This is a genomic window from Ruegeria sp. BB9 (genome assembly GCF_056539345.1).
Genome location: NZ_JBQFUU010000003.1, coordinates 221332 through 276435, shown reverse-complemented (window position 1 = coordinate 276435; position 55104 = coordinate 221332). Strand labels below are relative to the sequence as shown.

The following is a 55104-nucleotide window of genomic DNA, read 5'->3' as shown; positions in this document are numbered from 1 at the left end:
CTCATGCGGTGGGCTTCGACGTAAGACTGGATCGCGTGGCCAATGTCACCGAAGGTGTTGCCCGGCTTGACCATCTCAATGCCTTTGAACAGGGCGTCGTGGGTCACCTGGATCAGCCGCTCGGCCTTGCGCGGCAGCTTTCCGGCCACGTACATGCGCGACGTGTCGCCGAACCAACCGTCGACGATCACGGTCACGTCGATATTCAGGATGTCGCCATCCTTGAGCTTCTTGTCCCCGGGAATCCCGTGGCAGACCACGTGGTTCACGCTGATGCAGCTGGCGTGCTGATAGCCTTTGTAACCGATAGTGGCCGATTTCGCGCCGGCGTCCTCAACCATCTGGGTGATGATCCGGTCGATCTCGCCCGTGGTCTGGCCGGGAAAGACATGCTCGGCAATGCCATCGAGGATGCGCGCCGCCAGAACCCCTGCCGCGTGCATGCCGGCAAAGTCAGCCTGTTCGTAGATGCGGATACCGTCCTTCGTCAGACGGCCACGATGCTCTTTCATTCGTGCGGGGCTCCAAAAAATTCTGCGCAGCATCCCTTCTACGCTGCTTGTGCAGAAAGTACCAGAGGGCGCAGGGTCGCGGGTGCCTGCCCTGATCTGAATTTGGATGCGGGGGGCGAAACGTCAAGGCACGTTGCCGCGTTTTGCGCGGGTGGTCCGGCCCGGCGTCAAAAGGCCTCGACCGATGCCCGGATTTGGGGCCAAATGAATGTACAGAGACTCATTTGGTCGGGAAGAGAGGAGCCGGATGAATGTCGCAGAAACGGGAACTGATATCGAATGGAAACCCCATGGAGGCGGTCGTCGGCTTCAGCCGCGCCGTCCGGGTGGGGAATTTCATCGCGGTCGGGGGGACTGCCCCGGTCGATGCGCAAGGCAAGACAGTCGGGGTCGGGGACGTCTATTTGCAGACCAAACAATGCTTTGAGATCATCAAGGATGCGCTGGAGCGTGCCGGATCGGGTTTGCAGGACATCGTGCGAACCCGCGTGATCCTGACCGATATCGACAATTGGAAGCAGGCGATCGAGGCCCGCAAGCTGTACTGTCTGGACGCGCGACCCGTGGACACGATCATGGCGATCAGCCGGTTCGTAAATCCCGAATGGCTGGTTGAAATCGAGGTCGACGCCGTCGTCCCCGATTGAATCGCTACGCGGCGGAAATCGACCGGCCTTCAGTCGCTGGAGATCGTCGCCTGCGGCTGAACCCAGACGCCGTCCGGTGAAATGCGCGTACCACAGACCAAGTGTTCAACCCCATTGGCCTGGGCAGTCGCAAACGCTACCGCGTAGGCCGGGTCGATATCCGCGGCCAACGCGAATTTGCGGCAATCCGTGCGCTGAACAAGGTAGAGCAGGATAGCCCGGTGTCCTTGCGCGGCCATTTCGGCCAGTTCCCCCAGATGTTTGGTGCCCCGTGCGGTGACGCTGTCGGGGAATTCGGCCAGCCCCGGTTCGCGCGACAGGGTCACGCTTTTGACCTCGACATAGGCGTCGGGCAGCCCGGGTTGCGTCAGCAAAAAGTCGATGCGACTGTTTTCGCCGTATTTCACCTCGGGCCGGACGGTTTCATAGGCGGCCAATGCAGGGATTTCCCGGGCTTCGAGCACCGCCCGCAGCGCCCGGTTGGGCACCGAGGTATCGACCCCGGTGAAATGGCCGTTTTCATGATCGACCAGCCGCCAGCCGAATTTGAGCTTTTTCTTCGGGTCGTCATTGGGCTCAAGCCAGATCTTTTCGCCCGGTTCGGCCAGACCCATCATCGAACCGGGGTTGGCGCAATGGGCCGTCACCTCGCGCCCGTCCTCAAGCCTGCAATCGGCCAGAAAGCGTTTGTAGCGGCGGATCAGGCGGGCGGGCACAAGAGGGGTTTGAAAGCGCATGGTTCCGGGCCTATACCTGCCGCAAAGGTCGATCAAGAGGAGAGCGTGCCATGCCCAACCCAACCGCTGCAATGCTGGTGATCGGGGATGAAATCCTGTCCGGCCGAACCCGCGACGCCAACATGCATTATCTGGCGCAGGAGCTGACCAAACACGGCATCGATCTGAAAGAGGTCCGCATCGTCAGCGACGAGGCACCGGCGATCGAGGCCGCCGTCACGGCGCTGTCGCAGGGCTATGACCATGTGTTCACCAGCGGGGGCATCGGCCCTACCCATGACGACATCACCGCCGATTGCATCGCCCGCGCGTTCGGGGCGCAAATCGATGTGCGAGACGATGCCCGCGCCCTGCTGCAGGCGCACTACGACCAATCGGGGCTGGAGCTGAACGAAGCGCGCCTGCGCATGGCGCGCATCCCTGACGGGGCAACGCTGATCGACAACCCGGTTTCCACCGCGCCAGGGTTCACACTAGGTAATGTCCATGTGATGGCCGGCGTCCCATTGGTCTTCCAGGCGATGGTGGCCAGTGTGCTGCCCACCCTGACCGGAGGAAAACCGTTGTTGTCTCAGACCTTGCGGGTCAACCGGGGAGAAGGTGACATCGCTGCGATCCTGGCCGCCGTGGCAGAGGAATTTGGCGACGTGTCGATCGGGTGTTACCCGTTCCAGATCAACGGCGTCTTCGGGGCCAACGTGGTTGTTCGGGGCACTGACGGGTCGCGTATCGATGCGGTCACGACGCGACTGGCCAAGGAGCTTGGCCTGTGACGGTAGACTGGGCGGCAGTGGTCGATGGCACCTGGCCCGCCGCACGGTATGAGCAATTGGGTCCGTTTCTGCTGCGCGAAGGGCAGGGGGGCGGCTCGCGCGTGTCGGCGGCCAGCCGTATCGGCCCGGTCACCCCGCCGGATATCGACGCGGCCGAGGCGGCCATGCTTGCGATGGGCCAAAAGCGCATCTTCTGCCTGCGCCCCCACGACGCGGACCTGGACGAAATCCTGGCGCAACGCGGATACGAGGTTCTGGATCCGGTCAACATCTATGCCTGCCCGGTCTCACAGCTGACGGACCAGCCGGTCCCGCCGGTCACGGTGTTCTGCCTGTGGGAGCCGTTGGCGATCATGCGCGAGATCTGGGCCCAAGGTGGCATCGGGCCTGCCCGGCTGGCCGTGATGGAACGGGCAACAGGTCCGAAAACCGGACTGTTGCTGCGTCACCGCGATCAACCGGCCGGCACCGGTTTCGTGGCCATCCACGACGGCATCGCCATGCTGCATGCGCTCGAGATCGTGCCGGCGCACCGCCGACAGGGGCTGGGCCGCTGGGCGATGCGCGCCGCGGCCTTTTGGGCGCTGGACAATGGCGCGCATACCCTTAGCGTGATCTGCACCAAGGCCAATACCGGCGCCAACGCGCTCTACCACTCTCTCGGGATGGAACGCGTCGGAGAGTATCACTATCGCCAGCTGGTCTGAGAGGAGACAGACGTGACCGATCGAGACATGCCCACCGCGCTTGACCTGCCAATGGTGGATCCGCTGCCGCCCGAGACTCAGAAGTACTTCGATATCTGCGTCGAGAAGCTGGGCATGGTCCCCAACGTGCTGAAGGCAAATGCCTTTGACATCGACAAGCTGAACGCGTTCACGGGCATGTATAATGACCTGATGCTGGCGGACAGCGGGCTCAGCAAGCTGGAACGTGAGATGATCGCGGTCGTGGTCTCGTCGATCAACCGGTGCTTCTATTGCCTGGTGGCCCATGGTGCCGCCGTGCGTCAGCTGTCAGGTGATCCCAAGCTGGGTGAAATGCTGGTGATGAACTACCGAGTGGCGCCTCTGGACGACCGCCAGCGCGCGATGCTTGATTTCGCCGCCAAGATGACCACAGCCAGCGCCGAGATCGAGGAACCGGACCGCCAGCGCCTGCGCGATGCGGGGTTCACCGACCGCGACATCTGGGACATCGCAAACGTTGCGGGCTTCTTCAACATGTCCAACCGGGTCGCCAGTGCCACGGCGATGGTGCCCAATGACGAGTATCACGCGCAGTTTCGATGATCCGATTTACTGTCCTTCTTTTCTGTCTGATCGCGGGTCCTGTGGCGGCGCAGGACCTGTCGCTGCCGGCGAGCGCGCGACAAATCAGCCAGCGCGTCAGCCCGTTGGACAGCTACCAATTGCCGACCGGCCCGTTTGCAGACAACGCCGTTCCCGCGCGCACGGTCGAAGGCCGGATCGAGCGCACCACATGGCGGCTGCAGGCCGGTTCCAGTACGACGCTGCAGATCCTCGACCCGCTGCGGGATCAGCTCAAGGCGCAGGGTTTCGAGATCGCTTTTGAATGTGAGGCCCGCACTTGCGGCGGGTTCGACTTCCGCTTTGGAACCGAGGTGGTGCCGACGCCCGACATGTATGTCGCAATCAATGATTATCGATTTCTGTCAGCCACTCGTGGAGCCGAAGCCCTGACCTTGCTGATCAGCCGAAACCAGCCCGACGGGTATGTGCAGATGATCCGCGTCACTCCGAAGGGTCAGACCCCACCGCCGCTGGTGGTCGAGGAAACGGTGATTGGCAGCAACGGGCTGGTTGCCAGCCTGGTGCGGGATGGTCACGTGATACTCGGCGATCTCAGCTTTGAGACGGGCGAGGTTGCCTTGGGGGCCGGGCCGTTCGAGTCGCTGGGCCTGCTGGCCGGCTACCTGGCCGAGACCCCCGGCGCACGGCTGGCGCTGGTTGGGCACACCGACGACACAGGCGACCTGCAGGCCAATATCGAGGTCAGCACACGCCGCGCCCAGGCTGTCCGTGCGCGATTGATTGAGGCACATGGAGTGGCCGAGGACCGCGTGCAGGCGCAGGGTGTCGGCTACCTCGCCCCGATCGTTTCGAACGCCACCCCGGAAGGGCGCGAACAGAACCGCCGGGTCGAGGCTGTTCTGCTGTTGAACTGACTACGAAAAAAAGCCCGCGCAATTTGCGCGGGCCGGTCAGTCTTCACTGGGAGGTCTTACCAATCCATCGGACCTTTTTCGGCAAAGGACTCGACAAGGAAATCAATGAACGCCCGCACCTTGGGCTGGGTGAACCGGCCCGGCGGGTACACCGCATAGACGCCCTGAACCTCGTCCGGCAACGATGGCATCGCGTCGACCACCTGGCCGGATTTCAGCGCGTCCGCGTAAAGATAGCTGGGCAGATAAGCGATTCCGAGGCCCGAGATCGCCGCATTCAACAGGGATTGTCCGTCGTTCACGCTCAGCCAACCGGCCGTGCGCACCTGCCTCTTTTCGCCCGAGGGCGCAGTCAACTTCCAGACGTTGCCCGAGGACTGGCTGGAGTAATGCAGCAGCTTGTGTTCGTTGAGGTCATCGATCTTTGCCGGGCGCCCGAACTTCTCGATATAGCTGGGGGCCGCAACCATGCGTTTGACCGTTTCGGTCAGCTTGCGCGCGCGCAGGGTGCTGTCTTCCAGTTCGCCGATACGCACGGCCACGTCGAACCCTTCGGAAATCAGCTCGACATAGCGATTGTTCAAGACCATGTTCACGGTGATGTCGGGATAGGCCGCCAGGAAACCGGACAGAACGGGCGACAGGTGGTTCACCCCGAAATCAGTAGCCACACTGATGCGCAGCAGACCTGAAGGCGCCGATTGCATCGACGTCACCAGCGCGTCGGCTTCGCCTGCATCATTAAGCACACGGCGTGCGCGGTCGTAATAGGCCAGCCCGATCTCGGTCGGCGACACGCGGCGCGTCGTGCGGTTCAGCAAACGCGCGCCCAAGCGGGCCTCCAAGCTCGACACGTGCTTTGACACGGCTGATTTGGAAATGCCCATCTTTTTGGCCGCGTCGGTGAAACCACCTTGGTCCACCACGTTGGCGAAGGCCTCCATTTCTGTCAGTCGGTCCATTCTCGTTCCCCAGGTCGTCTGTTCGTTGACCGACCATCGCCTCCAATCTGGGCGGAAACTGGGCAGACATGGGATAATATCAGGGTTTTGAATCGGATCGTTTGCGCTTCGGAAACGCGGAAACAGTGGTTTCCCTCCTGCATCCGCCCCCTGTTTGCGTGTTCTTTTCTGGTAATTTCTCCCGACGTGCTAAAGTCAGAATGGCATTTTTGTGACCAGGGAGGAGATCATGAAAGCCATTCTAGCAACTATTTTTTGCCTGTTTGCCCCCTTGGCCTGGGCCGGAGGGGAGACGCCATCGAACCCGGACGCTGAGGTCTATTTCGTCAACCTGTCGGACGGCGACACGGTAACGTCGCCGGTGACGGTGGTCTTTGGCCTCCGCGGTATGGGTGTTGCGCCAGCCGGGACCGAAAAGGAAAACACCGGCCATCACCATTTGCTGATCGACCGTCCCCCATTGGGTCAGGGTGAGGACGGGGCCGACGAACTGGCCTATGGACTGCCGGCTGATGACAACCACCTGCACTTTGGCGGTGGTCAGACCGAAGTCACGTTGGAGCTTGCCCCCGGGACGCACACGTTGCAACTGGTCCTGGGCGATGCGGGTCATGTGCCTCACGCGACGCCGATCGTTTCCGAGGTGATAACGATCACCGTGGAGTAACCCGTACCGACCAACCGCAGCGCCGGGTCGAACCCGCCAACAGCGGCGGGACGGTTTCGGTTTGATTACATGTGCTTGCCTCGCCTATACACGATCCCGATCGGGGGCGGAGCCATGGTATTTGAATGAACGTTGTTTTTGGGGTCGATCGGAACTTTCTGTATCCCGCATTGCTGTCGGCCTATTCCGTGGTCAAGAACGCCAGCCGGTCTGTTGACGTTACCATTTTCGGTCAGGATTTCACCGCACAAGACATCGCAGCCGTCGACCAGCTGGACCGCGCCGTCGGCAACGGCACGGTCCGCTACCGGGAGTTTCAGTCCGAGACGCTCGGCCGATTTTCTCAGTTCAAGACGAAATACCCGAAAATCACGCTGCTGCCGTTGTTTCTGCATGACTTCTTTTCGGGCCGGTGTCTGTTCATTGACGCCGACACTCTTGTGCTGGGCGATGTCTGCGAGTTGCAGGAGCTCGACATGAATGGCCACGGGATCGGGGCCTGTGTCGACATGGGATTGGTCACGTTGGGCGAAGGCCGCTTTCTGCGCCCATCCCTTCAGAGTGTTCTGAGGCCGGGGCACGAACACCAAAAGTCGGTGACGCGCGTTTTGCGCAGCATCCGGTTGGGCTTTCTGCCCGGCGAGAACTACTTCAACGCGGGTATCCTTCTGATGGATTGTGAAGCGATCCGGAATTCACCCGCAGGCAAGGAACTGGGCGATTTCGACAAGCTGATCCCGCATATCCACGACCTGCCCGAGCAGGATCGGATGAACCAGATTTTTGCGGGTCAGTGGCTCAGACTTCCTCAGCAATGGAACACGCGACCGCAGATTTGGTACGACGCGCACAGTCCGAAATTCCGGCATACCTCTGCCGAATTTCGAAACCAACTGAAACAGGCAGGCCGGAACCCGAAGATGTGGCACTATATCGGAGGCAAGAAGCCCTGGCGCGCGAAGCCGGCGTCACAGATTCTGCTGCGCCGCGCCTTTCGGGATTACCAGGAATACTTGGCACGGTTCGAGGACGAGACAGGTCTAACTTTTTCCGTATAGGGCGCGGAACTGGCTCAACGGTCTAAGAAGCCACCCGGGCATCGCTCGGGTGGCTTTCTTTTGTCTGAGTGTTCTCGCCTTGGGGAAGTGGACGGAACGGGTCTTCCCTAGAGTGCGGCGGCCAGCCGCGTGCCCTGGTTGATCGCCCGCTTGGCATCCAGTTCCGCGGCCACATCCGCGCCGCCGATCACATGCGGGGTGATCCCGCGTTCGATCAGCGCATCGGCCAGCGACCGCTCGGGCACCTGTCCGGCGCACAGAACGATCGTGTCCGCCTTGATGACGGTCGGGTCGGCGCGCTCTTCTCCGAACGAGACATGCAGCCCCTCGTCGTCGATGCGCTCATAGTTCACGCCGCCCACGAAGTTCACGTCCTTCATCTTCAGCGTCGCGCGGTGGATCCAGCCGGTGGTCTTGCCCAGCCCCTTGCCATGCGCCTGCTTCTTGCGCTGCAGCAGCGTGACCTGCCGCTTGGGCGCCTCGGGCTGGGGGCCTTCGGGCGCGAGGCCAGAGCGGTGCTGTTCAGGGTCGGCGACGCCCCACTCCTTCATCCACAGCGGCAGGTCGGTGGTGGGCGAATGGCCTTCTTCCAGCAGGTATTCCGACACGTCAAAGCCGATGCCGCCCGCGCCGATCACCGCCGCCGACTTGCCCACCGGGGCCTTGTCGCGCAGCACGTCGATATAGTTCACGACATTGTCGTGATCCTGGCCGGGGATCTGCGGGTCGCGCGGGTTGACGCCGGTGGCGATCACCACCTCGTCGAACCCGGCCAGATCATCGGCACCAACCTCGCGGCCCAGTTCCACCTTGACGCCTAGCGTGTCCAGCATGGTGCGATACCAGTCCACCAGCCCCCAGAATTCTTCCTTGCCGGGCACCTGCTTGGCCATGTTCAACTGGCCGCCGATCTCGTCGGCCTTGTCAAACACGGTCACGTCATGGCCGCGCTGGGCGGCGGTCATCGCGGTGGACAGACCCGCCGGACCCGCGCCCACGATGGCCACGCGCTTGGGCGTGGCGGCCTTTTCGATCACCAACTCGGTCTCGTGGCAGGCGCGCGGGTTCACAAGGCAGGATGTCAGCTTGCCGCTGAAGGTGTGATCCAGACAGGCCTGGTTGCAGGCGATGCAGGGCGCGATCTTGGCCGACTCGCCGGCCATCGCCTTGGCCACGAAATCCGCATCCGCCAGCATCGGCCGCGCTAGAGAGACCATGTCGGCACAGCCGGTCGACAGCACTTCTTCGGCCACTTCGGGCGTGTTGATCCGGTTCGAGGTGATGACCGGAATCCCCACCTTGCCCATCAGTTTCTTCGTCACCCAGGCAAAGGCCGCGCGCGGGACGCTGGTGGCGATTGTGGGAATCCGAGCCTCGTGCCAGCCGATACCAGTGTTGATGATTGTCGCCCCGGCCTTCTCAACCGCTTGCGCCAGTTGCACCACCTCTTCATGGGTCGAGCCATTGGGCACAAGGTCGATCATCGACAGGCGGTAGATGATGATGAAATCGGTGCCCACCGCCTCGCGGGTGCGGCGCACGATTTCCAGCGGCAGGCGCATCCGGTTCTCATAGGATCCGCCCCAGCGGTCGGTGCGCTTGTTGGTATGGGTCACCAGGAACTGGTTGATGAAATACCCCTCGGACCCCATGATCTCGACCCCGTCATAGCCCGCCTTCTGAGCCAGCACGGCGGCGTTCACGATGTCACTGATCTGCTTCTCGATGCCCTCTTCGTCCAACTCGTTGGGGGGGAAGGGCGAGATCGGCGATTTCACTGGGCTGGGGGCCACGCATTTCGGCCCATAGGCATAGCGGCCCGCATGCAGGATCTGCATGGCGATCTTGCCGCCCGCCTGATGCACCCGGTCGGTAACGACCGAGTGGTTCGCCACGTCCTTGTCGCTGGCCATCATCGCAGCGCCGGGCAAAACCGAGCCTTCGAGGTTCGGCCCGATGCCGCCCGTCACCATCAGCGCCACGCCGCCACGTGCGCGCGAGGCATAGAACTCGGCCACCCGGTTCCAGTCGCCGGTTTCTTCCAGCCCGGTATGCATCGAGCCCATCAGGACCCGGTTCTTCAACGTGGTAAAGCCCAGATCCAGCGGGGCCAGCAGGTTCGGGTACGCAGTCATCTTGAAACTCTCCCTCAATTCGGGGCTGACAATCGCGCCGCACCGCGCCGGTGTCACGCGAAACCTGACGTCACCCCCTTTGCCGCCGCTTTGCCAGTTGCTACAGCTTGGCCAACCACATTACGAGGCCCGCCCATGACCCCAGAACAGATCGCCAAACTGCCCTATCGCCCCTGCGTCGGCCTGATGCTGATGAACGATCAGGGTCAGATTTTCGTCGGCCAGCGCAATGACCGGTTCGAGGACGCCTGGCAGATGCCCCAAGGTGGCGTGGACGAAGGCGAGACCCCGCGCGCGGCGGCGCTACGCGAGTTGCAGGAGGAAATCGGCGTCACCCCCGACCTCGTGGAAATCGTGGCCGAGACCGACGACTGGCTGCCCTACGACCTGCCGCATGACATCGTACCCAAGATCTGGAAGGGCCGCTTCCGTGGGCAAGAGCAGAAATGGTTCCTGTTGCGGTTCCTGGGGGAAGACGACCAGATCAATATTCAGACGGACCACCCTGAGTTCACCCGCTGGAAATGGCAGGACCCCAACCGCCTGATCGCCGAGATCGTGCCATTCAAACGCGAAGTCTACGAGCGGGCGATGGAGGCTTTCAGGGGGTATTTGGGGTGAACTAGAACTCGATCAAGCGGGTTCCGGGTTGCGGACAAGGTGCCTAGTCCATGGAACTCTGTTATGGATTTCGCGAACCTGTGCTAGCCCTTGTTCATGGCAAAGACCTCAACACAAACCGGACCGGCTATTCCCTATGCGCTTGCGGTTGCAGGCGTTCTTTTCGCGTCGATCTGCTTTGGGCTGGTGCCCTATTTCAGCAGAGGGATGACGCAGCAGGGCGTCGCACCCTATGCCGTCGCATTCTACCGCTACATCGTCGCGGCAATTCTGCTGCTGCCCGTTATCGTCATGCACCGCAAAGCTTGGCGCGAGATTTGTTGGGGCCTTTCGGCAGGAGCCGTGATGGGACTTGGGTGGATTGGATACGTGACGGCTTTGGAGGCCTTGCCCGCGTCAACCGTGGGCGTGCTCTACATGACCTATCCGGTTTTTACATTGGTCATTGCTTGGGCGCTTTTCTCTGATGCACCCACGCGGCGCGCCTTGCTCGCTTCTGGCCTTATCGTTCTGGCGGCAATCATTGCTGGTTCGCCCGCATCCGTGTCCCCACAACACATACCTACTCTTTTAGCGGCACTGGCGGCCCCGTTCGGCTTTGGTTTCGGTATTTGTGTTTTGGTCCACAGGCTGTCCCGCATCGCGCCGCTTGCGCGCATAGCCTCGGTTTCCGTGGGATCGGTTCTTGGGCTCTTGCCGCTGATGCTGAGTGCCGATGTGCGACAGCTGCTCCCGGAGGGGCAATCCGACTGGATCTTGATCGTCGGAATTGGCCTGGTCACGGCGCTTGTGCCACAGCTCATCTACACGATCTGCTCGCCGTTGATCGGCGCCTCCCAAACCGCGGTCGTCGGAAGCATAGAATTGCCAACGATGTTCGTGGTCGGATTTGTTGCTTTTGGCGAAGCAATCACGGCGCCCCAAGCCATAGCCTGCGCTTTGGTTCTTGGAGGGATCGCAATCACCCGAAGCCGAACGACACGCACCTTGACCACCGTGATCGCGAACGAACCGAGGAAGTAGGTTCTGCCTCAGACCAACCCTTCTTTCTGCAACATCTCCAGCACGTTGGTATCCGGCCGCGACGATCCGGCCGACATCGAAACGGCCGCGAGTTCAACCGCTGGAAATGACAGGACCCCGACCGCCTGATTGCCGAGATCGTGCCCTTCAAGCGCGCGGTCTACGAGCGTGTGATGGAGGCGTTTGGGGGTTGTCTTATCAGAAAACAACGAAACACCAGTAAATGAACACAATGAATCGTTATCAAGTAACCGCCGCCTAACGATAGGCACTGCCCGCAGACCAATGGGTGCATATTCCAAGGGGTATCCGGCAGATTGGGAGTTTTTCACCCATGGAGAGGAGGGAGGCCGACGATGAAAAACAATAAAATGATAACTCCGGGTAGCAACACTATTGCATTCCGAACGTAGGTAATATTCCAGTCGTCTTCCTCAGTTCGTTTGACGCCATAGTGGTACCAGTCTGCCGCTGAAAAATATAGGTCAACGAGTGCTGCAAGTATCACAAGAACGCTGAGGTGGTCGTCCCAATCCCATATGCTGTCGGTTTCTCGAAATGCAAAAAGAATGATCGATGCAACTAATATCGTAAATGGCAACAAAATACGTAAAAATCGGGCTATCGGATTGTTCCCAAAATTCTTATACATCAGCGGTTCTTTCGGTTTTTTGTTGATTGTCATCTTTTATTTCATCTCGTGGTTTGGAATGGTTTTTCACGTAAAGGGTGAGTTAACCCAACAGCTTTGCACCCTGAAGGGGCGTTTTGATGGTGCGGCTCTTGCTTTGGGGGGTAATTGTGAGGCGCACTTTGAGCGATTGCTTGGTCGCGGTTCGCTCGCGCGTCGCGTCGCTTTGGCAAGGCTTGGTTCTTCGAGCTTCTTGCCTTGCTCACTTTTCACGGCGCGGCTTCATTTTTCCCTGAACCCAAGCGCTGTCCCGGACTACGAACACACGAAAATCTTCGTCCCAACATCATTGCGACGCGGCAAATCGCTTGCGCGCGTCAAACCAACCCTTCGTCCCGCAGCAGTTCCAGCATGTTCGCCTCGGGACGCGGGCCGATATGGCTGATCACTTCTCGGGCGCAGACGTTGCCTATTCTGGCGCAGGTTTCATAGTCGCGGCCCGTCGCCATGCCGAAAAGGAACCCGGCGGCGAACTGGTCGCCCGCGCCGGTGGCGTCCACTGGCACCACTTTCTCGACCGGTACATCGATGCGCGAGCCGTCGTGCAGAACCGTCACCCCATCGCCCGAGCGGGTGCAGACCACCAGCGGGCAGATCGCAGCGGTCTTGGCCAGCGCCTCTTCCAGGTCGTCGGTCTCGAACAGGGATTTGATCTCGGCCTCGTTGCCGATCACGAAATCCAGCTCGTGTTCGATCAGCAGCAGGAAATCGGTGCGGTGACGCTCGACGCAGAACGGGTCGGAGATGGCGATGCCGGTCTTGCCGCCCCCGTTGCGGCAGTCGCGCGCGGCCTCGAGGAAGGCGGTTTTGCCCTTCTCCTTGTCGAACAGATACCCCTCGAGGAACATGATCTGGCTGTTGCCCGCCACCTCGGCCGGCACGTCCGTCGAGGACAGTTCGGACGAGATGCCCAGATAGGTGTTCATCGACCGTTCGCCATCGGGTGAGACGAAGATCATCGAGCGCGAGGTCGGCAGCTCGCCCCCAGGCACCGGCGGGTTCACGAAATCCACGCCGTCCTCGTTCATCGCATCGGCGTAGAACCGGCCCAGCGCATCATCGTGCACTCGCCCGATGAAGGCCGCGTCCAGTCCCAGAGCACCCGCGCCCGCGATGGTGTTGGCCACCGAACCGCCCGGGGTCTGCACCCGGTTTTCCATGGCCGCATACAGCACCTCGCCGCGTTCCCGCTCGATCAGCTGCATGATGCCCTTCTCGATCCCCATCATCTCGAGAAAGCTGTCGTCGGCCTGAGAGATGACGTCCACAACGGCGTTGCCGATGCCGGTCAGGTGATAGGTTTTCATAGGGTCTTGTCCTCGAATTGGCACAGGTCGCGGATCAGGCAGGTGCCGCATTGCGGTTTGCGCGCCTTGCAGTGGTAGCGGCCGTGCAGGATCAGCCAGTGATGGGCGTGAAGCTGAAAGTCCACAGGGATATTGTCTTCGATGGCGCGTTCCACGGCGTCCACGTCCTTGCCGGGGCAGATGCCGGTGCGGTTGCCGACGCGAAAGATATGCGTGTCGACCGCCTGCGCCGGGTATCGCCACCACATGTTCAGAACCACGTTCGCGGTCTTGCGCCCGACGCCCGGCAGCGACTGCAGCGAGGCGCGCGAGTTGGGGACCTCGCCGCCGTATTCCTCGACTAGGATGCGCGACATTTTTATGACGTTCTTGGCCTTCTGGCGGAACAGGCCGATGGTCTTGATGTGCTCGATCAGCCCCTCTTCGCCGAGGTCGAGCATCTTTTGCGGGGTATCGGCGATCTTGAAGAGCGCGCGGGTAGCCTTGTTGACGCCTGCATCGGTTGCCTGCGCCGACAGCGCCACGGCGACGACTAACGTATACACGTTCACATGCTCAAGCTCGCCCTTGGGTTCGGGGTCGGCCTGCTGGAACCGGGTAAAGATCTCGCGGATCGTGTGATAATCAAGCTGCTTTGCCATCCGGGCCTTAATGCCGCCCGCGGTGCCGGGTGACAAGCCCAAAGCCCGCTGCACCGGCAATGCGCAAGTTTCGGGTCGCACCGTCGGGCCCGGCCCGGCTAGGATGGGGCAAGCCACAGCAAGGTGAATGCCATGAACGTCCAGACATCCGAATCCGGTTACCACTACAACGTGATGCGACGCGCGATCGAGCTGATCGACCAGGGCGGCGAGTCGCTGTCGTTGGAAGAATTGGCCCGCCAGATGGACATGAGCCCCGCTCATTTCCAGCGCCTGTTCTCGCGCTGGACGGGCGTTTCGCCGAAACGCTACCAGCAATATCTGACGCTGGGCCATGCCAAGGCGCTGCTGCGCGAGCGCTTCACCATGCTGGAGACCGCGCACAGCGTCGGCCTGTCCGGCAGCGGCCGCCTGTACGACCTGTTTCTGAAATGGGAGGCGATGAGCCCCGGCGAATACGCCCGCAAGGGCGCGGGGCTGATCATCTATTGGGGCTGGTTCGAAAGCCCTTTTGGCCCGGCGCTGGTGATGGGCACGGCCAAGGGCATCTGCGGCATGGCCTTTGCCGCCGAGACCGGCGAAGAGGCCGCGATGCAGGACATGCTGTCGCGCTGGCCCTTGGCCGACTATGTCGAGGATCCGATGCGCCTGCGCCCGTGGGTCCTGTCGGCCTTTGGCGCGGCCAGCGACCGGCTGGAGCCTACGCCGTTGTACCTGATCGGCTCACCCTTGCAGATCAAGGTGTGGGAGGCGCTGATGCAGATCCCCTCGGGCCAGGTGACGACCTATTCCCAGATAGCGCAGGCCGTGGGCACGCCGCAGGCGGTGCGGGCAGTGGGCACGGCGGTGGGCCGCAACCCGGTCAGTTGGCTGATCCCCTGCCACCGCGCGCTGCGCAAATCGGGGGGGCTGGGCGGCTATCACTGGGGGTTGCCCGTCAAACGCGCCATGCTGGCCTACGAGGCGGCGCAGGCCGATGCCTGATTGACTTGGGGTCTCGCGCCTGCCAAAAGGCGCGCAGGTTCGGGTCTCCTGCCGCTCGCGGCCCTTTGGCTTTGGTGAAACCCGGTTCAAACCACATCTGTTGCCCTTTCCCGGCGCGCGGATGGCAAGGCGAGCCCCGTCCAATACTCGCGCCCGTTTCTGGAAACGAGGCAAGACATGACACAGATCCGAACCATCGCCCCCGTGGGCGAGCTGAAAGTGCAGGCCAAACGCCTGCGCGAGAAACTGCGTGGCGCCGGCGTGGCCCTGAGCCATGCGCAATCGCTTGAGATGATCGCCCATCAGCACGGCGCGCGCGACTGGAACACGTTGCACGCGATGGCCGGAAACCGGCTGCACCTGAAGGTCGGAGACCGCGTGCGGGGCACCTATCTGGGCCAGCCTTTCACCGGGGAAATCCGCGGCCTGACGATGCTGGGCGACGGCGCGCAGCGGCGGATCACGCTGCAGTTCGACACCCCGGTCGACGTGGTGACCTTTGACAGCTTCTCGGCCTTTCGCCAGCGCGTCAGCGGTCAGATCGGCTGGGACGGTCGGTCAGCTCGCCATACGTCGAACGGCGAGCCACAACTGGTGGTGCGTCCGGCGTGACGCAAACGGGGCAAGGTGCCTGTCCGCGCCTTGCCCCGCATTTTGAACTTTCCTGTGCCGGGGTTATTCCGGGGTCCAGCCGCTGACGGCCTTGACCTCCAAAAAGTCCTCCAGCCCCCAGACACCGCCTTCGCGCCCGTTGCCGGACTGTTTCATGCCGCCAAAGGGCGACCCGGCAGCGCGCGATTGGCCGTTCATCTCGACCATGCCCGAGCGCAGTTTGCGCGCCATGCGGTTGGCGCGGGCGCCGTCCTGTGTCTGAACATAGTTGGTCAGGCCATATGGCGTGTCATTGGCGATCTCGATGGCCTCTTCCTCGGTATCGAAGGGGATCATCGTCAGGACCGGGCCAAAGATCTCCTCGCGCGCGATGGTCATCTGGTTGTTGGCGTCGGCAAACACGGTGGGGCGCACGAAATAGCCTTTGTTGAACCCTTCGGGGCGACCGGGACCGCCGGCGACCAGGCGCGCACCCTCGTCGATGCCTTTCGTGATCAGGGCCTGGATCTTGGTCCATTGCAGCTCGTTCACGACGGGGCCGATATGGCGGCCTTCCTGCATCGCCGGGCCCACGGTGACCTTATTGGCGACCTCGGCCGCGGTTTCCACGGCTTGATCATAGATCGGGCGCTGCACCAGCATCCGGCTGGGCGCGTTGCAGCTCTGACCGGTGTTGTTCATCATGTGCAGCACGCCACGCTTGACCGCCTTGTCATCGGCATCGGCAAAGATCACGTTGGCACCCTTGCCGCCCAGTTCCAGATGCACCTTCTTCAGCGTGTCGGCGGCGTTCTTGGAAATCGCCGTGCCCGCACGGGTCGAGCCGGTGAAGCTGACCATGTCGACGTCCGGATGCCCCGACAGTTGCGAACCCACGCCCACGCCGTCGCCGTTCACCAGGTTGAAGACACCCGGCGGGAAGCCCGCCTCGTGCATCATCTCGGCAAAGATCATCGCGTTCAGCGGGCTTTGCTCGGACGGTTTCAGAACCATGGTGCAGCCCGCGATCGCCGCCGCGCCCACCTTGAGCGTGATCTGATTCATCGGCCAGTTCCACGGGGTGATCAGCGCGGCGACGCCGACTGCCTCGTAGATGATCCGGTCATTGGGGGCATGATCGCCCAGGGGGCGCTCGAACTGGAAACTCTTGGCTGCTCGAATGAAATTCTTCAGGTGCCAGATCCCGGCGCCCACCTGCTGGGTGCGCGACATGTCGATCGGCGCGCCCATCTCCATCGACATCGCCTGCGCGAGGTCTTCGGCGCGGGTGGGGTAGATCTCGATCAGCTTTTCCACCAGCGCGATGCGCTCTTCGACCGGGGTGGCCATCCAGCCCGGCAGCGCCGCCTTGGCGGCCGCCACGGCCGCGTCGGTATCGGCCTGACCGCCCAGCGAGATCACCGTGCAGGACTCCTCGGTCGAGGGGTCGATCACTTGGAAATCATTGGGCTGGCTGGGGGCGACCCACTGGCCGTTGATGTAAAAATCGCGTTTCTCGATCATGGCGTGTCCTCTTGATCCGCATTCATTCGACCGCGCGGTCGGTTTTCCCGGGCACTCTGTCACTGCGGCCCCCTTGGGGCAAGGCAATTCTGGAAATTTGATCAAATTATTGATCGCACGTTTTTTGCCCCTGTGCCACATCAATGGTTTAACCTGAGGGCAAAGTGATTAGGTTTGCACCAACCGACTCGGGTTTTCACAGGAAAGGAGATGCATCATGGGTTTGCGCATCAACGATACCGTCCCCAATTTCACCGCTGAAACGGACCAGGGCACCATCCAGTTCCACGACTGGATCGGCGACAGCTGGGCGATCCTATTCTCGCACCCCAAGGACTTCACTCCGGTCTGCACCACCGAGTTTTCGGCCGTGGCGCAGTTGAACGACGAATGGGCCAAGCGCAACACCAAGGTGATCGGTGTTTCGGTCGATGGGGTTGAGGACCACAAGAAGTGGAAGAAGGACATCGAGGCCTATGGCAAGGCCAACCCCGGCTTTCCGATCATCGCCGATGACGGACTGGCAGTGTCCAAGGCCTTCGACATGCTGCCCGCCGAGGCATATCTGCCCGATGGCCGCACGCCGGCAGACAGCGCCACGGTGCGCTCGGTCTTCATCATCGGGCCGGACAAGCAGCTGAAACTGTCGATGACCTATCCGATGACCGTGGGCCGAAACTTTGCCGAGATCCTGCGCGCGCTGGACGGCCTGCAAATGAGCGCCAAGGGCGTGGCTACCCCGGCCAACTGGGTGCCGGGCGAAGACGTAATCATCCCGCCGTCGGTTTCGAATGACGAAGCCAAGGAGAAGTTCGGCGAGTTCGAGACGATCTTCCCCTATCTGCGCAAGACCAAAGCGCCGAGCTGACGCAAAGAAGGGGCGGGGCGCATCACGCCCCGCCCTGTTCCGCATTGAACGTCCTCAGGCCTCAAACGCCTCAAGCACTTTCCTCGCAACCGCAGCGGACGAAGCCGGGTTCTGCCCGGTGATCAGTTTGCCGTCCTGCACCGCGTGAGGTTGGAACGGCTCCAACTTGCTGAACTGTGCGCCCCGGTCCTTCATCGTATCCTCGACCAGCAGCGGCACGATTTCGGTCAGGCCGACGGCGTCTTCTTCTTCATTCGTGAAGCCGGTGACGGTACGACCCTTGACCAGCGGCGACCCGTCCGCGGCCTTGGTGTGCGCCAGAACGATCGGGGCGTGACACACGGCGCTGACCGGTTTCCCCGCTGACCAGAACGCCTCGATCAGATCAATCGATTTCTCATCCGACACAAGGTCCCACAGCGGCCCGTGCCCACCGGGATAGAAGATCGCGTCATAGTCCTGGGCGTTCACCTCGGACAGTTTGACCGTGTTGGCCAATGCTGCCGTCGCTTCGGGGTCGGCCTCGAACCGGCGGGTATCGTCGGTCTGGCTGTCGGGTGCGCTGCTTTTGGGGTCCAGCGGCGGCTGCCCGCCTTTGGGCGAGGCCAGCGTCAGTTCCGCCTCGGCATCCTTGAACACGTAATACGGAGCGGCCAGCTCCTCGAGCCAGAACCCGGTCTTTTCTCCGGTGTCGCCCAGCTGGTCATGCGATGTCAGGACGATCAGAATTTTCTTTGCAGTCGAAGCCATGTGTTTTCTCCTAGTTCGGCCGGTACGCCCGGCCCGTGTCTTGTGTGATCGGGATATATGGCTGTTGCCGCTTGTTGATTAGTGTCGAATTTGGCAAAGCATTATTGCCGACATGTAATAATGAGGTTGCGAAATGGCGCTTTGGGACGGGCTGGAAGAATTCCTGATGGTGGTCGAGACGGGCGGCTTCACCGCTGCGGCCCGGCGGCTTGGGGTTTCGGCCAGTCATGTCTCGCGTCAGGTCGCCCGGCTTGAGGATCGTTTGGGCGTCAAGCTTTTGGCGCGTTCGACCCGCGTGGTGCGCCTGACCGACGCCGGACGCGACTATCACGCGCGTGTGGCCGGGCTTGTGGCGGGTCTGGAAGAAGCGAACCAGTCGGCGGCAGGGGATCGGGCCCAGATCGCAGGGCGCATTCGCGTTTCGGCCGCCGGGCCGTTTGCTGAACAGTTCGTGGCGCCCGCTTTGGCGCGGTTCGCAAGCCTGCACCCAAAGCTCTCGGTCACCATCGACTTCAATTCGCGCCTTCTGAACCTGACAGAGGAAGGCTTCGACTTTGCCATCCGCTATGGCACGCTGACCGAAAGCGGGCTGATCGCGCGGCGGTTGGCCACCCGACGGATGGTCTGCGTGGCCGCGCGCGGCTATCTCGACCGGCACGGAAGGCCGACCCATCCGGCCGACCTGCGGAATCATCAGTGCCTGATCACCAACAATGACCGGTGGGTATTCCGCGACCCCGGCTCGGGCGACCCGATCGAGGTTCGGGTGCATGGCCGGTGGCAGGCCAACAACCCGCACGCCGTTCTTTCTGCCGCGCGGCAAGGTCTGGGGGTCATGTACGCGCCCGAGATTTTTCTGGGCGCGAAGCGCCCCCCTGAGCTGGAGCCGATACTGCAGGGGTACGAAGATCCAAGCCGCGCGAGTTGGATCGTCTATCCTGAACGGCGTCATCTGCCGCTGCGGGTGCGCCGGGCGATGGATTTCTTGGTCGAGGAACTGGGCGATGCGGTGCCCGACTAGGCGGGGCGCTGCGGATGCAGGTGCAGTTGCGCGCGATAGCCGGCGCGCTTGAACTCGCGGGTCAGCTTATCGGTCAACGGCGGTTTCGTCTGGATCGTCGAGCCGCCGATTTCACCGGCCACTTCCTGGTTGCCGCTGCCCAACAGCGCGTGGACGGGCTGGCCCGTGATCCAGTGCATCTGCAGGAACGTGTCCACCGGGCGGTCAATGCGGTCGGTGGCCGCCAGCAGACGTTCCGCCGCCTTCCGTCCCACCACCTGACAGACGCATTGCAACCCTATGACCTTGGGCAGGATCAGACGAAGGCCGTCGCGCTCAGCTAGGGTCTGGGCTGCGGTTTCGCGCTGCTTGACCGGGATGCGGATGTAGTGATCAGGGGTCGCGATCGGGCGCAATAGATCCAGTGCAGCGTTCATCCGGTCGGGATCGATGCGCAGATCATCTTCGGCGGTGATAGCCAGGTCGATCCCCTCGTCGACCATCTTGCGCCAGATCCGACGGTGGCTTTCGAAGACGCCGATCTCGGCCGGGCGCAGCGCGAAGGGATAGTGCGGGCGGTGCAGGTTGCCCGGATGCAGCGTGACCCCGGCAATCTGCGCCGGATCGCGCCCATTGACCGCTTCGATCAGCTCGGCACTGGGCAGGTCGGCGCAGAGCTGCTCGGCATTGGGGCGGCGCGCGGTGCTGGAGGACATATGGATGATGAAGGATCGCATGGTGTCGTGCATAGAACAGGGCTGCGGCCCGGGAAAGGCCCAGGGAAAACAAAAAGACCCCGGTCGGAACCGGGGTCTTGGATTTCGCAAAGGGTAGGGCGGGTTATTCCGCGCCTTCCTCTTTCTTTTCCTTCTTCTCGGGCACGATCTCTTCGCCGGTTTCCTGATCGACGCATTTCATCGACAGGCGGACCTTGCCGCGATCGTCGAAGCCCAAGAGCTTGACCTTCACTTCCTGGCCTTCCTTCAAAACGTCCGAAGGGTGGTTCAGGCGACGGTTTTCGATCTGGGACACGTGCACCAGACCGTCACGTTTGCCGAAGAAGTTCACGAAGGCGCCGAAATCGACGATCTTCACGACTTTACCGGTGTAGACCTGACCTTCTTCCGGCTCGGCCACGATCGAGTGGATCATCTCGTAGGCTTTCTTGATCGACTCACCATCGGGCGATGCAATCTTGATGATGCCGTCATCGTTGATGTCGACCTTGGCGCCGCTGGTTTCCACGATCTCGCGGATCACCTTGCCGCCCGAGCCGATCACTTCGCGGATCTTGTCGGTCGGGATCTGCATGGTCTCGATGCGCGGGGCGTGGACCGAGAACTCGGCGGTCTCGCTCAGCGCCTTGCTCATCTCGTTCAGGATGTGCAGTCGGCCGTTCTTGGCCTGAGCCAGGGCTTTCTCCATGATCTCGGGCGTGATGCCGGCGACCTTGATGTCCATCTGCAGCGAGGTGATGCCGTTTTCGGTACCCGCAACCTTGAAGTCCATGTCGCCCAGGTGGTCTTCGTCACCCAAGATGTCGGTCAGAACGGCATAGTCCCCGTCGTCTTCCAGGATCAGACCCATGGCCACACCGGCCACCGGAGCCTTGAGCGGAACGCCCGCATCCATCATCGACAGCGAACCGCCGCAGACCGATGCCATCGAGGACGAGCCGTTCGACTCGGTGATCTCGGACACCACGCGGATGGTGTAGGGGAAATCGGTCGGAGCCGGCAGAACCGCCTGCAGGGCGCGCCATGCCAGTTTGCCGTGGCCGATTTCGCGGCGACCGGGCGAACCGACGCGGCCCACTTCGCCGACCGAGTAGGGCGGGAAGTTGTAGTGCAGCAGGAAGTTCGATTTGAAGTTGCCGTGCAGCGCGTCGATGAACTGCTCGTCGTCACCAGTGCCCAGCGTCGTCACGGCCAGCGCCTGGGTTTCACCACGGGTGAACAGGGCCGAACCATGGGTCCGCGGCAGCAGGCCGGTTTCGGCCACGATCGGGCGCACGTCGGTGGTCGAACGACCGTCAATCCGCTTGCCGCCCTTCACCACGTCGCCGCGCAGGATGCTGGCTTCGAGCTTTTTCATCGCCGAACCCAGGTTCGAGTCCTCAAGCTGCTCTTCGGTCAGAGCGGCCTTGATGGCCTCGCGCGCGGCAGCGACGGCTGCGGTGCGCTCTTGCTTGTCGGTGATTGCGAATGCGGCACGCATCTGCTCTTCACCGGCAGCTTTCACGGCAGCGTACAGCTCCGAGTAGTCGGGGGCTTCGAAGGCAAAGGGCTCTTTCGCGGCGTCTTCGGCCAGCGAGATGATCAGGTCGATCACCGGCTGGATCTGTTCGTGCGCGAAGGTCACGGCGCCCAGCATCTCGGCTTCGGTCAGCTCGTAGGCTTCCGACTCCACCATCATCACGGCGTCTTTGGTGCCGGCCACAACCAGATCCAGACGCTGTTCGGGGTTCAGGCGCAGGTCCTGCATGTCGTCCACGGTCGGGTTCAGGACGTACTCGCCATCCACGAAACCAACGCGGGCACCGGCGATCGGGCCGCGGAAGGGCGCGCCCGAGATGGTCAGGGCCGCCGATGCGGCGATCATCGCCACGATGTCGGGGTCGTTGACCAGATCGTGGCTCAGTACGGTGCACATCACCAGAACTTCGTTCTTGAACCCGTCAACGAACAGCGGACGGATCGGACGGTCGATCAGGCGCGCGGTCAGCGTCTCTTTCTCGGTCGGACGGGCCTCGCGCTTGAAGAAGCCACCCGGCACCTTGCCGGCGGCATAGTATTTTTCCTGATAGTGCACGGTCAGCGGGAAAAAGTCCTGACCGGGCTTCTGTTCCCGGGCAAAGGTCACGTTGGCCATGACGCTGGTTTCGCCCAGCGTGGCAATCACGCTGCCGTCAGCCTGACGGGCAACCTTGCCGGTTTCCAGTGTGAGCGTTTCCTCGCCCCACTGCATCGATTTCTTCGTTACATCAAACATATGCGTATCCTAGATGGGAGCACTCCCGCCCCTGCGGGTCTCCCGTTTTGCGTGGCGGCCCCATTGCCGCCGACCCCAATTTATCTTCCATTCGAGTGCCGGGGTCAGGGCACAACGTCTCAGATACCGCGCGCATACATGAGATTGCGTCGGATTGAAAGGGATAAGGCCGCAGAAGGCACACGGTCCTGCATCTGCCGTGGTTCGCCTTTGCGTCAGCCGACACCGCGAACGTTCCGATGCGTAAGCCCGCATAGCATCTGGCGTGCACCCGCTCGCAAACAGGACCATCGCTCGTCATCGAGGATATGCAGATCGGAAATCGGCGCGGCAGAGGCTGGAGAGAAACTCCGGGCTGCGACGGTGGTAGGAAAGCCGCGAAACTAATGCGACCCCGTCCTCTCGACCTCGGTCAGGCCATCGCTGGCCATGCGCAGACATATTCCCGTAGGCGAATGCATTTTGTGAAAAAGTGATTGCAGTGTAGCCTCTTACCACGGAACCCGCGGTCCAGACGACGAAAAGGCGCCAAGGGGGTAAGACTACTCACTGTCGTCCGACGGCCGAATACCTTGGCGTTTGCAATTCGCGCGAACGAAAGGGACGCCACATGTCTCAGACCAAGAAAATGCTGGATCCGGATCCGCGGATCTATGATTTCGAAACGGAATACGAGCTGGGGCAGGACAATGTTCGCCCATTCGGGCTGGATATTCACAACCCGGTTTTTCTTATCTCAAGCATCCTGATCTTTGCCTTCGTGCTGATCGCTCTCGCCAATCAAGAGGCCGCAGCAACGTTCTTCGGTTGGCTGCGGCCGTGGCTGACCAGCACCTTCGACTGGTTCCTCGTCCTGTCCGTGGATGCAATCACGCTGTTCTGCCTGGCCTTGATCGTTCTGCCGGTGGGCAAGGTGCGCATCGGCGGCAAAGACGCCAAGCCCGATTACTCCTACGCCGGCTGGATTGCGATGATGTTCGCGGCCGGGATCGGCATCGGATTGCTGTTTTTCGGCGTGTTAGAGCCGGTCTACTACAATTTCGCCGAGGATGGCGGCGCCCGTCCTTTGGGCATCGACATCGCGGTGCCGGGCAATGAATACATTGGTGTTGTAGGTACCATCCACCACTGGGGGCTGGAGGGCTGGGCGGTCTACGCCGCCGTGGGCCTGAGCCTCGCGATCTTCAGCTACAATCTCGGCCTGCCATTGACCCTGCGCTCGGCCTTCTACCCGTTGCTGGGCGAGCGTGTCTGGGGCTGGTGGGGCCATGCGATCGACACGCTGGCGGTGTTTGCCACCCTGTTCGGCCTGACCACATCGCTGGGGCTGGGCGCGCAACAGGTTGCCGCCGGTCTCTACGAGGTGTTCGGCATCGAACCCAGCCCAACCGTCGTCGTCTTGCTGATCATCGGTATCACGATGATCGCGCTGGGCTCGGTGCTGATGGGCATGGACGCGGGCGTGAAGCGGCTCAGCGAGATCAACATGATCATGGCCGTGGGCCTGTTCCTGTTCGTGATCGCAGTGACCGGGATCGGCACGGCGATCTCGCGCTATTTCAGCGTGATGACCGATTACGTCAGGCTGCTGCCGGCTTTGTCGAACCCGTTCGGGCGGGAAGACACCAGCTTCTTCCACGGTTGGACAACCTTCTACTGGGCCTGGTGGATCGCGTGGTCGCCTTTCGTGGGCATGTTCATTGCCCGCATCTCCAAGGGGCGCACGGTGCGTGAATTCGTGATTTGTGCGCTGCTGGCGCCGACAGCGGTCTGCGCGCTGTGGATGTCCACCTTTGGTGGCGCGGCCATCGATATGCTGAACGTCGGCGGCGCCGAGGGCGTCAAGGCCACGGTGATCGACAGCTATGCCCCCGAAGGCGCGCTGTTCGGCTTCCTGAAAGAGCTTCCGCTCTACGGCATCGTGGCTCCGATCGCGCTGATTCTGATCGTGGTCTTCTTTGTCACCTCGTCCGACTCGGGGTCTCTGGTGATCGATACGATCACCGCCGGCGGCAAGATGGACGCACCGGTGGTGCAGCGTGTGTTCTGGTGCACGCTGGAAGGTCTGGTCGCGATCGCGCTGCTGCTGGGTGGCGGGCTTGCCGCGCTGCAAGGGGCGGCGGTGTCAACCGGCATCCCGTTCACGCTTGTGGTGCTGATCATGTGCTACTGCCTGTGGCTGGCGCTGAAGTCTGAGCGCGCCAAGATTTGAGCCGCCCTCGACGGCCTATGAACGCCCGCCAATTGGCGGGTGTTTTTTCGCTTTAACCGGACCCAGCTGTAAGTTCCGAAGGTTTGACCCGGGTCGGAAGTCTCTATTCAGGATCTCGCAACAAAGCTTTCGCAAATTGAATGAACATTGCGATGAACACGCCGACCCCAACGAAAATGTAGATCACGGTGAAGACCTTGCCGATCTTGGTCGCCGGGGACAGATCGCCGAACCCGACCGTCGACAGAGTGGTCGCGCTGAAATAAAGCGCGTCCACCCAATGCCAGCCCTCGACGCTGCTGTAGAACAGCGTCCCGGACAGAAGAATAAGAATACATAGCAGCAAACCGCCCCGAAAATGCGGATCATCCCACGATCGGACGATCGCCTTGAGCAGACGGTAGGCATTGAGGATCAGAGCTATCATTCTGTACGCCTTTCGGCTGTTTCGAGGATACGTTCAGGATGCATGTTTTTGAGTGAAATTCCGCATTTACAAATCGGATTATTTGCTAAGATGACGGTGTTTGACAGGAGATACTTTATGCGAATTCATCTTCTAGTGGCGCTGCTTGCCGCCACCTCGGTTTCCGCGCAGCAAGACCCGGCTCAGACCCTGATCACCAATGTGCATGTATTTGATGGCGTCAACGACGGGCGCATCGAAAACGCGAATGTTCTGATCGAGGGCAACCTGATTGCGGCTGTGTCGACAGACCCGATCTCGGCCGAAGGAGCAACGGTGATCGACGGCGGTGGGCACACCCTGATCCCAGGCCTCATCGATGTGCACTGGCACACCCATTATTGCTGCAGCCCGCAAAGTTCGGTTGTGACCGATGATATTCTGGGTGTGGCAATCCGTGGCGCTTTGGGGTCCGAAGGCACTCTGATGCGGGGATTCACCAGCGTCCGTGATGTTGGCGGCAATTCCTTCGCCATCAAGAAGATGATCGACGCCGGCGAAATCCCCGGTCCGCGAATCTTGCCGTCCGGTCCGCCGATCACGCAGACGGGCGGGCATTTTGACTACCGCCCTTATCAGGCGGTGCCGACAAACGAAGGCGATGCTTTGTGGTATTGGTACAGCGTTGGTCTGATGATGCAGGCAGACGGCGTCCCAGAAGTGACCAAGCGGGCCCGAGAAGTCATGCGTATTGGGGGCCACGCAGCTAAAGATTTCTGGCGGGGGCGGTGTGTCGTCCACATACGACCCGCTGGACGTTCGCCAATACACAAAGGATGAAATCGAAGCCTTTGTCGAAGTGGCCGACACCTACAACACCTATGTTGCCTCTCATCTGTTCACCGACGATGCTGCGCGCATCGCGATTGAGGCCGGTGTGAAATCCATCGAACATGGCTTCCTCATGAGCCGTGAGACGATGGAAATGATACGTGAGAATGACGTGTGGCTGTCCGTGCAACCGTTACTGGATGACGAAGACGGGTTTTCCTTTGATGACCCCGTCAGCCAACAGAAGTGGATCGACGTGACCGACGGCACCGATTTCACCTACAAGACCGCAAAGGAAGTGGGGGTCAAAACCGCCTTCGGGACCGACATCCTGTTCGACCCGAAATTGGCCGAGCGGCAGGGCGCGTTTCTTGCCAAGCTGCAGCGGTGGTATTTTCCTTACGAGGTTTCGCAGATGGCCACTTCGACCAATGCCGAACTGCTGGAATTGTCCGGCCCCCGGCATCCCTATCAGCAATGACCGCTGGGCCAGATTACAGAAGGCGCTTGTGCCGATTTGATCTTTGTGGATGGCAACCCGCTAGAAGACATCGATCTGGTTGCCGACCCACACGAAAACTTCGACCTGATCATGAAAGACGGTGTGGTCTACAAGAACGCGCTGGATTGAACACCGCGCTCCTCTGACAAAAAACGCCCGCCATATGGCGGGCGTCTCGAACTTGAAAGCGGTGTATTCCGCGCTTAGCGGCGGATGCCCAGCTTTTTGATCAGGTCCTGGTAGCGCGCTTCTTCCTTGCCCTTCAGGTAGTCCAGCAGCTTGCGGCGCTGGGCGACCATCTTCAGAAGACCACGGCGGCCGTGGTTGTCTTTCTTGTGGGTCTTGAAGTGCTCGGTCAGGGTGTTGATGCGCGAGGTCAGGATAGCAACCTGGACTTCCGGCGAACCGGTGTCGCCGTCCTTGGTTGCGAATTCTTTCATGACGCGTGCTTTTTCTTCAGCAGTGATCGACATCGGGGTCTCCTTCGAAGGTTAGAGTTGATGGCGCAGGCCGGGATGTCGTCCAGCACAGGCCCATGGAGAAAACCGCACCGATTCCGATGCGGATGGGCGCGTATAGGCGCAATCGGAATAAATGGCAAAGGGATTCTGCGTATCTCAGCCCATGGGGCTGGTCAGGGTCGGGTCCAGACCCGGAGTCAGTTGAATATCCTCGGGCCCAAGACCTTGGGCGCCGAACAGATAGGCCACCTCACGCCCGTTGACCAGAACGCGCGTCAGATCGGCGTTGTCCGCGTCGTGTTCGATCCCGATATCGGGCGTGTCAGGGCCGTTCCATTCGATCAGCAGCTTGTCTTCTCCGGGGGTGAAATCCACGACGCTGACTTCCTTCCCCGTGACCGTTCCGTTGATGGCGATCTGGTCCGCTCCCTGACCGCCGGTGACGACATCTCCGGCGCCTGCCAGGATCGTGTCGTCCCCTGCGCCGCCGTTCAGAAAATCGCTGGCGGGCGTGTCGCCATCGTCCTGTCCGGACAGAGTGTCGTCGCCATCACCGCCGAACAGCGTGTCTTCCCCTGCGCCGCCGGCGAGCATGTCTTCACCGTCGCCGCCTTGCAGCGCGTCTTCGCCCTCACCACCGGCAAGGTTATCGTTGCCCTGACCGCCGTACAGATCGTCATCGCCTTCGCCACCAACCAACTGGTCGTCGCCAGCATGGCCGTACAATATGTCGTCACCGGCATTCCCCGAGAGGTCATCGTGACCGTTGCCACCGTGCAGAATATCATCGCCAGTGTTTCCGTTTAGCGTGTCATCCCCGTCCGCGCCGAACAACGTATCATCTCCGGCGCCACCATCGATAATGTCATCGCCATCATAGCCGTTGATCTGATCGTTGCCCTCGGCCCCGCTCAGAACATCCACACCCGGCCCTCCGGCGATGACCAGGTTTCCGTCCACGTCCGAGAGTATGATTCCGTGGGACGCATCCTCGGCCTCGGCTGGGTCTTCGAAAGAATCGTCAATCTCAAGCAGATTTCCTTCGGGAATGTCTTCGACGGCATCTTCCTCGATGACATCGTCGTTGTCCTCGTCCTCATCCCCCGAGAATACGTCGCTGATCGCGTATGCTGCGCCGCCCATTGCGGCCAGACCGAACAATCCGAGCAGAAACATGGGAACCCTCCGAAAGCGTGCCGCCCCGAGTGTGAAATATCCCATGCCGCCAAAGGGTTGGTCAAAGCCAACCTGAGTCTGTGGTTAACCCTTTGTCACCGGTCCCACGGTTCGGGTTGCTGGGTATACGCGATGTAGAGCGGATGCTTGGGATGGCCTGCCTTGCTGAGCCCAAGGTGGAACAGCGGCTGGCCGGTGCCGCGCAGCAGACTCTCGACCGCCGGACCGCGATCCAGATGCGCGCCATGGGTGCCCCAGGCGGCGATCACCTGATCGGCCCAGTCCACGCCGGCCAGGATGGCGGCGTCGTTTTCCGGCCCCACCGGATCGACTGCGGCACGCATCTTGCGCGGGTCGGTGTCGCGCCAGGCAAAGATGTTGGTCACCTGGAACGCCCCGAAGCCCAAAGCCCGCGCGCGCCGCTCGCAGCGCTCGACGGTCGGGTCATTCTGAACCTCGGTCGCGGTCGAGGGGTTCAGCATCACGAATAAGGCCCGGCGCCCGGCCGGCTCCCAGATGCGGGTCAGGCTGTAGCGATAGCGTTCGCAGTCGGAATAGACGGCTGTCGAGGGCGCGTCGCCCTTGGTGTGGGACCGGGTGATCATGCGCCTTCGCTTAGCACGGGACCTAGCCGGCGAACACCCGGCTGGGGTGCAACTCACCGGATTTGTAGACCCCTACCGCCACGGCCTTGCCGTCGAACGAGGCCCAGGCCTCGTCGCCGTATTCCACGTCGCTGGCCAGAACCATGCCGGGGTTGCCGTTGCGCAGGCGGGTGGCGCCTTCGGGGGTGCATTTCAACTCGGGCAGGTCGGCCAGCCCTTGTTCCAGCGGGCGCAGGTAGTCATCCAGCGCCGGGATTTTCGCCATCGCGTCGATCTGCTCGATGCTCAGCCCGTCCTCGGCCTCGAACGGGCCGGACCAGATCCGGCGCAGCTCCTTGACGTGGCCATAACAGCCCAACGCCTCACCCAGGTCGCGGGCGATCGAGCGGACATAGCCGCCCTTACCGCAGGTCATTTCCAGAACGACATGGTCGGGATCGGGCCGGTCGACCAGCACCAGTTCCTCGACCCACAGGGGGCGGGCGGCCAGTTCGACATTCTCGCCGTCGCGGGCCAGCTTGTAGGCGCGCTGGCCCTCGATCTTGACCGCCGAGAACTTGGGCGGCACCTGCATGATCTCGCCCACGAAGGGCAGCAGGGCCTGCTTGATCTCGTCGTCGGTGGGGCGCAGGTCGCTTTCCGCGATCACTTCTCCCTCGGCATCGTCGGTATTGGTGGCCTGACCCAGCCGCACGGTAAAGGTATAGGCCTTGAGCGCATCGGTGATGTAGGGAACGGTCTTGGTGGCCTCGCCCAGGGCCACGGCCAGAACGCCGGTGGCTTCGGGGTCGAGCGTGCCGGCATGGCCCGCCTTCTTGGCGTCCAGTGCCCAGCGGACCTTGTTGACCACGGCGGTCGAGGTCATGCCCGCGGGCTTGTCGACCACCAGCCAACCGGAAATGTCACGACCCTTGCGTTTGCGTCCCATGATGCACCTTGCCGTCTGCTAAGGCGCGCGACCTAGCGGATCGGTCCGGCGCTGTCAATTTGCCGGGATGTCCTCGACCACGCCGACGATCGGCCCCAGCGAGAAACCCACGTCGGACCGGTTCGCCGCCCGGTCATACATTCGCGAGATGTTGCCGTCGAAAAACAGCGCGTTGGGCGTTTTCAGCACGTCGCGGAACAGGCGGCCGAATTCATGGAAGGTGACGTAATCTTCGGAGATCACGAACACCGCGCGGCTGCCATCGACGCTGGTGCCCACCCCGTTGCGCACATAGCTCGAGGTCGAATCCTCAAGAAACCGCGGATGCAATTCTCCGTCGATCACCAGCATCGGCCCGGATTGGGTGGCAAAGCGGCAATCGGGCTTGCGATCAAGATAGTCCAGCGTCTCGAACACGTCGGCGCGGCCTTCGCGGATGCAGAACACTCCGTTGGGCAGCAGGCCGAAATTGCCGGGGCCGGCGTTGGGAATCACGCGCATGACTTCCTGCCCGTCTTGGACATAGTGGCCCACAGGCGAGCGGTCCTCGTGATACATGCCCGCATTCATCGCAAAACTCAGGCGCTGGCCCGAACCGGCCAGTTCCTCGTTCACCGACGAGAAATGGCCCAGCACCTGACCTGCGTCGTCATACAGGAACAGGCGCAGGTCCTCGGCGGTGGCGTCCACCTCGCACACGGTATAGCGCCGGTCTTCGTGGGCCACACGCTCGCACGTGACCGCACCGGCCTGTCCGGCCCAGAGCAGCGCGAGCAGAGCGGCCGCCCTGCGGATCACTCGTCCAGATCCCGGCGCACGGCGTCCTGTTCGAACATCCGGCGCGTGTCGTCCATGCGGTCGAACGTTTCGTCCAGCCGGAAGCGCAGGTCGGGGGCGAACTTCAGCCCGACCTTCTTGCCGACCATGCGGCGCAGCTCGCCCTTGTTGCGGGCCAGCAGCTCGATCACGGTGTCCTGCCCCTTGCCGCCCAGCGGCAGCACATAGGCCGTGGCGATCTTGAGGTCGGGCGAGGTACGCACTTCGCCCACAGTGATCGACAGGCGGTTCAGGTCGGGGTCGTGCACGTCGCCGCGCGCCAGCACCTCGGACAGGGTGCGGCGGATCAGTTCGCCGACGCGAAGCTGCCGTTGCGAGGGGCCGGGGCCGTCGTGGAATTTGTTCTTAGCCATGTCCCCGATCTAAGCGCAAAGCGGGGCTTTGCCAAGCGGCCCCGAACCGGGTAGGAGGCTTTGAGCCGAATTTCAGAAGAAGGACCAGCGCAATGACGCATATTCCGGGAATCGTCGTGACCGGGGCTTCGGGCCGGATGGGGCAGATGCTCATCAAGACCATCACCGACAGCGATCAGGCGCGGCTGGTCGGCGCGGTCGAGCGCACAGGCCATGACTGGATCGGTCAGGACGTGGGTACCGCGATGGGCGGCCAGCCGCTGGGCGTGACCGTCACCGACGACCCGCTCGAGGCCTTTGCCCAGGCCCAGGCGGTGATCGACTTCACCGCGCCTGAGGCGACGCTGGAGTTCGCCGCGCTGGCGGCGCAGGCGCGCTGCGTGCATGTGATCGGTACCACCGGCATGAGCAACGAACAGATCGCCGCGCTGGAACCCGCCGCGCGTCATGCGGTGATCGTGCGGGCGGGAAACATGAGCCTAGGCGTGAACCTGCTGGTGCAACTTACCAAAAAGGTCGCCGCCGCGCTGGACGAGGATTTCGACATCGAGGTGATCGAGGCCCATCACCATCACAAGGTCGATGCGCCCTCGGGGACGGCACTGATGCTGGGCGAGGCCGCGGCCGAGGGGCGGGGCGTGAACCTTGCCGATGTCTCCGACCGGGGCCGCGACGGGATCACCGGCGCCCGGCAGAGGGGCCATATTGGCTTCCACGCCGTCCGCGGTGGTGACATTGTCGGCGAACATGACGTGCTGTTCGCCGCGCCGGGCGAGCGGATCGTGCTGCGCCACGTGGCCACTGACCGGGCGATCTTTGCCCGAGGCGCGCTGAAAGCGGCGCTGTGGGGGCAGGGCAAGGCCCCCGGCCAATATGACATGTTGGATGTGCTGGGGCTCTAACCCTCGCCCAGATGCCGGTCGACCATGCGCTGAACCATCGGCGCGAAATGGTCGAATCCGGGGGTGTCCATGTCGGGCCGTTTGCCGGCCTCGTCCAGATACCGGACCTGGATGATTTCCTTCAGGTTCGGGTTGGCCTCGAATGCAGCGACTTCCTTGGCACTCATCGGGCCGCCCTGCAGTTCCAGCGTATGGGCCGAGGCCGCCGACAGGCGGTTGAAATACTCGGGCCTGGTTGCACACAGGTACCGCTTGGCCGCGACGTGATAGCGGCAGCAATCGGTGATGACCGAGGGAAAGAACCGCTCCAGCACCTCGGCGCCGGCATCCTCGTGATGGCGGTCTTCGGTGTCGTCGGGGTGGTAGGTGCCGAATTCCGAGGTGAAATGCCCGATATCGTGCAGCAGAGCGCCCACGATGATCTCTTCGGGCATGCCGTTCTGCTCGGCGATGGTGGCGCCCTGCAGCATGTGCTGGGCCATGGTCACCGGCTCGCCCAGATATTCCTCGCCCCCACGCCGGTCGAAGATATCGGCGATGAAGGCCACGATGTTGTCGCGGGTCAGGGTCTGGAAATCGGGGTTCATTCCGCCGCCTCCGGTTGCGCCATCCGCATCGCGGCCAGGGTCGACAGCAGCCCGTCCTTGTCGGCATAGCATCCCTGCAGCCAGCGCGACCCGGCACCCGAATAGCCCAGCCGCGCATGCAGGACACGGGTGTTGTCGACGATGAAGCTCTCGCCCGGTTCCAGCTTGAACGCCACGCCCATGGCCGGGTCGTCGATGATCTCGCCCAAACGACGGTAGGCGGCGTAATAGGCTTCCATCCGGTCGAAGGGCACATCCACGAACGGGGCCGAGGACCGGTTGTTGAAGCGGATGCCGATCAATTCGCCATCGGGCGACAGTTCGATCATCGGGCGGCGCGCGCGCAGGCAGACCCCGTCTGAACCGCGGTATTCGAACCGCGCGGGATAGCCGGCCAGCAGGGCAAAGCCTTCGGGGGTTTCGTCGCGCAGGCGCTGAGCCGCGCGAAAACCGTCGACCACGATCGACTCCCCGCCCTCGGCGCTGTTTTCCAGGCAATAGAGGATCTGCAGCGTGGGCACCGGGTCGCGATAGGGATTGTCGGTATGCGCCTGCAGGCCAAGGCCGGTATAGGCCAGGTTGGTCGGGTTCACCTCGGTCCGCACCTCGAAATAAGGGCCATAGTTGGTCTCGCGCACATAGCCGAACAGATCGGCGACCTTCAGCAGCGAACCGGGCTCGGTCGGGCCGTCGGTCAGCTTGGCAAAGCCGTATTCGGCGACCGCCGCCAGCCAGTCGCGCTTGGCGGCGGGGCTTTCATGCACCTGCGTCCAGTCGCCGGCCGGGGCCGCGAACCCGCCGTCCCAGGTGGTGATGCCGGGCGACAGCCAGCCCATCGGGCGGGTCTGGTCCCGATCATAGACATGCGCGGCCAGCCAGTTTGCGGGGAAGGTGACGGTCTTGTCCTCGGGGGCGAAGATCACCTGCAGGTCACCGTCCGCCACCTCGGCCGCCTGTATCGCGATCTCTGCCGGAATGTCGCCGATCGTGATCAGGCGCTGGCCGTTGCCGGGGTCGCGCGTCTGCGGGTCCAGCGCATTGTCGCGCAGCCAGATGGCGTGGAAACGGGCGCGGGTGCCGTCTTCGAATTCAACCGAAACGACCGCCGGGTCATGGGTGGCGTGGCGCAGCATGGGGCTCTCCTGTTCAGCGCGGGCTTTGATTGAGGAGATACGCGGGATATGGCATTACGACAATTAAGGCTTGTTTCCTCTGAGGATTGGAAAATCTAATGAGTAAGAAAAAGGTGGGCCTGCCCCCGCTGGACTGGCTGCGCGTGTTCGAGGCGGCCGGGCGGCTGGGCGGATTTTCGGCTGCGGCGCGCGAGTTCGGCCTGACCCAGGCGGCAGTCAGCCAGCGCATCGCCAATCTGGAATCCTGGCTGGGTCGGTCCCTGTTCGTGCGCGAGGCGCGCGGCGTGTCGCTGACGGTCGAAGGCGAAAGCTATCTGCCGCTGGTGCAGGACAGCCTGCGCGCGTTGGAACGCAACACCGAGGATCTGTTCGGCACCGCCCCGCGCGCGTTGCGGGTGGCTGGGCTGTCCTCGCATATCCAGGCGCTGGTGCTGCCCAGCCTGGGGGCATTTCGCGCCCTGCGACCGGAGGTGCAGGTGACCACGGATTCGGTGGCGCGGCGGTCCTCGCTGGAGGGCGAGCGGACCTGGCTTCAGCTCCGCTATGGGCGCGGCAACTGGCCGGGGCGCGCCGCCGACCTGATCGCGCCCGAGGTTCTGACTCCGATGGCGGCGCCGGGCGTCAGCTGGGGCGCGCCGGTGATCGAGCTGCGCGGCGAACGGCCCGGCTGGCAGGACTGGATGCAGAAGACGGGCGACACAGACCTGCCACGCGCCGGTCTGAGCTTTGATTCGATGGAACACGCCCTGGGCGCGGCGCGGCAGGGGCTGGGGGTCGCTTTGGGGTCGGTCGCCTTGGCCTCGGCGGATCTGGCTTCGGGCCGCCTGATCCGGCTGGGGCGTCCCGATTTGAAAACCCGCGACGGATACTGGCTGACCTGGCCGCGGGACCGGGCGCAGTCGAAAAAGCAGCAGGCCCTGATCGGTGATTTTCTGCAGGCCCTGCGCGCGGCGGTCTGAGCGGTCAGAAATCGATCGCGATGCCCTTCTTCTCCCAATCGCCATAGCGCGCGGGATCGGGGCCGTCGCGTCCACCCAGTTCCTTGGGCAGGGGTTTGGCCTCGGCTTCGGCCTTGCGCCGGCGCTCTTCGGCCTCGGCCAAGGCGCGCTGGGCGGCGGGCGGCAGGTCTGTGCGGTCGTCGCTCATGACATCGGGTTCCTTTCCGTGCATGGCCTTGATATACGCCCTCGTCCGCTGATGGCAATGCGGGCGAAAACCTTGCAAAGGCGGTTTCATGACCAACACCCCGACGGCGGCGCGGCGCAGCGCCATCTATCTGCTGGATCAGATCTTGGGCGAGGGGCGCCTGTTGTCCGAATGCCTGGCGGCCGGGGCGCTGGATCGCCTAGCCCCCGAAGACCGCGCGCGGGCGCAGCGCTTGACGCTGGAGACCTTGCGCGGGCTTGAACGCGCCGACCGCCTGCTGGAGGGACATCTGCGGCTCACACCGGCGCTGACCGTTCAGAACGCGCTGCGTCTGGGAACGGTCGAACTGTGCCAGGGCGAGGCTGCGCATGGCGTCGTGAACGCCATGGTCGAGATCATCGGCCGCTCGCGCAAGCACGGGCGGCTCAAGGGGCTGGTCAACGCGGTTCTGCGTAAGATCGCCGCCGAAGGCCCCGAGGCCTGGCCGAAGATGCGGGTGCCGCGCCTGCCGGACTGGCTGCGCGAGCCGCTGATCGCGGCCTGGGGCACGGATGCGGTCAAGGGCATGGAGCAGGCCCATTTCGCCGGCGCGCCGCTGGACCTGACGCCAAAGCCCGGCGCAACGATCCCCATGGGGACCGAACTGCCGACCGGCTCGGTGCGGGTTACTGACGCGGGTCAGGTCTCGGCCCTGCCGGGCTATGCCAGCGGAGACTGGTGGGTGCAGGATGCCGCCGCCGCCCTGCCGGCGCGGATTCTGGCGCCCCGGCCCGGCGAGCGGGTTCTGGACATGTGCGCCGCGCCCGGCGGCAAGACGCTGCAACTGGCAGCGGCGGGGGCCGAGGTCACCGCGCTGGACATTTCCGAAGGCCGGCTGGCGCGGGCGCGGGAAAATCTCGAACGGACCGGGTTGTCGGCCCACGTGGTCGCCGGCGACGCGCTGGAGCATCAGGGCCAGTACGATGCGATCCTGCTGGACGCGCCCTGTTCGGCGACCGGCACCATCCGGCGTCACCCGGATCTGCCCTTTGCCAAGGACGGCTCCGAATTCGGCGGCCTGATCGCGTTGCAGGGCCGGATGCTGGCCCATGCCTGGACCTTGCTGAAACCCGGCGGACGGCTGGTCTATTGCACCTGTTCGCTGTTGCCCGACGAGGGCGAGGTGCAGATCGAAGAGGCTTTGCCGCACCATCCCGACATGCAGGTGGACCGCGCCGCGCTACAGGTACCCGGCGTTCAGCCCGACTGGCTGACCGAGGAAGGCGGGCTGCGCCTGCGTCCCGATTATTGGCCCGATCTGGGCGGCATGGATGGGTTCTACATCGCCTGCCTGAACAAATCGGCCTGACCGGTCGCTTTTCGATGACTTGACGAACCGGCCCGGCTATCGTTGGTTCAAACGCCAGCAGAGCGGCAGGGGCAGAGCAACACACGTCATGTCGAATTCGGACACCATGGCCAACCGATGGGTGCGGTTTCAGAACCGTCTCTACGCGCGCCTCAGCCAGCGCCGCAAGCCCGTCAGCGGCTTTGTCGGTCAGCCCGAGCCGCGCACCGTTGGTTCATTTGCGCGCGGGCGGCAACTGGTGGCGGGAAATCTTTTGTTTGCGGGTTATCTGGTCGAAGCTCCGGACACGGGCTTATGGGAGGTCGTGGCCCCCAACGCCGCATTCGACGATGAACGGCATGGATTTGCCTGGCTGGACGATCTGGCCGCGGTGGGTGATGCCGCGGCACGGGAAAAGGCGCAACGCTGGGTCTGGGGCTGGATCGAGACCCACGGCAAGGGGCAGGGTCCGGGCTGGGCCCCAGACCTGACCGGACGCCGCCTGATCCGCTGGATCAATCACGCGCTGTTCCTGCTGCGCGGTATGGACGAGGCCCATAGCCGGCTGTTTTTTCGGTCTCTGTCACAGCAGACCTGGTTCCTGTTCAAACGCTGGCACGCCGCGACACCGGGTCTGCCGCGGTTCGAGGCCTTGGCAGGTTTGGTTCAGGCCGGTTTGGCACTGGAGGGGATGGAAGACATCTCGGACCCGGCCGTTCGGGCCCTGGCGCGGGAATGTGAGGCCCAGATCGACGCCCAAGGTGGCATTCCCACGCGGAATCCGGAAGAATTGCTTGAGGTCTTTACCCTGCTGGCCTGGACATCCGCTGCGCTCAGCGAAGTCGGGCGCGGCACGCCCGCCGCTCAGACGACAGCAATCAAACGGATTGCCCCGACCCTGCGCAGCCTGCGTCATGCCGACGGCGGGCTGGCCCGGTTTCACGGCGGTGGCCGCGGCATAGAGGGCCGGTTGGAACAGGCGCTGGCCCAAAGCGGGGTCAAGCCCAAACCCGCCAAAGGCCTGACCATGGGCTATGCCCGTCTGGCCGCCGCCCGCACCACGGTGATCATCGACGCAGCACCCCCGGCCAAAGGGGCGGCCTCGTACATGGCGCACGCCTCGACACTGGCTTTCGAGCTGACCTCGGGGCGGCGGCCATTGATCGTCAACTGCGGTTCGGGCGAAAGCTTCGGGTTGGAGTGGCGCCGGGCAGGGCGGGCCACGCCTTCGCACTCGACCCTTTGCCTGGATGGATACTCCAGCGCCCGGTTGGCTGCTCCGACCAAGGGAACCGCGAACGAAGCAATGGTGGACGCCCCGAGCGAGGTACCGGTGGAGTTCGAGGATTCGTTCGAAGGCGCGCGCGTGATGGCGGGCCATGATGGGTACGCCAAGGTGTTCGGACTTACCCATGCCCGTACGATCGAGCTGCGCTTTGACGGGCGCGAGGTAACAGGTGAAGACATCCTTCTGACGGCCACCGACAAGGCAAAACGCCAGTTCGACCGGGCGGTTGACGCATCCAAGCTGTCAGGGATCGGTTTTGACATCCGGTTTCACCTGCATCCGGACGTGGACGCAGCGCTGGATCTGGGGGGGTCTGCGGTGTCGATGGCGCTCAAAAGCGGCGAGATCTGGGTTTTTCGCCATGACGGCGCCGGAAAATTGTCGCTTGAGCCAAGCGTTTACCTGGAAAAAGGCCGCCTGAAGCCCCGCGCGACAAAACAGATCGTTCTATCCGGCCGCGCAATCGAGTATGCGACGCGCATCCGGTGGACGCTGAGCAAGGCGCAGGATACAGCCTATGCCGTGCGCGACGTGCACCGGGACGAGCCCGATTTCGACTGAGCCAAAAGGATCTTTGGACCCATGACCGACCTTCACCCCGTGCGCCGCGCGTTGCTTTCCGTTTCCGACAAGACCGGATTGATCGATCTGGGCAAGGCCCTGGCCGACCGCGGGGTCGAGCTGCTGTCGACCGGCGGCACCGCCAAGGCGCTGCGTGATGCGGGGCTTGCGGTCAAGGATGTCAGCGAGGTCACTGGGTTCCCCGAGATGATGGATGGCCGGGTCAAGACGCTGCACCCGATGGTGCATGGTGGCCTGCTGGCGCTGCGCGACAATGATGCCCATGTGGCGGCGATGCAGGAGCATGGCATCGGCCCGATCGACCTGCTGGTGGTCAACCTCTACCCGTTCGAGGAAACGGTGGCCAAGGGCGCGGGCTATGACGAATGCATCGAAAACATCGACATCGGCGGCCCCGCGATGATCCGCGCCGCGGCCAAGAACCATGCGTTCGTCAACGTGGTGGTGGATGTCGAGGATTACTCGGCCCTGCTGGATCAGCTCGAGGAAAACTACGGCAAGACGTCGCTGGGCTTCCGCCAGTGGCTGGCGCAGAAGGCCTATGCTCGCACCGGAGCCTATGACGCGGCCGTCTCCAGCTGGCTGGCCGACGCGCTGCAGATCGACACCCCCAAGCGCCGCATGTTCGCCGGTGAACTGAAACAGCCCCTGCGCTATGGCGAGAACAGCCACCAGCAGGCGGCGTTCTATGTCGATGGCACGGGCCGCCCCGGTGTCGCCACCGCCGTGCAGCATCAGGGTAAAGAGCTGAGCTACAACAACATCAACGACACCGACGCCGCCTTTGAACTGGTGGCCGAATTCGACCCGCGTGACAGCGCCGCCTGCGCCATCATCAAGCACGCGAACCCCTGCGGCGTTGCGACGGGCGCGACGCTGCTCGAGGCATACAAGGCGGCATTCGACTGCGACCGGACCTCGGCCTTTGGCGGGATCGTGGCGCTGAACCGGCCGCTGGACGCGGAAACCGCGCGCGAAATCACCGGCATCTTCACCGAGGTCGTGATCGCCCCCGGCGCCACCGACGAGGCCAAGGCGATCTTTGCCGCCAAAAAGAACCTGCGCCTGCTGACCACCGAAGCGCTGCCCGACGTGCGCGCCGGCGGCAAGACCGTCCGCCAGGTGGCCGGCGGGCTGCTGGTGCAGGACAAGGACAACGGGCATATCGAGATGGATGACCTGAAGGTCGTTACCAAGCTGGCCCCCACGCCCGAGCAGATGCGCGATCTGCTGTTTGCCTGGAAAGTGGCCAAGCACGTCAAGTCGAACGCCATCGTCTACGTCAAGAACGAGGCCACGGTGGGCGTCGGCGCCGGTCAGATGAGCCGGGTGGATTCCGCCCTGATCGCCGCCAAGAAGGCCGAGCGTATGGCTGAAAGTCTGGGCCTGCCCGAACCGCTGACCATCGGCTCGGCCGTAGCCTCGGACGCGTTCTTTCCCTTCCCCGACGGGCTGATGGAGGCCGCCGCCGCAGGCGCGACCTGCGTGATCCAGCCGGGTGGGTCGATGCGCGATGACGAGGTGATCGCCGCCGCCGACGAAGCCGGTCTGGCCATGGTGTTCACCGGCATGCGGCACTTCCGTCACTGATGCGGGGCCGGGTTCTGCTCTGGGCCGGGCTGGCCGCATTCGTGATCGACCAGCTCAGCAAATACTTGGTCGTCCACGTGTTGCGCGTGGCCGACCGGCCCGGTGGCATCGACGTGCTGCCGCCGCTGCTGACCTTTCGGTACGGCGAGAACCGCGGCATCAATTTTGGCCTGTTTCAGGGCAATTCCGAAGCCACGCGCTGGTTTCTCATCGCTATTTCGCTGGCCATCAGCATCGGCGTTTTCGTCTGGCTCTGGCGCACGGCCGCATCAAGGCGGATGCTGGTTTTCGGCGGATTGCTGATCGGCGGAGCGTTGGGGAACGTGGTTGACCGGGTGTTGTATGGATACGTTCTGGATTTCCTGAACATGTCCTGCTGTGGCATCAACAACCCGTTCGTCTTCAACCTCGCCGACGTGTTCATTTTCGCGGGTGCCCTCGGGTTGGTGCTGTTCGAAGGCAAAAAGCCCTCGTGACGCGCCGGATGTTATGCGATAAAAGCGCCTGAAACAGGCTGGAGACCAAGATGCGGATGCCGCGCGCCATTATTGCTCTGACACTTGCTGCTGCGGTCGCAGGATGTTCCGATATCGGCCTGCGCCATCTCGAAGCGCCAGGGCCCGGGCCGGACGAGTTTTCGGTCATGCCGGTCAAGCCGCTGACCCAGCCCAAAGATTATGCCTTCCTGCCCGCGCCGACGCCGGGTGGCGCGAACCTGACCGACCCGAACCCGAATGCAGACGCCGTGGCTGCCTTGGGTGGCAATCCCGGGGCGCTGAACCCCGGCACCGGTATTCCGTCGTCTGACGGGGCGCTGGTGACGGCTTCCAGCCGCTATGGCGTTTCCCCCAACACCCGCCAGGTTCTGGCGCAGGAAGATGCGGATTTCCGCAAGCGTCAAAGCCGTTGGACGCGGTTGCGCCTGTTCAAGGTGGACCGCTATTCGCAGGTCTACAAGCGCAATTCCATCGATCCCCAGGTGCAGACCGAAGCTTTGCGCAGACAGGGCGTGGAAACACCCTCGTCGCCGCCGGATGAATAATTCTTAACTTTCCGTCATCGCTCTTGAACCCGTTCGGCGTCACCGTAGTTTGAACACCGTAACGAAACGGAGGATGCCCCATGGCTCGGGCCTTGGCGTTTTGCGCCGCTTTGATGACCGCAACCCCGGTTTTGGCCGAAACCGGGCACGAGGCCGTCACCACATTTACCCTGGACAACGGCATGGATGTCGTCGTGGTGGAAGATCACCGCGCGCCCGTGGTTCAGCACATGGTCTGGTATCGGGCCGGATCGGCGGACGAGCCGATCGGGTCGTCAGGTGTGGCGCATTTCCTCGAGCATCTTCTGTTCAAGGCCACCGATACAATGGCGGCGGGCGAGCTTTCGGCGACCGTTGCGGCCAATGGGGGCAACGACAACGCCTTCACCTCGTATGACTACACGGCCTATTTCCAGCGCGTCGCGGCCGACCGGCTGGAGTTGATGATGAAGATGGAGGCCGACCGGATGCGCAACATCCGGCTGACCGAGAGCGACATCGCCACCGAGCGCGACGTGATTCTGGAAGAGCGCAACCAGCGTACCGAGAACAACCCCCGTGCCCTGTTCGGCGAACAGATGAGCGCGGCGCAGTATCTCAACCACCGCTACGGGGTTCCGGTGATCGGCTGGAAGCACGAGATGGAGACATTGGACATGGAGGACGCGCTGTCCTTCTACCAGACCTATTACGCGCCCAACAATGCGATCCTGGTGGTGACCGGCGATGTGGATCCGGCTGAGGTCAAAGCCTTGGCCGACACCTATTATGGCGTGATCCCCGCCAACCCGGACCTGCCTGAACGGGTCCGATCGCAGGAACCGCCGCAGACCGCCGAGCGGCGTCTGACCTTCAAGGATGCGCGGGTGTCGCAACCATATGTTCAGCGCAGCTACCTCGCGCCCGAGCGTGATGCCGGTGCGCAGAAGAAGGCTGCGGCGTTGTTCCTGCTGGCCGAGCTGCTGGGCGGCAGCACCACATCCTACCTGAACGAGAAACTGCAGCTTGAGCAGCAGTTGGCTGTTTATGCCGGGGCGTTTTATCGTGGGGTGTCGCTGGATGACACGACCTTTGACCTGATCGTTGTTCCGGCTGAAGGCGTGTCGCTGCAAGAGGCCGAGGATGCGATGGATCAAGCGGTGGCCGATTTCATCGCCGAAGGCGTCAACCCGGAGGATCTGGACCGGATCAAGATGCAGCTGCGCGCCGCACAGGTCTATGCCCGAGACAATGTCGATGGAATAGGCAACCGCTATGGTCGGGCGCTGACCAGCGGCCTGACGGTCGAGGACGTGCAGGCCTGGCCCGACATCCTGCAGGCCGTCACCGGCGAAGAAATCATCGCCGCCGCGCGCGAGGTGCTTCAGCCCGAAGCGTCTGTCACCGGCTGGCTGATGCGTGATGACGAGGTGACCCAATGATCCGTTTCCTTGCCCCCTTGATCGCCCTGCTGATCGCGCTGCCTGCCTGGGCCGAGATCAAGATTCAGGAGGTCACCTCGCCCGGCGGCATCCGGGCCTGGCTGGTCGAGGATCACTCGATCCCGTTCACTGCGCTGGAACTGCGGTTCCGTGGGGGAACGTCACTGGACGATCCCGACAAACGCGGCGCGGTCTATCTGATGAGCGGCCTTCTCGAAGAAGGCGCGGGCGACATGGATTCCCGCACCTATGCGCGGGCGCTGGAATCTCTGGCCGCGTCGATCGGATACAGGGCCACGGATGACAGTGTTGCGATCTCGGCCCAGTTCCTGACTGAAAACCGGGACGACGCCGTTGAGCTGCTGCGCACCACCATCCAGCAACCGCGCTTTGATCAGGACGCGATCGACCGGGTTCGGGCGCAGGTCCTGTCCGGGCTGCGCTCGGAACAGACCGACCCCAATGACATCGCGGGTGAGACATTCGCCAAAATGGCCTATGGCGATCATCCGTATGGATCCAACGGCAAAGGCTCGATCGACAGCGTATCGGCCCTGACCCGTGACGACATCATCGACGCATACAAAGGCGTCTTCGCCAAGGACCGTCTGTATGTGGGCGCAGTGGGCGACATCACACCCGAAGAGTTGGGCGCGTTGCTGGACAATTTGTTGTCGGACCTGCCCGAAACGGGCAAACCGATTCCCGGGAATGCCGAGGTAACGATCCCCGGTGGCGTCACGGTGGTCGAGTTCGACACGCCGCAATCGGTGGCGCTGTTCGGCCAGAAGGGCATCGACCGCGACGATCCGGATTTCTTTGCGGCCTACATCCTGAACCACATCCTCGGCGGCGGCGGCTTTGAAAGCCGCCTGATGCAGGAAGTCCGCGAAAAACGCGGCCTGACCTATGGCGTCGGGACCTATCTGGTGCCCAAGGATCTGGCCTCGGTCTATCTGGGGTCGGTATCCTCGGCCAATGACCGGGTCGGGCAGGCTATCGAGGTAATTCGCGACGAGTGGCGGCGCGCCGCGACCGAAGGTGTAACCCAGAAAGAGCTGGACGACGCCAAGACCTATCTGACCGGCGCCTATCCGTTGCGCTTTGACGGCAATGCCCAGATCGCGGGCATCATGGTGGGTATGCAGATGGAAGATCTGCCGATCGACTACATCGCGACCCGAAACGACAAAGTGAACGCGGTGACGCTGGACGAGGTGAACCGCGTCGCGGCCGAGCTGCTGGACCCGGACGGGCTGCATTTCGTGGTTGTAGGCAAACCCGAGGGGCTAGAGACCACGAACTGACGCGAAGGACCGGCAGTCGGCAGGCCTTTTGTAGAATTCCCGACGAGCGGCCATTCAGCGCCGCTCGCCCCGGGCCTCCGTGATCCGGAAGCGTGCGCAACCTCTGGATCGTCAGCGTATCCGCCACCTGTTCCGTAAAACCGGTACGGTGCTCACGGTCATGCGGGCCCGTCGGCGGGCTTGTTTCACTTGATGGACAGATGTCATCATGAAGCGGAACCATTGTCGCGGGTAAGGAAGGAGGGGTCATCGATGCCCTATCAGTTCTGGCATTCGAAGTTGACCGACCCTCCCATCCACGTCCCGGCGATTGGACTGCAGTTGTTTGTCCGGATACCGCACGACACCACCGACGAGAATATATCGGTCATAGAGACAATAAATGAACCGGGGTTTGGCCCGCCCCTGCACCGTCACCCGCAAACTGAAATCTTTCGCGTTTTGGACGGGCGGTATCTCTATGAGTGCGATGGAAAGCGCTTTGTTGCAGAAACAGGCGACGTCGTAACGATCCCCGGTGGCGCCGCGCATGCGTTTCGCAATCTTTCCGACGGGCCAGCGCGGCAACTGGTCATGATACTGCCATCCTTCGACACGGTCGCCTTCTTCAATGGGTTGGGAGACATCATGGCAGACGGAGTTCCCGACCGGGAGGTGCTGAACGCATTCTCCGAGAAATGGCAGATCGAGTTTCTGGGACCGCCCCTGCAGCTTTGACGTCAGTCCAATTTGCCTCGGGCGCCAAAGTTGGCGGCTGCGTCATGCATTCACTGGGTTTTCGCGTTTCTTTTCCGGCCAGAACTCATCCACGACCACGTAGGCTATGATGACGAACAGGGCCGCGCTGGCGACTTGCAGAACGCGAGTGATGCTTTTGACGTTGGCCTCGTCCGAAAACGGTGAAATCGACCCGCCGTAGACAATCAGGACCGTCGTCAAGGCCGATCCGGCGGCGGCGGCCAACGGGATCTGGGATTTGCCGAGCGCGCCCAGCGTCACGCAGGCGAAAAAGCACAGCAGGATCGGCGTGAGAATGACCGGCGCGATGACGTTGACTTCGTAGCAGATGATGGACGCTGCTGCGCCGAGCAGGTTTGCCGTCAGCATCGCCTTGGCCACGGCTTTGCCGGCGGCAGGCATCGCAGCGAGCTGCTGGCTGAGAAGGGCCACAAAGAACAGAACCAGCAGGGCAGACGCCCCAGACACAAAAAATGCCAGGGCGAAGGGAACCGTGACAAGAGACATTCTGACGATGCGCCGATGCTTGTCAAAGTCAGCGGCCGATGCGGCTTTGCCCTGCGTGGCGTTCTGGGGGGCGGCCGGAATAAGCGTGAACATCAACGTCGATACGAAACCGGCAAACAACAGGTTCAGCGGGATCCAGAATACAAGCACCAGCGCCAGATCCGGAGATTGCAGAACGAGGTTGGGGATCATCAGCGCCCCCATCAGGGCGATGACGCCCGGCAGGACACCGGCGCCTGACACGGACCATATGAAGGACAGGATTATCCCGATCGCCACCAGTATCAGAAACACGACCGGATAGGGCGCGAAAACCGATGAGAGCAGGAAAGAAACGAACATCAACGCAATCGAGAAAACGAACAGTTTCGCAAACGCGGCCAGGGGCAACGCGGTAGGTGCCTGAAGGAAGAGCGCGGTGAACACCGCGCCAACAACCGCCAATGGCCACCCAAGGAAAAGCCCCAGAGAAAAGACGCCGGTCACACCCAGTGCAAGTCTGTAAACGGCGTGTCTGTCCTCAGTACGCATAAGAAAAGATCGAAACCAAACGAATGTATGTCCGACCGACCGCGTTCAGTATCCCGTTGTCGCTGAGGTACATGATGACATCCGCCTGACCGTTCAACTGAAACCTGAGGTCGTCTTCCGCGCTTCCGGCCTCGTAGCCCGGCAGTATGATGCGCACGGGAAACCGTTCAGGTTCGCGCAGAAAGCCTTTGGTGCTCGGCGCGCTTGCCAATTGTCCGGGTGTGTCGCCGCCACTCAGAGAGACCGCCGCGCTGAAGCTTTCGATTTTGCCCGGGATGATCTGACCGGGGTGCATATCCAGCACGACATCCACCGGAGACCCGACGGTGGCGCGCCCCAGATTGTTCTCGGTGAAATACGCCTCGATCCACACGTCCGTCGCATCAAGAAACGTCAGCAGATCCTGGCCGGACCGGGCGTATGTGCCGGGTGCAATCAACAAGTTGGATATGACGCCCGTAGCCGGCGCGCGCAGTTCGGTCCATTCCAGATTGAGCTCGGCATCGGCCAAAGCCGCCAAGGCACGTTGGATTTTGGGATTCTCATTCCCTTCGTCCCCAAGCCTTTGCTTGGCCTTCTCCAGATCTGCTTTGGCGTTTTCATAGTTCGCCTCGGACTCGGCCAGCTGGCCTCGGGCATCGTCGGCTTTCGAGATGGCAATCAGCCCTTTCTTCTCGAGCGCGAAGACCCGCTCCGTCTGAATGCGCATCGTATCCAGATCGCTCTGCGCGCGGGCCAACTTGGCTTGCGCCGCACTTACCTCGGCCGAGGATGCGCCGACCTCCTGAGTGGCCGCCTCAAGGTCGGCCTGGGCTCTGTCGCGATCAATCTCGTAGGGTCTCGGGTCGATCCGAACCAGCAGATCGCCGGCCGAGACGACCTGCCCGTTTTCTACCAATACCTCGATCACGGTTCCCGTGACCTGCGGAACGATTTGGGTCGCCACGGCCTTTACCCGTGCGTTCCCGGTGAACGGCGTCTTGCGGTCGGCAACCAGATACCAGATGAGGAAGATGAGAATGACGGCCAGTGTCGTCCAGATCGTCTTCCTCATTTTGCGGCTCCCTCGGCGGTGTCATCGGTCGCTGGTGAGGCGTCGATCCAGACCTTGAACAACTCGTAGAAGACGGCGAACAAGACCGGACCCATGAAGATGCCGATCAGGCCATAGGCCATCATCCCGCCCAGCACCCCTATGAGGATCACGAGCATCGGGGTCTCCAGGCCTTTTGAAATGAAAACCGGCCGCAGGAAGCTGTCCATTATGCTGACGGGAATGGCCAGAACGGTGAAGATCAGCGCCGCACCGCCGGACATGGAACTCCATGCATAGATGACCAGCGGCAGAAGGACGAGGCCGGGGCCGATCTGGATGATCGAGAGTATCAGGCAGATGAACGCCAGCGTCGCGGCCGAGGATATCCCGAACAGCGCCAACAGGACCCAGACAACGACGGCCTGAATGGCGGCAACCCCGATTACTCCCTTGGTGACGTTCCGGATCGTGGCCCCAGCCAGAGTGACGAATTCGCCGCCGCGTGGCGCAAATACGCGGTTGGCAAAGCGCTGAAGGCCCTGCACCAGATCCGGTCCGGGGCTGAACAGGGCGCCCATGATCAACACCGACAGGGCAAGGCCGAGAAGCCCGATTCCGATCCCCAGAACTTTGCCAAAGAGCGATTTGGTGATCTCGAGGATTTGCGCGCCGTATTTTGCAAGCGCACCATCCAGGTTCCGTTCGAACATGCCCCAGGCATCGGCAAGCTTGGCGCCGACCAGAGGCAGATCCTTCAGGCCTTCCGGCGCCGGCGGTATCTTCAACTCGCCCTTGTCAGCTTGCTCGGCAAACTCGGACCCCAGTTCCGCGGCCCCAGATACCGCCGTTGCGACCGGCCCCAGTGTGAGAACCAGACCCAGCAAAACCAGGATCGTCGTTGCCAGCTTCTTCCGTCCCCCCAGCTTGGACTGAAGCCAATCGAAGGCCGGATAAAGCGCAACGCAAAGAATTGTGGCCCAGATGACCACGCTTGCAAGCGGGGCGACCATGACCAAGGCGCTGTAGAGAAACAGCCCGAGAAACAGCAACCTTATCGCAAGGTCGACAATCTTTGCGTCCTGAGTCTTTTCCATTCCATCCCCCTGGTATGTTTTTCCGTATGTTACACTCAAAAAAGTAAATATGTATATTTTTTGAGCTTTTAGGGGATGCCCGGCAGTGCGGTGGTTGACTCAGCCCCCAATTTGCAAGCGGATCCTGAGGTGCAAAGCACGCTGTTGCTCACCTTGCCAGAGCCTATTTTTTCGGAGTCTCATCCTCCTGGGATAGGATCGTGTCGGCCACGGTCGTGGCGGCGGTGACGAAGATACCCAGACCCACGATTATGTACGCCATCGTAAAGATCTTGCCCGCAGCGGTTTCAGGAGAAAAGTCGCCAAAACCCACTGTCGAGATCGTCACTACGGAAAAATAGACGGAGTCCAACCAGCTCCACCCCTCGACAAAATGGTAGAACACTGACGCCCAAAGGATCATTCCGACGGTGAAGGCGAGTATGCCTTTCACTCTGCCGTCCTTGAAAGCGACACCTATCCCACGCGTAATTCTGGTCAGTGAATTCATCATGCCCTCATTCGCAAAAGAATTCACGTATAGCAGTAATTGGATGATTGTGTGAATCCAAAGGGTGAGTTGGCCAGGGCAATGGCGATTTCGTGGCCTGAGAAGGCGTGCGAAACATGTATTCCATTAACATGATGGATAAATGCTCTAGGGTAATCACATGCTGAATCGGGACGCTGAGGGATAACGTGCGAATAATTGTCAAAGGTGTCTTGATCTGTTGCGCGGTCGCGCTTGTGGTTTTTGCCGCGGCTTGGCTGTTTCTGTCGTCCGCTTTGTTTTCGTCGGTGCGGACCAGTTTCGTTGAGAACCTGATCTCAAGGAAGCTGGGCCAGCAGGTCTTGATTGAGGATGAGGTGCGTTTGGGCCTTGGCCGTCAGTTGCAGGTATCAGCAGCTGGACTGGTTCTGCCCGCTACGCCCAAAGCCGAGGCGGATCTGGCGGCGATCGATCAGATCGAGTTCGAAGTATCTGCACGGGACCTGTGGAACAGCCAGCTGTCGGTGAGCAATCTTTCAGTGTCGGGAGTTCATCTGAACCTGATCACAGATGAAGAAGGCGTGACCAACTGGCAGTCCTTTTCGCGCACCGGGGCCGAAACCGACAAGATTTCGGAACGCCCGCCCCAGCCTTTGGCCGGAATTCTGACGGATCGCACGATCGACCTGAAGGATGTCACCGTACTCTATCAGAACGACCTGAACGGCATAGGACTGGATTTGCAGCTTCCAGAACTGGTTTTGCAGCGCGATGCCGAAACCGATGTTGCCTCGGCGGTCGGAGCGGGGTCGCTCAATGGTCAGAGTTTTGACCTGAAGGGCACGTTCCCGCCCCAGGACCCGTTCCAAGTGGCATTGAGCTTTGATCAGATTTCGGTCGAAGCCCAACAGATTCCTGTGGAGACCGGCCTTCAGGTCAAGACGACCCTCGAGGTCGATCAGTTGGGTCAACTGCTCGATGTCCTGCAACTCAACCGCGTGTTGGAGGGTTCGGGCAGTGTTGCTGCAACATTCAAGCTGGCAGATGGCGTCGCACGGATTGATGACCTGTCTGTTCTGGCCGAGCTGGATGGTGGCCAAAGCCTTTCCGTCACCGGACAAATTGGGGAATTAGGCAATCAGGAAGATGTTTCTTTGACGACCCGCATTCGCCTGTATCCAGAGGATGCCGAGCCGGCTCCGGCTGCCTCGCGGTATGACCTCAAGCTTATCGCTGTGGATATGGTCATCGACAGTGTCCCGGGACAGGTCCCGCAACGGCAGATGGTCATCAAGACGAACGGTTTCACCTTGGACACCTCTGGTGAGGGCCCGCCGCCGATCAAATTCTCCGAGCTTGCCAGAACGCCCGAAGGCGCCCTGAGCGTGGGCAACATCAATTTGAGGATCGGAAACCCCGCCGATCCGTTTATCATTCTGACCGGTTCGGTCGAGGATGCGTTGCAGTTGCAGGGCGTATCCGCCGAAGGTTTGATTGATATTCCGGCAAGCAGTCTGATCTCGCCCGAACTGCTGGGCCCCGATGACCAGCTTGGCAGGTTTTCGGGAAACTTTCATTTGGACGGAAACATCGAACAGCTTGCTTTGACCAATCTGGATGGTCAGACAAGCGAAACCGAGGTCTGGAGCCTGGAGGTGCACGGGTCCGTAGAAAATGTCCTCAAGTTCGAGAATCTGGATCTGGCGATCGATGTGGATGTTCCGTCGGGCGCGGACCTTCTGAAGGCCTTGTCGCTGGAGCCGGTGGACACCGGGCGGGCCCATCTTGAAATCGACCTGGTAAGTGAAGGCACCGATTGGAATGCCAATGCCAATGTCGAGGTTTCCGAGTCGGTCTTGAAAATCGCGGCGGATCTTGATGATGCAACAAGCGATCCCGTGCTGCAGGGGTCGATCGAGAGCGATCTGATAAAAATCGACCAAATCAGGACCATCGTTCAGGCGGCCGCCCAACTGCGCAAGATAGGTGGTTCACCGCCGGAGCAGGAAGATGCCGAGAAAGACGACGGTGACACAGGTCCGTTGAGGGATGTGACCCTCAAACCCATCGGGCGGGCCATTTTGCTGTCGGGTGTGAATGTAGATGTCGACATAGACCTGCGTCACATTGAGGGCGCCAAGGGCATCAGCAGCCTGCAGAGCGAACTGACCCTGGACGAAAACGAGCTACGGGCCGGACCTCTGAAGTTTGAATACGGAGGTGGTCATTTTGACGTAAGCGGGCAAATGGATCTTACGAATAAGGCGCATTTGCTGACCCTGACCGGAAAGGCGGGCGGATGGCAGTTGGATGACCTTCTGCAAAACCTGAACTTCAAGAAAGGCGCCAGCGGCACGGTGTACGCAGATTTCTCGGTTACGGGGGGCACGGATACCGTCAAGCAATTCGTCGACACCATGAGTGGCAATGCCACGGTTTCAATGCGCGACGGTTCGATCGAAACCCAGCTTCTGGACCTGGCCGGGCTGGGTATTCTTCCCTGGGTATTTACCAAGAAAAAACAGAAAGTTGCGCCAATCGTGTGCCTGCGCGCGCCGATCAGTATTTCGAATGGAAAAATCGAGACGAAACAGACGACGTTGGAAACAGATCATGTTCAGGTCGTCGTCTTTGGCGCTGTCGACCTGACGGACAAAGTGTTGGATCTGAACATCCAGCCAAGAAAGATTGGCGAGCCACTTGCGCGCAGCCCGTGGCCGGTGACCCTGAGGGGCGCGCTCGCTGAGCCCAAGGTCAAAGTCAAGGATGGCCCGAAAAGGCTGAAGCGGTCGGATGGTGCAGACCAGATGCCGGCACAAAGAAAACTCTGCATACCGGATATCTTGCAGTTGCAGTAGGGGCGGTTTGCCAAGCGGCCACGGCCCTGCCTGTGTTCGGCAAGGCCGGCCGAGCCTGTCGGACGCGGATCACCCCTTTTTCATGCTGCGCAGCATCTGCCCCATCATCTGGCCGAACTGACCCGAGCCGCGCTGATACAGCGCCCCGTCCACCGCCAGAACCGTCCCGCTGATATAGCTGGCCATGTCCGAGGCCAGAAACAGACAGGCGTTGGCCACGTCTTGCGGGGTGCCCCAGCGGCCCAGCGGCACGTCTCGGCGCAGCTGCTCGCCCGCGTCGGGGGTGGGGGCCAGACGCTTGGCGCCTTCGGTGCCTTCGATGAAACCCGGCACAACCGAGTTCACCCGTATGCCTTCCACGCCCCATTCCATCGACAGGGTGCGGGTGATCTGATCGACCCCCGCCTTGGCCGCGCAGACGTGGGCCTGGCCCTCGTAGGGCAGGTAAGATTGCGGGGCCGAAATGTTGATGATGTTGCCGCCGGGCCGTTTCAGATAGGGATAGGCGCCTTTCAGCACATGTACAGTACCCATCAGGTCGATCTCGACCACGGTGCGGAAGGCGTTGACCGACATCTCCGCCATCAGCGCCGGGAAGTTGCCCGCCGCCCCCGAAACCAGCACGTCGAAATCACCGAGCGCCGCGTGGAACTGTTCCAGCCCCGCGGCGACCGCCTCGGCATCACGCACGTCGAAGGCCGCGCCGATGGTCTCGGCCGCGCCGGCTGCCTTCAGCGCGGCGATGGTGTCGTCCACCTTCTCCTGCGAGCGGCTGGCCACGGCCAGTTTGGCGCCCGAGGCCGCGAAGGCCTCGGCGATGCCCCGATTGATACCGCTGGTCCCGCCGATGACGATGACCGTCTTTCCTGCAAAGTCCATGTAGAGCCTCCCGCTTTGGAGGGGCCCTACTCGCCGTAGGGCACCCAGATGTTCTTGATCTCGGTCGCAGCCTGCAGGAAGCGGCGGGTGTGGTCCATGCCCCAATCGAATGCCGTCGCGTTATTGACCCAGGTCCGTTTCAGGTTCCCGGCCGAGACGACCTCGATCTGTGCTGACAGGTCCGACGACGAGAAGGACCAAACCGCATCCACGTTCAGATGCGAGGCCAGCGGTTTGGCCAGCTCCTCGTGGCTGCCCGTCAGGATATTGACTACGCCTGCGGGCACGTCCGAAGTGTCCAGCACCTGATAGAAATCGGTGGCCGCCAGCGGATAGGGCTCGGACGCCACCAGAACCACCCGGTTGCCCATCGCGATCGCCGGCGCCATGGCCGAGACTAGACCCAGCAGCGGCGCCTCATCAGCGCAAAGCGCGCCGATCACGCCAACCGGTTCCTTCATTGCAATCGCCACGCCCCGGATAGGAACGCCATGCACCTGGCCGTCATACTTGTCGGCCCAGGCGGCTGCAGTGAACAGGCGCTGGATTGCGGCGTCGACTTCTTTCGCGCCGTCCTTGCGGCCGGTCATTGCGTCGATGCGATGCGCGAACTCGTCGGCGCGGGCCGAGAGGTTCTCGCCGATGTAATACAGAATCTGCGCGCGCAGATGGCCGGTTGTTTTCGACCAGCCCGCCGCGCCTGCCGCGGCCTCGACCGCGTTGCGCACGTCCTTGCGGTTGGCCAGACCCACATGGCCCAACAGCCCCGCCTTGCCCCAGACCGCGCGGGAATAGCCGCCATCAGGCCGGGCCTGCTTGCCGCCGACATAGAGCTTGGCGGTACGGTCGATTGGGTCAACCGGGCCGCCTTCGCCCACGACGGGTTCGATTTTCGCCAGCGGCTTGGTCTTGCCCTTGGGCTTGGTATAGGCACTCAGCCCTTCCCAGCCACCTTCGCGGCCAAAACCGCTTTCGCGCACGCCGCCAAAGCCCGCGGCCGCGTCGAACAGGTTGGTGGCATTGACCCAGACCACGCCCGCGACCAGCTTGGGCGCGATGTCCAGCGCAAGGTTGACGTTCTCGGTCCAGACCGTGGCCGCCAGTCCGTAGCGGGTGTTGTTGGCCAGCTCGACCGCCTCGGCCGGGGTACGGAAGGTCGACGAGACCAGAACCGGGCCGAATATCTCCTCCTGCATCAGCGGGTCCGAGGTCTCGAGTCCGGTGATCAGCGTCGGAGGGTAGTAGCAGCCATTCGATGGCAACTCACAGGCGGGCTGGTAAACCTGGCCTACCGCGTTGCCCTCGACCATCGAGGTGATGGTCTGCAGCTGCACCGGGTCCACCACGGCGCCCACGTCGATGCATTTGTCCAGCGGGTTGCCGATGCGCAGCGTGTCCATGCGGGCGCGCAGCTTGGCATAGAACCGCTCGGCGATGCCCTCCTGCACCAGCAGGCGCGAGCCCGCGCAGCAGACCTGGCCCTGGTTGAACCAGATCGCATCGACCAGACCTTCGATGGCACTGTCGATGTCGGCATCGTCAAAGACGATGTAGGGCGACTTGCCGCCCAGCTCGAGCGTGAGGGCCTTGCCCGACCCGGCGGTGGCCTCGCGGATGCGGCGCCCCACGATCGTCGAGCCGGTAAAGGCGATCTTGTCCACGTCTGCCTTCACGATCATCTCGCCCACCGCGCCGTCGCCGGTGACGATGTTGACCACGCCCTTGGGCAGACCGGCCTGCATGCAGATATCGGCAAACAGCAGCGCCGTCAGCGAAGTGTATTCGGCAGGCTTCAACACCACCGTGTTTCCCATGGCCAGCGCCGGGGCCACCTTCCACGCCAGCATCAGCAGCGGGAAGTTCCACGGGATGATCTGGCCGCAGACCCCCAACGCCTGTGCGTCGGGCAGCTCGGTTTCCATCAGCTGGGCCATACCCGCGTGATAGTAGAAATGCCGCTGCACCAGAGGAATGTCGATGTCGCGCGATTCCCGGATCGGCTTGCCGTTGTCGAGCGTCTCCAGCACCGCGAACAGGCGGGCGTGTTTCTGGATCAGCCGCGCGATTGCATATAGGTATCGGGCGCGGGCGGGGCCGCCCAGCTTTTCCCATTTGGGTTGCGCCTTGCGAGCGGCGGCGACGGCGGCGTCCACATCGGCCTGCGTGGCCTGGGTCAGCTTGGCCAGAACCTCGCCCGTGGCCGGGTTGCGGCTTTCAAACCCTTGGCCGGGCTTGGTGAAGGCGCCGTCGATGAAATGGCCGAACTTGTCGCCCTGGTCGACCAGCCATGCCAGGGCTTCGGCGGCACTTTCCGGGGCGGGTCCGTATTCCATGGTCTCGAAAATCTCTTTGACTGTCATTGTTCCTGTCCTCAGCCCATCGGGTGCCGGTATCCGGCCGAGTATGCCCCGGTGACGAAATGTTCCAACTGCCGCTCGATATCGCCCAGCAGGGACGACGCGCCGAACCGGAACAGGTCGGGCTGCAGCCAGCGGTCGCCCAGCTCGTCCTTGATCAGCGACAGGTAGACCAGCGCATCCTTGGCCTTGGAAATCCCGCCGGCGGGCTTGTAGCCCACGCGATAGCCGGTGCGGTCATAGTAGTCACGGATCGCGCGGATCATGACCAGCGACACGGGCAGGGTGGCGTTGACGCTTTCCTTGCCGGTCGAGGTCTTGATGAAATCGGCCCCGGCCATCATGCAGACCAGCGAGGCGCGCGCCACGTTGCGCAGGCTGCCCAACTCGCCGGTGGCCAGGATGGCCTTAACATGCGCCTCGCCGCAGGCCGCACGAAACGCTTTCATCTCGTCATACAGCGCCTGCCAGTTGCCCTGCAGCACATGGCGGCGCGAGATCACGATGTCGATCTCCTCGGCCCCGGCCTTTACGCTTTCCTCGATCTCGGCCACGCGCAGGTGAAAGGGCGACAGACCCGCCGGAAAGCCGGTGGACACGGCCGCGACCGGAATGCCGGTGCCTGTCAGCGCATCCACCGCCGTTTCGATCATGTCGTGATAGACACAGACCGCGCCGGTGGTAATCGGCGGCATGTCCAGCGCCTTGAGCAGCGCAGGTGACACGGGCTGGCGGGCCTTGGCGCACAGGCGGCGCACGCGGCCCTCGGTATCATCGCCCGAAAGGGTGGTCAGGTCGATCATGGTGATTGCCTTCAGCAGCCACGCGGCCTGATGCTCTTTCTTGACCGACCGGCGCCCGGGCAGGGTCGCGGCGCGGCGTTCAATGGCCGAGGTGTTGGCCTGCACGGCGCGCACCCAGTCCAGGTCCAGATCCATGCCGGGATTTCGGGGCTCGGTCACTTGCGGCAGATGCGCGGTGCGCACGGGGCTTTCTGAGCTCTGCGTATCCATTGTCACGTCCTTTGGGAGGTTTGCGCCAAAATCGCACGGGAAACAGCCAAAGGAAAGGCAAACCGGACGCCTTTGGCCACTTTTTTGACCAATTGGACAAATCTGGCTTTTTCTTGCGAGTAATTCGCAACACGGTTGACTTATTTGAGAATGGTTCGCATATTCATTCTCAACTGGTACTCGGAACGAGGTCACATATGATTCGCCGCAGTTTTCTTCTTGCCCTTGCTCTCGGTGCCTCGCTGCCCTTGGCGGCGTGGGCCGAGGCGCCGTTGAAGGTCGTGGCGACGACCGGAATGATTGCGGACGCCGTGCA

The 55104-nt window shown here is 62.3% G+C and carries 57 protein-coding genes (2 of these 57 cut by a window edge); 28 read left to right on the top strand and 29 right to left on the bottom strand.

Annotation, left to right across the window (positions count from 1 at the left end):
* On the bottom strand, nt 1–512 hold the 5' portion of the coding sequence (gene map, locus ACR0FC_RS12235) for a type I methionyl aminopeptidase (protein WP_170341061.1). It extends 301 nt beyond the left edge of the window; 512 of the gene's 813 nt are visible here — the first part of the coding sequence; the start codon lies at nt 510–512; its stop codon lies off the left edge, out of view.
* Nucleotides 513–763: 251 nt separating this feature from the next.
* Between map and ACR0FC_RS12230 the strand changes: the two genes are divergently transcribed.
* Complete coding sequence (locus tag ACR0FC_RS12230) at nt 764–1159, top strand: RidA family protein (RefSeq protein WP_254432932.1); 396 nt, start codon at nt 764–766, stop codon at nt 1157–1159.
* A 29-nt stretch (nt 1160–1188) separates the two neighbouring features.
* Here the strand turns inward: ACR0FC_RS12230 and sfsA are convergent, their stop codons facing one another.
* On the bottom strand, nt 1189–1896 hold the full coding sequence (sfsA, locus tag ACR0FC_RS12225; RefSeq protein ID WP_170341063.1) for a DNA/RNA nuclease SfsA: 708 nt from the start codon (nt 1894–1896) through the stop codon (nt 1189–1191).
* Between the two features lie 50 nt (nt 1897–1946).
* Between sfsA and ACR0FC_RS12220 the strand changes: the two genes are divergently transcribed.
* The 4 genes from ACR0FC_RS12220 to ACR0FC_RS12205 are packed head-to-tail and all read left to right on the top strand — an operon-like array spanning nt 1947 to nt 4857.
* A complete protein-coding gene (locus ACR0FC_RS12220; protein WP_170341065.1) occupies nt 1947–2669 on the top strand; it encodes a competence/damage-inducible protein A in 723 nt (240 codons plus the stop codon).
* Nucleotides 2666–3376: a GNAT family N-acetyltransferase gene (locus ACR0FC_RS12215; RefSeq protein WP_170341067.1), complete on the top strand. Its 711-nt coding sequence runs from the start codon at nt 2666–2668 to the stop codon at nt 3374–3376. The genes ACR0FC_RS12220 and ACR0FC_RS12215 overlap by 4 nt, the downstream gene beginning before the upstream one ends.
* A 12-nt stretch (nt 3377–3388) precedes the next feature.
* On the top strand, nt 3389–3961 hold the full coding sequence (locus tag ACR0FC_RS12210) for a peroxidase-related enzyme (RefSeq protein ID WP_093964120.1): 573 nt from the start codon (nt 3389–3391) through the stop codon (nt 3959–3961).
* Nucleotides 3958–4857 carry an OmpA family protein gene (locus ACR0FC_RS12205; RefSeq protein ID WP_170341069.1) on the top strand — a complete coding sequence of 300 codons (900 nt, stop codon included), beginning with the start codon at nt 3958–3960 and terminating at the stop codon, nt 4855–4857. The genes ACR0FC_RS12210 and ACR0FC_RS12205 overlap by 4 nt, the downstream gene beginning before the upstream one ends.
* A gap of 56 nt (nt 4858–4913) precedes the next feature.
* On the opposite strand, the gene ACR0FC_RS12200 is transcribed toward ACR0FC_RS12205, so the two are convergent.
* Nucleotides 4914–5819 carry a LysR family transcriptional regulator gene (locus ACR0FC_RS12200; RefSeq protein ID WP_093964122.1) on the bottom strand — a complete coding sequence of 302 codons (906 nt, stop codon included), beginning with the start codon at nt 5817–5819 and terminating at the stop codon, nt 4914–4916.
* A gap of 229 nt (nt 5820–6048) precedes the next feature.
* Here ACR0FC_RS12200 and ACR0FC_RS12195 point away from each other — a divergent pair, with 229 nt between their 5' ends.
* Together ACR0FC_RS12195 and ACR0FC_RS12190 are read left to right on the top strand one after the other, a co-directional pair.
* The gene (locus tag ACR0FC_RS12195; RefSeq protein WP_170341071.1) at nt 6049–6486 is read left to right on the top strand and encodes a DUF4399 domain-containing protein; all 438 of its coding nucleotides are present in this window, start codon (nt 6049–6051) and stop codon (nt 6484–6486) included.
* 125 nt (nt 6487–6611) lie between these two features.
* Nucleotides 6612–7544: a glycosyltransferase family 8 protein gene (locus ACR0FC_RS12190; protein ID WP_170341073.1), complete on the top strand. Its 933-nt coding sequence runs from the start codon at nt 6612–6614 to the stop codon at nt 7542–7544.
* A gap of 107 nt (nt 7545–7651) precedes the next feature.
* Here the strand turns inward: ACR0FC_RS12190 and ACR0FC_RS12185 are convergent, their stop codons facing one another.
* Nucleotides 7652–9679, bottom strand: coding sequence for an NADPH-dependent 2,4-dienoyl-CoA reductase (locus tag ACR0FC_RS12185; RefSeq protein ID WP_170341074.1), 2028 nt, complete (start codon nt 9677–9679; stop codon nt 7652–7654).
* Between the two features lie 135 nt (nt 9680–9814).
* Here ACR0FC_RS12185 and ACR0FC_RS12180 point away from each other — a divergent pair, with 135 nt between their 5' ends.
* Both ACR0FC_RS12180 and ACR0FC_RS12175 read left to right on the top strand, forming a co-directional pair.
* A complete protein-coding gene (locus ACR0FC_RS12180; protein WP_170341076.1) occupies nt 9815–10300 on the top strand; it encodes an RNA pyrophosphohydrolase in 486 nt (161 codons plus the stop codon).
* Between the two features lie 96 nt (nt 10301–10396).
* Nucleotides 10397–11323 (top strand): DMT family transporter, encoded by a 927-nt coding sequence (locus tag ACR0FC_RS12175; protein ID WP_170341077.1) that lies wholly within the window; start codon nt 10397–10399, stop codon nt 11321–11323.
* An 8-nt stretch (nt 11324–11331) separates the two neighbouring features.
* Here ACR0FC_RS12175 and ACR0FC_RS12170 read toward each other — a convergent pair whose 3' ends face one another.
* From ACR0FC_RS12170 to nth, 4 genes are all read right to left on the bottom strand, one after another.
* The gene (locus ACR0FC_RS12170; RefSeq protein ID WP_170341079.1) at nt 11332–11625 is read right to left on the bottom strand and encodes a hypothetical protein; all 294 of its coding nucleotides are present in this window, start codon (nt 11623–11625) and stop codon (nt 11332–11334) included.
* A 26-nt stretch (nt 11626–11651) separates the two neighbouring features.
* Nucleotides 11652–12008 (bottom strand): hypothetical protein, encoded by a 357-nt coding sequence (locus ACR0FC_RS12165; protein ID WP_170341080.1) that lies wholly within the window; start codon nt 12006–12008, stop codon nt 11652–11654.
* A 323-nt stretch (nt 12009–12331) separates the two neighbouring features.
* Nucleotides 12332–13321, bottom strand: coding sequence for an adenosine kinase (locus tag ACR0FC_RS12160; protein WP_170341082.1), 990 nt, complete (start codon nt 13319–13321; stop codon nt 12332–12334).
* Nucleotides 13318–13962, bottom strand: a complete 645-nt coding sequence (gene nth / locus ACR0FC_RS12155) for an endonuclease III (RefSeq protein WP_170341083.1) — start codon at nt 13960–13962, stop codon at nt 13318–13320. The genes ACR0FC_RS12160 and nth overlap by 4 nt, the downstream gene beginning before the upstream one ends.
* Nucleotides 13963–14094: 132 nt before the next feature.
* Here nth and ACR0FC_RS12150 point away from each other — a divergent pair, with 132 nt between their 5' ends.
* Nucleotides 14095–14946 carry a methylated-DNA--[protein]-cysteine S-methyltransferase gene (locus tag ACR0FC_RS12150; protein WP_170341085.1) on the top strand — a complete coding sequence of 284 codons (852 nt, stop codon included), beginning with the start codon at nt 14095–14097 and terminating at the stop codon, nt 14944–14946.
* 177 nt (nt 14947–15123) lie between these two features.
* Nucleotides 15124–15558, top strand: a complete 435-nt coding sequence (locus ACR0FC_RS12145; protein WP_170341087.1) for a glyoxalase superfamily protein — start codon at nt 15124–15126, stop codon at nt 15556–15558.
* Nucleotides 15559–15621: 63 nt separating this feature from the next.
* Here the strand turns inward: ACR0FC_RS12145 and ACR0FC_RS12140 are convergent, their stop codons facing one another.
* Nucleotides 15622–17061, bottom strand: coding sequence for an aldehyde dehydrogenase family protein (locus ACR0FC_RS12140; RefSeq protein WP_170341089.1), 1440 nt, complete (start codon nt 17059–17061; stop codon nt 15622–15624).
* 217 nt (nt 17062–17278) lie between these two features.
* On the opposite strand from ACR0FC_RS12140, the gene ACR0FC_RS12135 reads away from it, so the two are divergent.
* A complete protein-coding gene (locus ACR0FC_RS12135; RefSeq protein WP_093964131.1) occupies nt 17279–17929 on the top strand; it encodes a peroxiredoxin in 651 nt (216 codons plus the stop codon).
* A gap of 54 nt (nt 17930–17983) precedes the next feature.
* Here the strand turns inward: ACR0FC_RS12135 and ACR0FC_RS12130 are convergent, their stop codons facing one another.
* Nucleotides 17984–18679 (bottom strand): type 1 glutamine amidotransferase domain-containing protein, encoded by a 696-nt coding sequence (locus tag ACR0FC_RS12130; protein WP_170341091.1) that lies wholly within the window; start codon nt 18677–18679, stop codon nt 17984–17986.
* Nucleotides 18680–18812: 133 nt separating this feature from the next.
* On the opposite strand from ACR0FC_RS12130, the gene ACR0FC_RS12125 reads away from it, so the two are divergent.
* Nucleotides 18813–19700 carry a LysR family transcriptional regulator gene (locus ACR0FC_RS12125; protein ID WP_170341092.1) on the top strand — a complete coding sequence of 296 codons (888 nt, stop codon included), beginning with the start codon at nt 18813–18815 and terminating at the stop codon, nt 19698–19700.
* Here the strand turns inward: ACR0FC_RS12125 and ACR0FC_RS12120 are convergent.
* Entirely contained in the window at nt 19697–20428 is a 732-nt protein-coding gene (locus tag ACR0FC_RS12120) for a glycosyltransferase family 25 protein (RefSeq protein ID WP_254437806.1), read from the bottom strand. The two genes, ACR0FC_RS12125 and ACR0FC_RS12120, sit on opposite strands and share 4 nt — an antisense overlap.
* A gap of 91 nt (nt 20429–20519) precedes the next feature.
* Entirely contained in the window at nt 20520–22670 is a 2151-nt protein-coding gene (gene pnp / locus ACR0FC_RS12115) for a polyribonucleotide nucleotidyltransferase (RefSeq protein ID WP_170341094.1), read from the bottom strand.
* A 610-nt stretch (nt 22671–23280) separates the two neighbouring features.
* Here pnp and ACR0FC_RS12110 point away from each other — a divergent pair.
* Nucleotides 23281–24882, top strand: a complete 1602-nt coding sequence (locus tag ACR0FC_RS12110; RefSeq protein ID WP_170341096.1) for a BCCT family transporter — start codon at nt 23281–23283, stop codon at nt 24880–24882.
* A 103-nt stretch (nt 24883–24985) separates the two neighbouring features.
* Here ACR0FC_RS12110 and ACR0FC_RS12105 read toward each other — a convergent pair whose 3' ends face one another.
* The gene (locus ACR0FC_RS12105; protein WP_170341097.1) at nt 24986–25309 is read right to left on the bottom strand and encodes a potassium channel family protein; all 324 of its coding nucleotides are present in this window, start codon (nt 25307–25309) and stop codon (nt 24986–24988) included.
* 48 nt (nt 25310–25357) lie between these two features.
* Here ACR0FC_RS12105 and ACR0FC_RS12100 point away from each other — a divergent pair, with 48 nt between their 5' ends.
* Nucleotides 25358–26128 carry an amidohydrolase family protein gene (locus ACR0FC_RS12100; RefSeq protein ID WP_254437807.1) on the top strand — a complete coding sequence of 257 codons (771 nt, stop codon included), beginning with the start codon at nt 25358–25360 and terminating at the stop codon, nt 26126–26128.
* Nucleotides 26079–26600 carry an amidohydrolase family protein gene (locus tag ACR0FC_RS12095; protein WP_367646657.1) on the top strand — a complete coding sequence of 174 codons (522 nt, stop codon included), beginning with the start codon at nt 26079–26081 and terminating at the stop codon, nt 26598–26600. The genes ACR0FC_RS12100 and ACR0FC_RS12095 overlap by 50 nt, the downstream gene beginning before the upstream one ends.
* Before the next feature lie 224 nt (nt 26601–26824).
* On the opposite strand, the gene rpsO is transcribed toward ACR0FC_RS12095, so the two are convergent.
* The 6 genes from rpsO to rbfA form a co-directional block, all read right to left on the bottom strand.
* Nucleotides 26825–27094, bottom strand: coding sequence for a 30S ribosomal protein S15 (rpsO, locus tag ACR0FC_RS12090; RefSeq protein ID WP_005980247.1), 270 nt, complete (start codon nt 27092–27094; stop codon nt 26825–26827).
* 144 nt (nt 27095–27238) lie between these two features.
* Nucleotides 27239–28258, bottom strand: coding sequence for a calcium-binding protein (locus ACR0FC_RS12085; RefSeq protein ID WP_170341098.1), 1020 nt, complete (start codon nt 28256–28258; stop codon nt 27239–27241).
* Between the two features lie 95 nt (nt 28259–28353).
* Nucleotides 28354–28863 (bottom strand): DUF1643 domain-containing protein, encoded by a 510-nt coding sequence (locus ACR0FC_RS12080; protein ID WP_170341100.1) that lies wholly within the window; start codon nt 28861–28863, stop codon nt 28354–28356.
* 22 nt (nt 28864–28885) lie between these two features.
* Entirely contained in the window at nt 28886–29791 is a 906-nt protein-coding gene (gene truB / locus ACR0FC_RS12075; protein ID WP_170341101.1) for a tRNA pseudouridine(55) synthase TruB, read from the bottom strand.
* Between the two features lie 54 nt (nt 29792–29845).
* Nucleotides 29846–30589, bottom strand: coding sequence for a phosphodiester glycosidase family protein (locus tag ACR0FC_RS12070; protein ID WP_170341102.1), 744 nt, complete (start codon nt 30587–30589; stop codon nt 29846–29848).
* Nucleotides 30586–30981, bottom strand: coding sequence for a 30S ribosome-binding factor RbfA (gene rbfA / locus ACR0FC_RS12065; protein ID WP_093964142.1), 396 nt, complete (start codon nt 30979–30981; stop codon nt 30586–30588). Before rbfA ends, ACR0FC_RS12070 begins: the two co-directional genes overlap by 4 nt.
* Nucleotides 30982–31073: 92 nt before the next feature.
* On the opposite strand from rbfA, the gene dapB reads away from it, so the two are divergent.
* Nucleotides 31074–31883 carry a 4-hydroxy-tetrahydrodipicolinate reductase gene (dapB, locus tag ACR0FC_RS12060; protein WP_170341104.1) on the top strand — a complete coding sequence of 270 codons (810 nt, stop codon included), beginning with the start codon at nt 31074–31076 and terminating at the stop codon, nt 31881–31883.
* Here the strand turns inward: dapB and tmpB are convergent.
* Entirely contained in the window at nt 31880–32470 is a 591-nt protein-coding gene (tmpB, locus tag ACR0FC_RS12055; protein WP_170341105.1) for a (R)-1-hydroxy-2-trimethylaminoethylphosphonate oxygenase, read from the bottom strand. The two genes, dapB and tmpB, sit on opposite strands and share 4 nt — an antisense overlap.
* On the bottom strand, nt 32467–33603 hold the full coding sequence (gene tmpA / locus ACR0FC_RS12050) for a 2-trimethylaminoethylphosphonate dioxygenase (protein WP_170341107.1): 1137 nt from the start codon (nt 33601–33603) through the stop codon (nt 32467–32469). The genes tmpB and tmpA overlap by 4 nt, the downstream gene beginning before the upstream one ends.
* Before the next feature lie 98 nt (nt 33604–33701).
* Between tmpA and ACR0FC_RS12045 the strand changes: the two genes are divergently transcribed.
* Nucleotides 33702–34562: a LysR family transcriptional regulator gene (locus tag ACR0FC_RS12045; RefSeq protein WP_170341108.1), complete on the top strand. Its 861-nt coding sequence runs from the start codon at nt 33702–33704 to the stop codon at nt 34560–34562.
* Nucleotides 34563–34566: 4 nt separating this feature from the next.
* On the opposite strand, the gene ACR0FC_RS12040 is transcribed toward ACR0FC_RS12045, so the two are convergent.
* Nucleotides 34567–34749, bottom strand: a complete 183-nt coding sequence (locus ACR0FC_RS12040) for a DUF1674 domain-containing protein (protein WP_093964397.1) — start codon at nt 34747–34749, stop codon at nt 34567–34569.
* An 88-nt stretch (nt 34750–34837) separates the two neighbouring features.
* Here ACR0FC_RS12040 and ACR0FC_RS12035 point away from each other — a divergent pair, with 88 nt between their 5' ends.
* From ACR0FC_RS12035 to ACR0FC_RS12000, 8 genes are all read left to right on the top strand, one after another.
* Nucleotides 34838–36097, top strand: a complete 1260-nt coding sequence (locus ACR0FC_RS12035; RefSeq protein WP_170341110.1) for an RsmB/NOP family class I SAM-dependent RNA methyltransferase — start codon at nt 34838–34840, stop codon at nt 36095–36097.
* An 88-nt stretch (nt 36098–36185) separates the two neighbouring features.
* Nucleotides 36186–37925, top strand: a complete 1740-nt coding sequence (locus ACR0FC_RS12030; protein WP_170341112.1) for a heparinase II/III family protein — start codon at nt 36186–36188, stop codon at nt 37923–37925.
* A 21-nt stretch (nt 37926–37946) separates the two neighbouring features.
* Nucleotides 37947–39536, top strand: coding sequence for a bifunctional phosphoribosylaminoimidazolecarboxamide formyltransferase/IMP cyclohydrolase (gene purH, locus ACR0FC_RS12025; protein WP_170341114.1), 1590 nt, complete (start codon nt 37947–37949; stop codon nt 39534–39536).
* Nucleotides 39536–40012: a signal peptidase II gene (gene lspA / locus ACR0FC_RS12020; RefSeq protein ID WP_170341116.1), complete on the top strand. Its 477-nt coding sequence runs from the start codon at nt 39536–39538 to the stop codon at nt 40010–40012. The genes purH and lspA overlap by 1 nt, the downstream gene beginning before the upstream one ends.
* Before the next feature lie 50 nt (nt 40013–40062).
* Nucleotides 40063–40578 (top strand): DUF3035 domain-containing protein, encoded by a 516-nt coding sequence (locus ACR0FC_RS12015; protein ID WP_170341119.1) that lies wholly within the window; start codon nt 40063–40065, stop codon nt 40576–40578.
* 80 nt (nt 40579–40658) lie between these two features.
* On the top strand, nt 40659–41999 hold the full coding sequence (locus ACR0FC_RS12010) for a M16 family metallopeptidase (protein ID WP_170341121.1): 1341 nt from the start codon (nt 40659–40661) through the stop codon (nt 41997–41999).
* A complete protein-coding gene (locus tag ACR0FC_RS12005; RefSeq protein ID WP_170341123.1) occupies nt 41996–43306 on the top strand; it encodes a M16 family metallopeptidase in 1311 nt (436 codons plus the stop codon). Before ACR0FC_RS12010 ends, ACR0FC_RS12005 begins: the two co-directional genes overlap by 4 nt.
* Before the next feature lie 252 nt (nt 43307–43558).
* Nucleotides 43559–44023: a cupin domain-containing protein gene (locus ACR0FC_RS12000; protein ID WP_170341125.1), complete on the top strand. Its 465-nt coding sequence runs from the start codon at nt 43559–43561 to the stop codon at nt 44021–44023.
* A 42-nt stretch (nt 44024–44065) separates the two neighbouring features.
* Here the strand turns inward: ACR0FC_RS12000 and ACR0FC_RS11995 are convergent, their stop codons facing one another.
* From ACR0FC_RS11995 to ACR0FC_RS11980, 4 genes are all read right to left on the bottom strand, one after another.
* The gene (locus ACR0FC_RS11995; RefSeq protein WP_170341127.1) at nt 44066–45082 is read right to left on the bottom strand and encodes a DUF2955 domain-containing protein; all 1017 of its coding nucleotides are present in this window, start codon (nt 45080–45082) and stop codon (nt 44066–44068) included.
* Complete coding sequence (locus ACR0FC_RS11990) at nt 45072–46136, bottom strand: HlyD family secretion protein (protein ID WP_170341129.1); 1065 nt, start codon at nt 46134–46136, stop codon at nt 45072–45074. The genes ACR0FC_RS11995 and ACR0FC_RS11990 overlap by 11 nt, the downstream gene beginning before the upstream one ends.
* The gene (locus ACR0FC_RS11985; RefSeq protein ID WP_170341131.1) at nt 46133–47212 is read right to left on the bottom strand and encodes an AI-2E family transporter; all 1080 of its coding nucleotides are present in this window, start codon (nt 47210–47212) and stop codon (nt 46133–46135) included. Before ACR0FC_RS11985 ends, ACR0FC_RS11990 begins: the two co-directional genes overlap by 4 nt.
* Nucleotides 47213–47375: 163 nt before the next feature.
* Nucleotides 47376–47645: a potassium channel family protein gene (locus ACR0FC_RS11980; protein ID WP_315901678.1), complete on the bottom strand. Its 270-nt coding sequence runs from the start codon at nt 47643–47645 to the stop codon at nt 47376–47378.
* Between the two features lie 245 nt (nt 47646–47890).
* Between ACR0FC_RS11980 and ACR0FC_RS11975 the strand changes: the two genes are divergently transcribed.
* Nucleotides 47891–50539: an AsmA family protein gene (locus tag ACR0FC_RS11975; protein ID WP_170341135.1), complete on the top strand. Its 2649-nt coding sequence runs from the start codon at nt 47891–47893 to the stop codon at nt 50537–50539.
* Nucleotides 50540–50608: 69 nt separating this feature from the next.
* Here ACR0FC_RS11975 and ACR0FC_RS11970 read toward each other — a convergent pair whose 3' ends face one another.
* From ACR0FC_RS11970 to deoC, 3 genes are read right to left on the bottom strand one after another with little or no spacing between them, the layout of a single operon-like run.
* Entirely contained in the window at nt 50609–51418 is an 810-nt protein-coding gene (locus ACR0FC_RS11970; protein ID WP_170341137.1) for an SDR family oxidoreductase, read from the bottom strand.
* 26 nt (nt 51419–51444) lie between these two features.
* On the bottom strand, nt 51445–53778 hold the full coding sequence (locus tag ACR0FC_RS11965; protein ID WP_170341139.1) for an aldehyde dehydrogenase family protein: 2334 nt from the start codon (nt 53776–53778) through the stop codon (nt 51445–51447).
* A gap of 11 nt (nt 53779–53789) precedes the next feature.
* Nucleotides 53790–54788, bottom strand: a complete 999-nt coding sequence (gene deoC, locus ACR0FC_RS11960; protein WP_170341141.1) for a deoxyribose-phosphate aldolase — start codon at nt 54786–54788, stop codon at nt 53790–53792.
* 197 nt (nt 54789–54985) lie between these two features.
* Here deoC and ACR0FC_RS11955 point away from each other — a divergent pair, with 197 nt between their 5' ends.
* Nucleotides 54986–55104: the start of a metal ABC transporter solute-binding protein, Zn/Mn family gene (locus tag ACR0FC_RS11955; RefSeq protein ID WP_170341144.1), read on the top strand. Its footprint extends 835 nt past the window's final position; only the first 119 of its 954 coding nucleotides appear in the window; the start codon lies at nt 54986–54988; its stop codon lies beyond the right edge, outside the window.

Coding starts and splice junctions, on each gene's coding strand:
- ACR0FC_RS12230 (WP_254432932.1), top strand. CDS start 764: ATGTCGCAGAAACGGGAACTGATATCGAATGGAAACCCCATGGAGGCG.
- sfsA (WP_170341063.1), bottom strand. CDS start 1,896: ATGCGCTTTCAAACCCCTCTTGTGCCCGCCCGCCTGATCCGCCGCTAC.
- ACR0FC_RS12220 (WP_170341065.1), top strand. CDS start 1,947: ATGCCCAACCCAACCGCTGCAATGCTGGTGATCGGGGATGAAATCCTG.
- ACR0FC_RS12205 (WP_170341069.1), top strand. CDS start 3,958: ATGATCCGATTTACTGTCCTTCTTTTCTGTCTGATCGCGGGTCCTGTG.
- ACR0FC_RS12200 (WP_093964122.1), bottom strand. CDS start 5,819: ATGGACCGACTGACAGAAATGGAGGCCTTCGCCAACGTGGTGGACCAA.
- ACR0FC_RS12195 (WP_170341071.1), top strand. CDS start 6,049: ATGAAAGCCATTCTAGCAACTATTTTTTGCCTGTTTGCCCCCTTGGCC.
- ACR0FC_RS12190 (WP_170341073.1), top strand. CDS start 6,612: ATGAACGTTGTTTTTGGGGTCGATCGGAACTTTCTGTATCCCGCATTG.
- ACR0FC_RS12185 (WP_170341074.1), bottom strand. CDS start 9,679: ATGACTGCGTACCCGAACCTGCTGGCCCCGCTGGATCTGGGCTTTACC.
- ACR0FC_RS12180 (WP_170341076.1), top strand. CDS start 9,815: ATGACCCCAGAACAGATCGCCAAACTGCCCTATCGCCCCTGCGTCGGC.
- ACR0FC_RS12175 (WP_170341077.1), top strand. CDS start 10,397: ATGGCAAAGACCTCAACACAAACCGGACCGGCTATTCCCTATGCGCTT.
- ACR0FC_RS12165 (WP_170341080.1), bottom strand. CDS start 12,008: ATGACAATCAACAAAAAACCGAAAGAACCGCTGATGTATAAGAATTTT.
- ACR0FC_RS12160 (WP_170341082.1), bottom strand. CDS start 13,321: ATGAAAACCTATCACCTGACCGGCATCGGCAACGCCGTTGTGGACGTC.
- nth (WP_170341083.1), bottom strand. CDS start 13,962: ATGGCAAAGCAGCTTGATTATCACACGATCCGCGAGATCTTTACCCGG.
- ACR0FC_RS12150 (WP_170341085.1), top strand. CDS start 14,095: ATGAACGTCCAGACATCCGAATCCGGTTACCACTACAACGTGATGCGA.
- ACR0FC_RS12145 (WP_170341087.1), top strand. CDS start 15,124: ATGACACAGATCCGAACCATCGCCCCCGTGGGCGAGCTGAAAGTGCAG.
- ACR0FC_RS12140 (WP_170341089.1), bottom strand. CDS start 17,061: ATGATCGAGAAACGCGATTTTTACATCAACGGCCAGTGGGTCGCCCCC.
- ACR0FC_RS12135 (WP_093964131.1), top strand. CDS start 17,279: ATGGGTTTGCGCATCAACGATACCGTCCCCAATTTCACCGCTGAAACG.
- ACR0FC_RS12130 (WP_170341091.1), bottom strand. CDS start 18,679: ATGGCTTCGACTGCAAAGAAAATTCTGATCGTCCTGACATCGCATGAC.
- ACR0FC_RS12125 (WP_170341092.1), top strand. CDS start 18,813: ATGGCGCTTTGGGACGGGCTGGAAGAATTCCTGATGGTGGTCGAGACG.
- ACR0FC_RS12120 (WP_254437806.1), bottom strand. CDS start 20,428: ATGCACGACACCATGCGATCCTTCATCATCCATATGTCCTCCAGCACC.
- pnp (WP_170341094.1), bottom strand. CDS start 22,670: ATGTTTGATGTAACGAAGAAATCGATGCAGTGGGGCGAGGAAACGCTC.
- ACR0FC_RS12110 (WP_170341096.1), top strand. CDS start 23,281: ATGTCTCAGACCAAGAAAATGCTGGATCCGGATCCGCGGATCTATGAT.
- ACR0FC_RS12105 (WP_170341097.1), bottom strand. CDS start 25,309: ATGATAGCTCTGATCCTCAATGCCTACCGTCTGCTCAAGGCGATCGTC.
- rpsO (WP_005980247.1), bottom strand. CDS start 27,094: ATGTCGATCACTGCTGAAGAAAAAGCACGCGTCATGAAAGAATTCGCA.
- ACR0FC_RS12085 (WP_170341098.1), bottom strand. CDS start 28,258: ATGTTTCTGCTCGGATTGTTCGGTCTGGCCGCAATGGGCGGCGCAGCA.
- ACR0FC_RS12080 (WP_170341100.1), bottom strand. CDS start 28,863: ATGATCACCCGGTCCCACACCAAGGGCGACGCGCCCTCGACAGCCGTC.
- truB (WP_170341101.1), bottom strand. CDS start 29,791: ATGGGACGCAAACGCAAGGGTCGTGACATTTCCGGTTGGCTGGTGGTC.
- rbfA (WP_093964142.1), bottom strand. CDS start 30,981: ATGGCTAAGAACAAATTCCACGACGGCCCCGGCCCCTCGCAACGGCAG.
- dapB (WP_170341104.1), top strand. CDS start 31,074: ATGACGCATATTCCGGGAATCGTCGTGACCGGGGCTTCGGGCCGGATG.
- tmpB (WP_170341105.1), bottom strand. CDS start 32,470: ATGAACCCCGATTTCCAGACCCTGACCCGCGACAACATCGTGGCCTTC.
- tmpA (WP_170341107.1), bottom strand. CDS start 33,603: ATGCTGCGCCACGCCACCCATGACCCGGCGGTCGTTTCGGTTGAATTC.
- ACR0FC_RS12045 (WP_170341108.1), top strand. CDS start 33,702: ATGAGTAAGAAAAAGGTGGGCCTGCCCCCGCTGGACTGGCTGCGCGTG.
- ACR0FC_RS12040 (WP_093964397.1), bottom strand. CDS start 34,749: ATGAGCGACGACCGCACAGACCTGCCGCCCGCCGCCCAGCGCGCCTTG.
- ACR0FC_RS12035 (WP_170341110.1), top strand. CDS start 34,838: ATGACCAACACCCCGACGGCGGCGCGGCGCAGCGCCATCTATCTGCTG.
- ACR0FC_RS12030 (WP_170341112.1), top strand. CDS start 36,186: ATGTCGAATTCGGACACCATGGCCAACCGATGGGTGCGGTTTCAGAAC.
- purH (WP_170341114.1), top strand. CDS start 37,947: ATGACCGACCTTCACCCCGTGCGCCGCGCGTTGCTTTCCGTTTCCGAC.
- lspA (WP_170341116.1), top strand. CDS start 39,536: ATGCGGGGCCGGGTTCTGCTCTGGGCCGGGCTGGCCGCATTCGTGATC.
- ACR0FC_RS12015 (WP_170341119.1), top strand. CDS start 40,063: ATGCGGATGCCGCGCGCCATTATTGCTCTGACACTTGCTGCTGCGGTC.
- ACR0FC_RS12010 (WP_170341121.1), top strand. CDS start 40,659: ATGGCTCGGGCCTTGGCGTTTTGCGCCGCTTTGATGACCGCAACCCCG.
- ACR0FC_RS12005 (WP_170341123.1), top strand. CDS start 41,996: ATGATCCGTTTCCTTGCCCCCTTGATCGCCCTGCTGATCGCGCTGCCT.
- ACR0FC_RS12000 (WP_170341125.1), top strand. CDS start 43,559: ATGCCCTATCAGTTCTGGCATTCGAAGTTGACCGACCCTCCCATCCAC.
- ACR0FC_RS11995 (WP_170341127.1), bottom strand. CDS start 45,082: ATGCGTACTGAGGACAGACACGCCGTTTACAGACTTGCACTGGGTGTG.
- ACR0FC_RS11990 (WP_170341129.1), bottom strand. CDS start 46,136: ATGAGGAAGACGATCTGGACGACACTGGCCGTCATTCTCATCTTCCTC.
- ACR0FC_RS11985 (WP_170341131.1), bottom strand. CDS start 47,212: ATGGAAAAGACTCAGGACGCAAAGATTGTCGACCTTGCGATAAGGTTG.
- ACR0FC_RS11970 (WP_170341137.1), bottom strand. CDS start 51,418: ATGGACTTTGCAGGAAAGACGGTCATCGTCATCGGCGGGACCAGCGGT.
- ACR0FC_RS11965 (WP_170341139.1), bottom strand. CDS start 53,778: ATGACAGTCAAAGAGATTTTCGAGACCATGGAATACGGACCCGCCCCG.
- deoC (WP_170341141.1), bottom strand. CDS start 54,788: ATGGATACGCAGAGCTCAGAAAGCCCCGTGCGCACCGCGCATCTGCCG.